This window comes from Bradyrhizobium monzae, assembly GCF_021458635.1.
Classification (GTDB): Bacteria; Pseudomonadota; Alphaproteobacteria; order Rhizobiales; family Xanthobacteraceae; genus Bradyrhizobium.
The window spans coordinates 452,388-509,082 of sequence record NZ_JAIRDQ010000003.1 but is presented as its reverse complement, the minus strand read 5'-3'; the positions used below and the strand labels follow the sequence as shown (position 1 = coordinate 509,082).

Annotated in this window: 54 protein-coding genes and 1 pseudogene (2 of these 55 only partly in view); 31 read left to right on the top strand and 24 right to left on the bottom strand. The window is 64.5% G+C overall.

Annotated features, from left to right (window positions below):
* The 4 genes from K3F49_RS15935 to K3F49_RS15920 form a co-directional block, all read left to right on the top strand.
* Positions 1-210: the 3' portion of a carbohydrate ABC transporter permease gene (locus tag K3F49_RS15935; protein ID WP_234681885.1), read on the top strand. Its footprint begins 693 nt before the window's first position; only the last 210 of its 903 coding nucleotides appear in the window; its start codon lies off the left edge, out of view; the stop codon is at positions 208-210.
* Positions 210-1,016 carry a carbohydrate ABC transporter permease gene (locus K3F49_RS15930; protein ID WP_234681884.1) on the top strand — a complete coding sequence of 269 codons (807 nt, stop codon included), beginning with the start codon at positions 210-212 and terminating at the stop codon, positions 1,014-1,016. Before K3F49_RS15935 ends, K3F49_RS15930 begins: the two co-directional genes overlap by 1 nt.
* Positions 1,017-1,025: 9 nt before the next feature.
* Positions 1,026-1,355, top strand: coding sequence for a DUF2160 domain-containing protein (locus K3F49_RS15925; protein ID WP_234681883.1), 330 nt, complete (start codon positions 1,026-1,028; stop codon positions 1,353-1,355).
* Positions 1,356-1,431: 76 nt separating this feature from the next.
* A complete protein-coding gene (locus K3F49_RS15920) occupies positions 1,432-3,228 on the top strand; it encodes an ABC transporter substrate-binding protein (RefSeq protein WP_234681882.1) in 1,797 nt (598 codons plus the stop codon).
* Between the two features lie 167 nt (positions 3,229-3,395).
* Here K3F49_RS15920 and K3F49_RS15915 read toward each other — a convergent pair whose 3' ends face one another.
* From K3F49_RS15915 to K3F49_RS15895, 5 genes are all read right to left on the bottom strand, one after another.
* Entirely contained in the window at positions 3,396-4,496 is a 1,101-nt protein-coding gene (locus tag K3F49_RS15915) for an alkene reductase (RefSeq protein WP_234681881.1), read from the bottom strand.
* Positions 4,497-4,675: 179 nt separating this feature from the next.
* A complete protein-coding gene (locus K3F49_RS15910; protein WP_234681880.1) occupies positions 4,676-5,179 on the bottom strand; it encodes a DUF1993 domain-containing protein in 504 nt (167 codons plus the stop codon).
* Positions 5,180-5,288: 109 nt separating this feature from the next.
* Complete coding sequence (locus K3F49_RS15905) at positions 5,289-6,590, bottom strand: lytic murein transglycosylase (protein WP_234681879.1); 1,302 nt, start codon at positions 6,588-6,590, stop codon at positions 5,289-5,291.
* 106 nt (positions 6,591-6,696) lie between these two features.
* Positions 6,697-8,634 (bottom strand): glycosyltransferase, encoded by a 1,938-nt coding sequence (locus K3F49_RS15900; protein ID WP_234681998.1) that lies wholly within the window; start codon positions 8,632-8,634, stop codon positions 6,697-6,699.
* The gene (locus K3F49_RS15895) at positions 8,634-9,980 is read right to left on the bottom strand and encodes an HlyD family secretion protein (RefSeq protein WP_234681878.1); all 1,347 of its coding nucleotides are present in this window, start codon (positions 9,978-9,980) and stop codon (positions 8,634-8,636) included. The genes K3F49_RS15900 and K3F49_RS15895 overlap by 1 nt, the downstream gene beginning before the upstream one ends.
* 285 nt (positions 9,981-10,265) lie before the next feature.
* Between K3F49_RS15895 and htpX the strand changes: the two genes are divergently transcribed.
* Positions 10,266-11,222, top strand: coding sequence for a zinc metalloprotease HtpX (htpX, locus tag K3F49_RS15890; RefSeq protein WP_234681877.1), 957 nt, complete (start codon positions 10,266-10,268; stop codon positions 11,220-11,222).
* Between the two features lie 134 nt (positions 11,223-11,356).
* On the top strand, positions 11,357-11,998 hold the full coding sequence (locus K3F49_RS15885) for a tetratricopeptide repeat protein (protein WP_249794805.1): 642 nt from the start codon (positions 11,357-11,359) through the stop codon (positions 11,996-11,998).
* A gap of 6 nt (positions 11,999-12,004) precedes the next feature.
* On the opposite strand, the gene K3F49_RS15880 is transcribed toward K3F49_RS15885, so the two are convergent.
* Both K3F49_RS15880 and K3F49_RS39420 read right to left on the bottom strand, forming a co-directional pair.
* Positions 12,005-12,373, bottom strand: a complete 369-nt coding sequence (locus K3F49_RS15880) for a hypothetical protein (RefSeq protein WP_234681875.1) — start codon at positions 12,371-12,373, stop codon at positions 12,005-12,007.
* Between the two features lie 176 nt (positions 12,374-12,549).
* Positions 12,550-13,362, bottom strand: a pseudogene (locus tag K3F49_RS39420) (hypothetical protein).
* 228 nt (positions 13,363-13,590) lie between these two features.
* Between K3F49_RS39420 and K3F49_RS15865 the strand changes: the two are divergent.
* The gene (locus tag K3F49_RS15865; RefSeq protein WP_148771790.1) at positions 13,591-13,884 is read left to right on the top strand and encodes an antibiotic biosynthesis monooxygenase; all 294 of its coding nucleotides are present in this window, start codon (positions 13,591-13,593) and stop codon (positions 13,882-13,884) included.
* A 111-nt stretch (positions 13,885-13,995) separates the two neighbouring features.
* Here K3F49_RS15865 and K3F49_RS15860 read toward each other — a convergent pair whose 3' ends face one another.
* The gene (locus K3F49_RS15860; RefSeq protein ID WP_234681872.1) at positions 13,996-15,441 is read right to left on the bottom strand and encodes a helix-turn-helix domain-containing protein; all 1,446 of its coding nucleotides are present in this window, start codon (positions 15,439-15,441) and stop codon (positions 13,996-13,998) included.
* 207 nt (positions 15,442-15,648) lie between these two features.
* Between K3F49_RS15860 and K3F49_RS15855 the strand changes: the two genes are divergently transcribed.
* The 3 genes from K3F49_RS15855 to K3F49_RS15845 all read left to right on the top strand — a co-directional run bounded on the left by K3F49_RS15855 (position 15,649) and on the right by K3F49_RS15845 (position 18,267).
* Positions 15,649-17,283 (top strand): isocitrate lyase, encoded by a 1,635-nt coding sequence (locus K3F49_RS15855; protein ID WP_234681871.1) that lies wholly within the window; start codon positions 15,649-15,651, stop codon positions 17,281-17,283.
* Between the two features lie 29 nt (positions 17,284-17,312).
* Complete coding sequence (locus K3F49_RS15850) at positions 17,313-17,522, top strand: DUF4170 domain-containing protein (protein ID WP_094975753.1); 210 nt, start codon at positions 17,313-17,315, stop codon at positions 17,520-17,522.
* A gap of 190 nt (positions 17,523-17,712) precedes the next feature.
* Positions 17,713-18,267: a hypothetical protein gene (locus K3F49_RS15845; RefSeq protein WP_234681870.1), complete on the top strand. Its 555-nt coding sequence runs from the start codon at positions 17,713-17,715 to the stop codon at positions 18,265-18,267.
* Between the two features lie 95 nt (positions 18,268-18,362).
* Here K3F49_RS15845 and K3F49_RS15840 read toward each other — a convergent pair whose 3' ends face one another.
* Positions 18,363-19,259, bottom strand: a complete 897-nt coding sequence (locus K3F49_RS15840) for a metallophosphoesterase family protein (RefSeq protein WP_234681869.1) — start codon at positions 19,257-19,259, stop codon at positions 18,363-18,365.
* 92 nt (positions 19,260-19,351) lie between these two features.
* On the opposite strand from K3F49_RS15840, the gene K3F49_RS15835 reads away from it, so the two are divergent.
* The 10 genes from K3F49_RS15835 (at position 19,352) to K3F49_RS15790 (ending at position 28,416) form a co-directional block, all read left to right on the top strand.
* Positions 19,352-19,843: an NUDIX domain-containing protein gene (locus K3F49_RS15835; protein WP_234681868.1), complete on the top strand. Its 492-nt coding sequence runs from the start codon at positions 19,352-19,354 to the stop codon at positions 19,841-19,843.
* Positions 19,844-19,890: 47 nt separating this feature from the next.
* Positions 19,891-21,042 carry a hypothetical protein gene (locus K3F49_RS15830; RefSeq protein ID WP_234681867.1) on the top strand — a complete coding sequence of 384 codons (1,152 nt, stop codon included), beginning with the start codon at positions 19,891-19,893 and terminating at the stop codon, positions 21,040-21,042.
* Positions 21,039-21,974, top strand: coding sequence for a glycosyltransferase family 2 protein (locus K3F49_RS15825; RefSeq protein WP_234681866.1), 936 nt, complete (start codon positions 21,039-21,041; stop codon positions 21,972-21,974). The genes K3F49_RS15830 and K3F49_RS15825 overlap by 4 nt, the downstream gene beginning before the upstream one ends.
* Before the next feature lie 108 nt (positions 21,975-22,082).
* Positions 22,083-22,598: a GNAT family N-acetyltransferase gene (locus tag K3F49_RS15820; RefSeq protein WP_234681865.1), complete on the top strand. Its 516-nt coding sequence runs from the start codon at positions 22,083-22,085 to the stop codon at positions 22,596-22,598.
* Between the two features lie 26 nt (positions 22,599-22,624).
* Positions 22,625-23,092 carry a hypothetical protein gene (locus tag K3F49_RS15815; protein ID WP_234681864.1) on the top strand — a complete coding sequence of 156 codons (468 nt, stop codon included), beginning with the start codon at positions 22,625-22,627 and terminating at the stop codon, positions 23,090-23,092.
* Between the two features lie 126 nt (positions 23,093-23,218).
* Positions 23,219-23,971, top strand: a complete 753-nt coding sequence (locus K3F49_RS15810; protein WP_234681863.1) for a haloacid dehalogenase type II — start codon at positions 23,219-23,221, stop codon at positions 23,969-23,971.
* An 86-nt stretch (positions 23,972-24,057) separates the two neighbouring features.
* Complete coding sequence (locus K3F49_RS15805; protein ID WP_234681862.1) at positions 24,058-24,828, top strand: IclR family transcriptional regulator; 771 nt, start codon at positions 24,058-24,060, stop codon at positions 24,826-24,828.
* A gap of 240 nt (positions 24,829-25,068) precedes the next feature.
* Complete coding sequence (locus K3F49_RS15800) at positions 25,069-26,388, top strand: MFS transporter (RefSeq protein WP_234681861.1); 1,320 nt, start codon at positions 25,069-25,071, stop codon at positions 26,386-26,388.
* A 10-nt stretch (positions 26,389-26,398) separates the two neighbouring features.
* Positions 26,399-28,009, top strand: a complete 1,611-nt coding sequence (locus tag K3F49_RS15795) for an N-acyl-D-amino-acid deacylase family protein (protein ID WP_234681860.1) — start codon at positions 26,399-26,401, stop codon at positions 28,007-28,009.
* A gap of 23 nt (positions 28,010-28,032) precedes the next feature.
* A complete protein-coding gene (locus K3F49_RS15790; protein ID WP_234681859.1) occupies positions 28,033-28,416 on the top strand; it encodes a RidA family protein in 384 nt (127 codons plus the stop codon).
* Between the two features lie 54 nt (positions 28,417-28,470).
* On the opposite strand, the gene K3F49_RS15785 is transcribed toward K3F49_RS15790, so the two are convergent.
* The 6 genes from K3F49_RS15785 to K3F49_RS15760 all read right to left on the bottom strand — a co-directional run bounded on the left by K3F49_RS15785 (position 28,471) and on the right by K3F49_RS15760 (position 38,422).
* Positions 28,471-30,741 carry a TonB-dependent receptor gene (locus K3F49_RS15785; protein WP_234681858.1) on the bottom strand — a complete coding sequence of 757 codons (2,271 nt, stop codon included), beginning with the start codon at positions 30,739-30,741 and terminating at the stop codon, positions 28,471-28,473.
* A 148-nt stretch (positions 30,742-30,889) separates the two neighbouring features.
* On the bottom strand, positions 30,890-31,288 hold the full coding sequence (locus K3F49_RS15780) for a DUF2946 domain-containing protein (RefSeq protein ID WP_234681857.1): 399 nt from the start codon (positions 31,286-31,288) through the stop codon (positions 30,890-30,892).
* Positions 31,289-31,427: 139 nt separating this feature from the next.
* Positions 31,428-33,491: a hypothetical protein gene (locus K3F49_RS15775; RefSeq protein WP_234681856.1), complete on the bottom strand. Its 2,064-nt coding sequence runs from the start codon at positions 33,489-33,491 to the stop codon at positions 31,428-31,430.
* A 178-nt stretch (positions 33,492-33,669) separates the two neighbouring features.
* Entirely contained in the window at positions 33,670-36,483 is a 2,814-nt protein-coding gene (locus K3F49_RS15770) for a DUF4159 domain-containing protein (RefSeq protein WP_234681855.1), read from the bottom strand.
* Positions 36,480-37,424 (bottom strand): DUF58 domain-containing protein, encoded by a 945-nt coding sequence (locus tag K3F49_RS15765; RefSeq protein WP_234681854.1) that lies wholly within the window; start codon positions 37,422-37,424, stop codon positions 36,480-36,482. Before K3F49_RS15765 ends, K3F49_RS15770 begins: the two co-directional genes overlap by 4 nt.
* Positions 37,424-38,422, bottom strand: coding sequence for an AAA family ATPase (locus K3F49_RS15760; RefSeq protein ID WP_234681853.1), 999 nt, complete (start codon positions 38,420-38,422; stop codon positions 37,424-37,426). Before K3F49_RS15760 ends, K3F49_RS15765 begins: the two co-directional genes overlap by 1 nt.
* A 279-nt stretch (positions 38,423-38,701) precedes the next feature.
* Here K3F49_RS15760 and K3F49_RS15755 point away from each other — a divergent pair, with 279 nt between their 5' ends.
* Genes K3F49_RS15755 through K3F49_RS15735 form a run of 5 tightly spaced genes read left to right on the top strand, consistent with a single transcriptional unit; the run spans position 38,702 to position 42,311 of the window.
* Entirely contained in the window at positions 38,702-39,313 is a 612-nt protein-coding gene (locus K3F49_RS15755) for a DUF1285 domain-containing protein (protein ID WP_234681852.1), read from the top strand.
* A complete protein-coding gene (locus K3F49_RS15750) occupies positions 39,310-40,002 on the top strand; it encodes a CoA pyrophosphatase (protein ID WP_452101103.1) in 693 nt (230 codons plus the stop codon). The genes K3F49_RS15755 and K3F49_RS15750 overlap by 4 nt, the downstream gene beginning before the upstream one ends.
* The gene (locus K3F49_RS15745; protein WP_234681850.1) at positions 39,999-40,262 is read left to right on the top strand and encodes a DUF6111 family protein; all 264 of its coding nucleotides are present in this window, start codon (positions 39,999-40,001) and stop codon (positions 40,260-40,262) included. The genes K3F49_RS15750 and K3F49_RS15745 overlap by 4 nt, the downstream gene beginning before the upstream one ends.
* A 25-nt stretch (positions 40,263-40,287) precedes the next feature.
* Positions 40,288-41,544, top strand: coding sequence for a CCA tRNA nucleotidyltransferase (locus K3F49_RS15740; protein ID WP_234681849.1), 1,257 nt, complete (start codon positions 40,288-40,290; stop codon positions 41,542-41,544).
* Complete coding sequence (locus tag K3F49_RS15735; protein ID WP_234681848.1) at positions 41,541-42,311, top strand: TSUP family transporter; 771 nt, start codon at positions 41,541-41,543, stop codon at positions 42,309-42,311. The genes K3F49_RS15740 and K3F49_RS15735 overlap by 4 nt, the downstream gene beginning before the upstream one ends.
* Positions 42,312-43,022: 711 nt before the next feature.
* Here K3F49_RS15735 and K3F49_RS15730 read toward each other — a convergent pair.
* The gene (locus K3F49_RS15730) at positions 43,023-43,847 is read right to left on the bottom strand and encodes an outer membrane protein (protein ID WP_234681847.1); all 825 of its coding nucleotides are present in this window, start codon (positions 43,845-43,847) and stop codon (positions 43,023-43,025) included.
* 242 nt (positions 43,848-44,089) lie between these two features.
* Between K3F49_RS15730 and K3F49_RS15725 the strand changes: the two genes are divergently transcribed.
* Positions 44,090-44,551, top strand: a complete 462-nt coding sequence (locus tag K3F49_RS15725) for a tetratricopeptide repeat protein (RefSeq protein WP_234681846.1) — start codon at positions 44,090-44,092, stop codon at positions 44,549-44,551.
* 1,014 nt (positions 44,552-45,565) lie between these two features.
* The gene (locus tag K3F49_RS15720) at positions 45,566-46,639 is read left to right on the top strand and encodes a TauD/TfdA family dioxygenase (RefSeq protein WP_234681845.1); all 1,074 of its coding nucleotides are present in this window, start codon (positions 45,566-45,568) and stop codon (positions 46,637-46,639) included.
* A gap of 89 nt (positions 46,640-46,728) precedes the next feature.
* Here K3F49_RS15720 and K3F49_RS15715 read toward each other — a convergent pair whose 3' ends face one another.
* From K3F49_RS15715 to K3F49_RS15680, 8 genes are all read right to left on the bottom strand, one after another.
* Positions 46,729-47,007: a hypothetical protein gene (locus tag K3F49_RS15715; protein ID WP_234681844.1), complete on the bottom strand. Its 279-nt coding sequence runs from the start codon at positions 47,005-47,007 to the stop codon at positions 46,729-46,731.
* A gap of 191 nt (positions 47,008-47,198) precedes the next feature.
* Entirely contained in the window at positions 47,199-47,438 is a 240-nt protein-coding gene (locus K3F49_RS15710; protein ID WP_234681843.1) for a DUF3551 domain-containing protein, read from the bottom strand.
* Between the two features lie 1,079 nt (positions 47,439-48,517).
* On the bottom strand, positions 48,518-48,736 hold the full coding sequence (locus tag K3F49_RS15705) for a YodC family protein (protein ID WP_234681842.1): 219 nt from the start codon (positions 48,734-48,736) through the stop codon (positions 48,518-48,520).
* Positions 48,737-49,049: 313 nt separating this feature from the next.
* Positions 49,050-49,799, bottom strand: coding sequence for an HAD family hydrolase (locus tag K3F49_RS15700; RefSeq protein WP_234681841.1), 750 nt, complete (start codon positions 49,797-49,799; stop codon positions 49,050-49,052).
* A complete protein-coding gene (gene hemF / locus K3F49_RS15695; protein ID WP_234681840.1) occupies positions 49,790-50,677 on the bottom strand; it encodes an oxygen-dependent coproporphyrinogen oxidase in 888 nt (295 codons plus the stop codon). Before hemF ends, K3F49_RS15700 begins: the two co-directional genes overlap by 10 nt.
* 120 nt (positions 50,678-50,797) lie before the next feature.
* The gene (locus tag K3F49_RS15690) at positions 50,798-51,163 is read right to left on the bottom strand and encodes a 6-pyruvoyl trahydropterin synthase family protein (protein ID WP_234681839.1); all 366 of its coding nucleotides are present in this window, start codon (positions 51,161-51,163) and stop codon (positions 50,798-50,800) included.
* 16 nt (positions 51,164-51,179) lie between these two features.
* Positions 51,180-51,812 (bottom strand): 7-carboxy-7-deazaguanine synthase, encoded by a 633-nt coding sequence (queE, locus tag K3F49_RS15685; protein ID WP_234681838.1) that lies wholly within the window; start codon positions 51,810-51,812, stop codon positions 51,180-51,182.
* Positions 51,813-51,830: 18 nt separating this feature from the next.
* Positions 51,831-52,289 carry a tRNA (cytidine(34)-2'-O)-methyltransferase gene (locus K3F49_RS15680; RefSeq protein ID WP_234681837.1) on the bottom strand — a complete coding sequence of 153 codons (459 nt, stop codon included), beginning with the start codon at positions 52,287-52,289 and terminating at the stop codon, positions 51,831-51,833.
* A 279-nt stretch (positions 52,290-52,568) separates the two neighbouring features.
* Here K3F49_RS15680 and petA point away from each other — a divergent pair, with 279 nt between their 5' ends.
* The 4 genes from petA to K3F49_RS15660 form a co-directional block, all read left to right on the top strand.
* The gene (gene petA, locus K3F49_RS15675; protein WP_027529194.1) at positions 52,569-53,099 is read left to right on the top strand and encodes a ubiquinol-cytochrome c reductase iron-sulfur subunit; all 531 of its coding nucleotides are present in this window, start codon (positions 52,569-52,571) and stop codon (positions 53,097-53,099) included.
* A gap of 62 nt (positions 53,100-53,161) precedes the next feature.
* Positions 53,162-55,225 (top strand): cytochrome b/c1, encoded by a 2,064-nt coding sequence (gene fbcH, locus K3F49_RS15670; RefSeq protein WP_234681836.1) that lies wholly within the window; start codon positions 53,162-53,164, stop codon positions 55,223-55,225.
* A gap of 248 nt (positions 55,226-55,473) precedes the next feature.
* Complete coding sequence (locus K3F49_RS15665) at positions 55,474-56,148, top strand: dienelactone hydrolase family protein (protein ID WP_234681835.1); 675 nt, start codon at positions 55,474-55,476, stop codon at positions 56,146-56,148.
* A 230-nt stretch (positions 56,149-56,378) separates the two neighbouring features.
* On the top strand, positions 56,379-56,695 hold the start of the coding sequence (locus tag K3F49_RS15660) for an anthranilate synthase component I (RefSeq protein ID WP_234681834.1). Its footprint extends 1,849 nt past the window's final position; the window shows 317 of its 2,166 coding nt (coding positions 1-317); the start codon lies at positions 56,379-56,381; its stop codon lies beyond the right edge, outside the window.

The following is a 56,695-nucleotide window of genomic DNA, read 5'->3' as shown; positions in this document are numbered from 1 at the left end:
CCCTTCGTCGTCACCGGCGGCGGGCCCGGCAACTCGACCACCTTCGTGTCGATCGAGCTCGTCAAGATCGCGCTCGGCCAGTTCGACCTCGGCAAGGCCGCGGCGCTCTCGCTGGTCTACAATCTGATCATACTGATCGTCTGCTGGATCTTCTACACCGTCATGACCAATGCCGGCAGCGAACGGAAACCCCAGGAAGGAGCCGCGTGATGCACTCGATCCCCGGCCGCCGTTTCATCATGGGGTTGTTCCTGATCTTCCTGCTGTTGCCGATCTACTGGCTCGTCAACATGAGCTTCAAGACCAACGCCGAGATCGTCTCGACGATGACCTTGTGGCCGCATGCGCCGACGCTGCAGCACTACAGGCGCATCTTCACCGACGAGAGCTGGTATTCCGGCTACATCAACTCGCTCGAATACGTCATCCTCAACACCATCATCTCGATCTCGGTGGCGTTGCCCGCGGCCTACGCGTTCTCGCGCTACCGCTTCCTCGGCGACAAGCATCTGTTCTTCTGGTTGCTGTCGAACCGTATGGCGCCGGCGGCGGTCTATGCGCTGCCGTTCTTCAATCTCTATTCGGCGATCGGGCTGTTTGATACCCCTTGGGCCGTTGCGCTCGCGCACTGCATCTTCAACGTGCCCCTGGCGGTGTGGATCCTCGAGGGCTTCGTTTCCGGCGTGCCGCGCGAGATCGACGAGACCGCCTTCCTCGACGGCTATTCCTTTCCGCGCTTCTTCGTCAGAATCCTGGTGCCGCTGATTGCGAGCGGTATCGGCGTCGCCGCCTTCTTCTGCTTCATGTTCTCCTGGGTCGAGCTGCTGCTCGCGCGGACGCTGACCTCGGTGCAGACCAAGCCGATCGCGGCGATCATGACGCGCACCGTGTCGGCGGCCGGTATGGATTGGGGCCTGCTGGCGGCCGCCGGCGTGCTCACCATCATCCCGGGCGCGCTGGTGATCTGGTTTGTCCGCAACTACATCGCGCGCGGTTTCGCGCTCGGCCGGGTCTAGGAGGTTCTCATGGAATCCATTGCATGGATGGCCTGGACGCTGCCGACGGCGATCTTCTTCGCCGCGCTCGCTTGCACGCTTCTCGTGATGACGTGGCTCGCGTCCGTCTATCCCGAGGCCGAGCGCGTCGGCGTGCTCAGTATTCCGACCACGCGCGGCGATCGCCTGTTCATCTCGCTGATTTTGGCGGCCGTCATCCATCTCGCGTGGATCGGCCTGGTCGGCACCGACCCGATCGCCTCGCTGCCGATCGGCGAGGAGGGGATCGAGATTTCGAGCCTCTGGCTCGCAAGTGGAATTTCGCTGGTGACGGCCGTGCTCATTTTTCGCACGGTCTGAAGCTCGCGAAGGGACGGCCAGATCCGGGGGCAACCCGGGCCTGTATAAAAGTTTGTCGCTGCAACGGAGGAACAACATGCGACAGTTTAGGAGAAGGAAAGGTCCATTGACCAAGATTAGCTTTCTGACCGTGTCGAGCGCCGCGGCCATTCTCGCCACCGCGTTCGCTACCTCGGCGCCGGTTCGCGCCGCCGACGATGCCGCCATCCAGAAGTGGATTGCGGAATTCCAGCCTTCGACCATTTCTAAGGACGACCAGAAGAAGGAGCTGGAGTGGTTCGCGAAGGCCGCCGAGCCTTTCAAGGGCATGGAGATCAACGTCGTCTCCGAGACCATCGCGACCCACGAATACGAGTCGCAGACGCTCGCCAAGGCGTTCTCCGAGCTGACCGGCATCAAGCTCAAGCACGACATCATCCAGGAAGGTGACGTCGTCGAAAAGCTTCAGACCCAGATGCAGTCCGGCAAGAACGTCTATGACGGCTGGATCAACGATTCCGACCTGATCGGCACCCACTTCCGCTACGGTCAGACCATCGCGCTGTCCGACTACATGACCGGCGAGGGCAAGGACGTCACCGATCCCATGCTCGACGTCAACGACTTCATCGGCAAGTCGTTCGGCACCGCGCCGGACGGCAAGCTCTATCAGCTGCCCGACCAGCAGTTCGCGAACCTTTATTGGTTCCGCTACGACTGGTTCACCAACCCTGACTACAAGGCCAAGTTCAAGGCCAAGTATGGCTACGATCTCGGCGTGCCCGTGAACTGGTCGGCGTATGAGGACATCGCCGAGTTCTTCACGAACGACATCAAGGAGATCAACGGCGTCAAGGTCTACGGCCATATGGACTATGGCAAGAAGGACCCGTCGCTCGGCTGGCGTTTCACCGACGCCTGGCTCTCGATGGCGGGTAACGGCGACAAGGGCATTCCGAACGGTCTGCCGGTCGACGAGTGGGGCATCCGCATGGAAGGTTGTCGTCCGGTCGGCTCGTCGATCGAGCGCGGCGGCGACACCAACGGTCCGGCTGCCGTCTACTCGATCACCAAGTACCTGGAGTGGATGAAGAAGTACGCTCCGCCGCAGGCACAGGGCATGACGTTCTCCGAGTCGGGTCCGGTCCCGGCACAGGGCAACATCGCCCAGCAGATGTTCTGGTACACCGCCTTCACCGCCGACATGGTGAAGCCGGGCATCGCCGTGATGAACGCGGACGGTACGCCGAAGTGGCGTATGGCTCCGTCGCCGCACGGTTCGTACTGGAAGGAAGGCATGAAGCTCGGCTACCAGGACGCGGGTTCGCTCACGCTTCTGAAGTCGACCCCGGCGGATCGCCGCAAGGCAGCCTGGCTGTATCTCCAGTTCATCGTCTCCAAGACGGTGTCGCTGAAGAAGAGCCATGTCGGTCTCACCTTCATCCGTGAATCCGACATCTGGGACAAGTCGTTCACCGAGCGTGCGCCGAAGCTCGGCGGCCTGATCGAGTTCTACCGCTCGCCCGCGCGCGTGCAGTGGACCCCGACCGGCAACAACGTGCCCGACTATCCGAAGCTCGCGCAGCTCTGGTGGCAGAACATCGGCGATGCGTCGTCCGGTGCGAAGACGCCGCAAGCCGCGATGGATGCTCTTGCCGCTGCGCAAGACTCCGTCATGGAGCGCATCGAGAAGTCGGGCGTGCAGGGCGCCTGCGGTCCGAAGCTGCACAAGAAGGAGTCGGCCGAGTTCTGGTTCGCCAAGGCCCAGAAGGACGGCACCATCGCGCCGCAGCGCAAGCTCGCCAACGAGAAGCCGAAGGGCGAAACGATCGACTACGACACGCTGATCAAGTCGTGGCCGGCCACCCCGCCCAAGCGCGCCTCGCTGCAGTAAGCGACGTCACAAAACGACGAAAGGCCGGGAGCAATCCCGGCCTTTTTGTTTTTGAGGCGTTCGACGCGATTTCTCCACATCCTCAAGCAATCCAGAGTCGATCCGCGGAGGCAGTCTGGATTGCTTCGTCGCTTCGCTCCTCGCAATGACGGAGGACGGAGCGGAATTTACTCCGCCGGCTCGGCCGCCAGCGTCGGGTAATCCGTGTAGCCCTTGGCACCGCCGCCGTAGAACGTGTTCTTGTCCCAATCGTTCAGAGCCGCGCCCGTCTTCAGCCGCTCGACCAGGTCGGGGTTGGAGATGAACGGCTTGCCGAAGGCAATCAAATCGGCAGCGTTCGCGTCCAGCACCTTGGTCGCGAGATCGAAATCGTAGCCGTTGTTGGCGATGTAGGCGCCCGAGAAGCGCTTGCGCAGCGATGCGTAGTCGAACGGCGCGATGTCGCGCGGCCCGCCGGTCGCGCCCTCGATGACGTGGATGTAGACGAGCTTCAGCGCGTTCAGCCCATCGACGATGTGATCGAACAGCGGCTGGGGATTGGAGTCCGAGATGTCATTCGCGGGCGTCACCGGCGAGATGCGGATGCCGGTGCGCTCGGCGCCGGCTTCGGCAACGACGGCCTTGGAGACTTCCAGCATCAGCCTGGCGCGGTTCTCGATGGAGCCGCCATAGGCGTCGGTACGCTTGTTGGTGCCGTCCCTGGCGAACTGGTCGAGCAGGTAGCCGTTGGCGCCGTGGATCTCGACGCCGTCGAAGCCGGCCTCCAGCGCGTTCTTCGTGGCGCGCTTGAAGTCGTCGATGATGCCTGGAATTTCGGAGAGTTCGAGCGCGCGCGGCTCGGAGACGTCGGCGAAGGTGCCGTTGACGAAAGTCTTGCCCTTGGCACGGATCGCGCTCGGTGCCACCGGGGCTGCGCCGCCCGCCTGGAGGTCGACATGCGAGATACGGCCGACATGCCAGAGCTGGATGAAGATCTTGCCGCCACGCTCATGCACCTTGTCGTTGATCTTGCGCCAGGCGGCGACCTGGTCCTTCGAATAGATGCCGGGCGTGTCCTGATAGCCCTGGCCCTGCTGCGAGACCTGGCTCGCTTCGGTGATCAGCAGGCCCGCGGAGGCGCGCTGGCCATAATAGTCGGCGGCGAGCGGAGAGGGGACGAAGGTGCCGGGCGCCGCGCGGTTGCGCGTCAACGGCGCCATCACGAGGCGGTTCGCCAGCGTGATCGGGCCGAGCTTATAAGTCTCAAGCAATTTGGTCAGACGGCTCATTGGGGGGCTTCCAGTAGTTAAGAGGTCTGGAACACTTGTGCATTGCGACAATCAGCGCAAGGGATGAGCCATACGGAAAGTGCAGGCGAGCTGCGCGGCAGGCCCCGCGCAGCACAAATCATGCGCAATTTCGGCCACGGCAGCGGATTTACGCTCTCGCAGCCGCGCGATATCGCGAATTAGTTCGCGCCGAGGAAATCGCGCTTGCCGATCTCTACGCCGTTGTGGCGCATGATGCCGTGAGCAGTCGTGGCGTGGAAATAGAAGTTCGGTAGCGAGACTCCGCTGAAGAATTGCTGGCCCTTGAGCGTCATGGTGCGGTCCGGGCCTGCCGGGAAGGTCACATCCTTGGTGTCGGCGCCTTCGAACTGCTCCGGCTTGTATGATTTCACGTAGTCGATCGTCTTGGCGAGCCGCTGCTTCAGCTCCTCAAAGGTCTTTTCCGTGTCGGGCATCGAAGGCACCTCGCTATGGGTCAGCCTGGCGCAGCCCTTGGCGGCGAAGTCGCTGGCGAGCTGGATCTGCTTCGACAGCGGCAGCATGTCCGGGAAGAGGCGCGAGCCGAGCAGGACGCTCGGGTCGATCTTTTTGGCCGCACAATGCGCCTCGGCCTTGGTGAGCAGGCCGGTCAGGCTGTTCAGCATTTGCAGATAGGCGGGGACGACGGCGTCGTGGAAGGACATGTGATGCTCGCTTCAATGGTGGGAGATCTCAGGAGAAAACCTGAGCCACTCACATGGGAGCGTCATGGAATAATACAATCGCCGAAACGGCTTGTGCGGTGCGAAAATTCTACCGCACCGTCGCTTGGGGCTGTGCCTGTGCCGTGCTGCCGCGCATGCGCGCGAGCAGCTCCGCGGTCGGCCAGGAATCGGCAGGCAGGCCGTATTTGATCTGCATCGCCTTCACGGCGGCGCGGCTCTGCTGGCCCAGCACGCCGTCGACCTTGCCGACATTGAAGCCGGCCTGGACCAGCAATTGCTGCAATTGCTTGAGCTCGTTGAACGGCAGTTGCGCGACCTGTCCGGCCGGCCTACGCATTGGCGCTGCGCCCGCAATGCGTGAGGCGAGATAGCCCGCCGTGGTCGAATAGATCAGCGAGTTATTCCATTCGGTATAGGCCGCGAAATTCGCATAGGCCATGAAGGCAGGACCGTTGCGTCCCATCGGCAGCAGCACCGACGCGGCGAGATTATCGTTCGGCAGCGGCCGGCCGTCGGGGTAGGTAACGCCGAACTGCGCCCATTTCGAACGCGGCAGCTGCACGCTGAGGTCGGTCTGATCCCATGGCAGGTTTTGCGGCACCTTGATCTCTTCCAGCCAAGGTTCGCCGCGCCGCCACTTCAAGCCGTTGGCGATATAGTTCGCGGTCGAACCGATCACGTCGTCCTCGCTGCGCAGGAGGTCGCGCCGGCCGTCGCCGTCATAGTCGACGGCGTAGTTGACGTAGTGCACGGGCAGAAACTGTGTCTGCCCGAGCTCGCCGGCCCAGGAGCCGATCATTTCGTCGGGTGTGAGATCGCCGCGGTCGATGATCTTCAGCGCGGCGATGGTCTCGTTCACGAACATTTCCGAACGGCGGCAGTCATAGGCCAGCGACACCAGCGATTTCAGCGTCGGCAGATTGCCCATGTTGACGCCGAAGTCGCTCTCCAGGCCCCAGAACGCGGCAATCACCGCCGGCGGCACGCCATATTCCTTCTCGGCCCGCGCGAACGCCGCCGCGTGTTGCTTGATGTGCTGCTGGCCGTTCTGCATGCGATAGGGCGCGGCCATCCGGCCGGCAAATTCGGTGAAGAGCTGGCCAAACACGCGCTGACCGCGGTCGCGATTGACGATGCCTTGGTCGTAGACGAGGTAGGGCGCAGCCTCCGATATCGTTCGCTGCGACACGCCGGCCGCAACCGCCTGCTGTTTCACGTCGGCGAGGAAGCGGTCGAAGCTCTGCCCATTGTGGCACGACGCCGCGCGCGGTGAGGGAGCGGTGGCCTTGGGGGCCGTAGCCTTGGGCACGGGCGCTTGGAACTGGGCGGAGGCGGTGGCAGTGCAGGCGAGGAGCGCGACGGCCGAGATCAGAAATCGGGTCTGGACCATAGGGGTTCCGACGGGGGGAGAGGCGGGCGTGGATTCGATCCAATTCTAGGCGAAGTGACGGCCTCGGGCCATCCTTTCTATGCCATGCCGGCGCGCTGAATGCGAGCTAGCCAAACAGTCGCGCCAGCAGCGCTTTCCCGACCGGCAGAGCCCTGACACCCCGATAGGCGCGCACATATTCACCGGCATAGAACGCCCTGATGGCATGCACGCGCGTGTCCATACCTTCCTCGAAGCGTACCGCGAATCCATCCGCCGTCCGTCGCACCACGATCGCGGCGATCGATCGGCCGTAGATGCCGCATTCGATCGGGCTGCCGGGGAGCGGTGGATCGGGATCGATCAGCCGCGCGCCGGTGATGGAGAGGTCGGCAAGCCGTGCCAGATGCGACTTGCCGTTCTGGCGCAGCAGGATGGCTTCGTTGCGATCGAAGCGCTCTGCCTTGCGCTTGCGCGGCTGCTCGATGCAGACGAAGCAGACCACGGTGAGGATGAATGCGTTGTAGAGGCTCCAGGCCAGAGCCAGTCCGCCATAGGCGATGTTCTCGCCGCGCAGATGCAGGATGAAGGCATAGGCGATGGCCGCGAGCGTGATCGCAAGCGCACTACCATAGAGGCGCAGCAGCGGCCATTCGACAAATCGCCTGTCGCGGTCGCCGCCTTTCGCCGTGACCTTGAATTTATGCCCCTTCGGCTTCAGCAGTCCGGCTGCCACGGCCTTGAGTACGGCGGGCGCGGCGATCAGTTGCGAGACATCCGTCATCATCGCGAGCGAGCGGCCGCGCGACAGCCAGGCCATGGTGAGACCGTGCCAGACATAGAACGGCAGGAAGAAGCGCAACAGCTCGGTGAGATCCGCCTGCACCGCCTTGATGCCGAACAGCAGGAACAGCCAGGGCACCGCGAGACCCGCGACTTTCGATGTGTAGACCGCGAACCAGCTCATGAAGGCGTCGACCAGCGAGAGCCGATCGATGAAGGAGAGATTTGACGTTTGCGAGAACGGCCCGCTGCGGCCGCGGATGATCTGCATGAAGCCGAGGCACCAGCGAGCGCGCTGGGTGATGTATTCCTTCAGCCCTTCCGGTGCGAGCCCGATCGTCAATCGCTCATTGAGATAGATTGTGGTGAGCCCGAATTCCTTCAGGCGCAGCGTGACGAGATAGTCCTCCGTCACCGAGTCGGTAGGAAAGCCGCCAATCTGCACCAGTCCGGCGTAGCGAATGAGAGACGAGGTGCCGCAACAGAAGGCGACGCCCCAGGCGTCCTTTGCCGGCATCAGGATATCGAAGAAGAATCGCTGCTCGTCGGGCCAGACGTCGGTCGCAGCGAGATTGGTCTGGATCGGATCGGGATTGATGAAGTGCTGCGGCGTCTGCACCACGCCGACCGACGGATTGTCCATCAGCGAGATGGTGCGCGTGAGGAAGTCGGGCCGCGGCACAAAATCGGCGTCGAGGATGGCGACGAAGTGCGGCCGTTCCGGCAGCGCACCGACATGCCGGAGGGCATGGTTGATGTTGCCGGCCTTGGCGTGGTGGTTGTCGGGTCGCGTGAGATAGTGGCAGTTGAGCTCTCCCGAAAGGCGCCGCAGCCACGGCCGTCGGCCGTCGTCCAGCACCCAGACGCGGTAGTTGCCGTATTCCATGCCGGTCGCGCCGATGATGGTGCGCTCGAGGATAGACCGCTCTTCGTTGTAGGTGCAGATGAAGACGTCGATCAACGGCGCACGGGGATCGGTGGCGCGGCCGTCGCTCCTCGCCGTCTTGGTGCGGTCGATCGTCCGGCTCAGGAACAGCAGCGACAGGGCGACCGCGACCAGCGAGGCCGCTTCCAGTAGCATGAAGGGATAGCCAATCACGGCATCCGCAGTCAGATGGGGCGGCGGCAGCGTCGACGTGACACGCCAATGGAGATAGCGGAGCAAGAGGATCAGCGACACGATTGCGAGGAACGAGCGCGCTTTCGTGCTGTCGAGCCTGAGCAGCGGCACGATCGCCATGAAGGCGCCGAGCGCAAGCAGACCGGGCGTCAATGCCAGCATCACGAGGCGCTCTCGTGCCTGGCGAACACGACACGGCCGGTGCGCCCCACGGTGCAGGCCTGCGATGCGGAGTCGCGAGGCGCCACGGTCACGCGATAAGGCTCCTTGCTCAGCGCATCCGGATTGATGGCAAGATTTGCGGGCGCGCCGGCCGCCCCAGTCAGATTGACCACTGTGCCCGAGATCGGCGCGCCGTCATCGTTCGGCTCGAAGGTGGCGCGGTCACCGAGCTGCAGGCGGTTGTAGACGCTCTCGGTGACATTGGCGGTGATCACCGCGCCGCTGCAATCGAGCACCTTGAGCAGCGGCTGCCCGGCCTGCACGTCCTCGCCGGGTGATGTCATCATTTCCCAGACGCGGCCTGCGACGGGCGTCGTGATGTTGGCCTCGGAGAGATCGGCAAAGCGGACTTCCTCGACGATGATCTCGTTGGCGAGCCAGGCAATCTCGGTGTCGGTGCGTGCAAGATCGGCCTCGAGGTCGCCGGCACGCTGGCGCATCTCCTCCTCGCGCTGCACCGAGCTTGGCCGATCGTTATAGCTGTCGCCGAGGAACGAGCCGTTCTGGGCCGCGGCGAGCTCGACCTTGGCTGCATCCAGCCGCTTGCGCGCCCCGAGCTCGGTCTGCTGTGACACCGAGAGCTCGCGCGTCAGCCGCGCCAGCTCCACGGTCGAGACGTTGCCGGATTTCGCCAGCGACGTCGCACGTTCGACCGCGGCGTTGGCTTCGTCCCGCCGCGCCGCCGCCGCCTCGATCGAGGTCTGGATCTCCGCGATGCGGGCTTCGAGCTGGAGCACGCGCCCGTCGCGGAATTGCGAGGCCTGTCGCGCCAGATCTTTTTGTGCTGATTGGGCCGCGGCCAGCTTGGCGGCAAGGCTCGGCCGTTCGTTCTCCAGGCGCGATTTCTGCCGGCGGAGATCGTCGAGCCGGGTGCGATCGCTGCGCGAGTTCACGACGCGCAGGACCACGGTTCCGGCATCCAGCTTGGTCTGGTCGGTCACGCGTTGGACGGCGGCCACGCGGCCACCGATCGGCGTGCGCAGCGTGACGAGGCGGGAATTCAGCACGGCCTCGACGCTCGAATTTTCCCAGATCACGCGCAGCGGCAGCCAGCCGAACACGGCGATGATGGCAAGCCCGATGGCGATCTTGGCGCCGCGCCGCAGACGCGGCCAACGGCGTGGTGGCTCCTGCGACGTTTGCGCATCGGGCGCATGGCCGGGCTCATCATTGGCGAACAGCTGCTCGTGCAGCCCGTCCTGCAAGCCTTTCGCGTCAGACTTGGCGTCTTGAGGCGAGGGAACGGATCCGGGTTCGACGGAAGCGGCGCGCGAGCGGTCTGCCATGACGGTCACCTTGCGGACGGAAGGCCAATGGAACCGGTCAATGCGCAAGGGCCGCGCAGCGTGCCCGGTTACTGTGGATTAAGCCCAAGCTGCGCTTTCCAGGTTGCTAAGTGTCCGCGCGCGTTTTTGCGCAAATCTCGGTCAAGCTTTAGCGATGGACGAAAGGCTGGCGGGTGGCCGACTTATCTGCGGCCCGGCGACGCACGAGCCTTGCAGCGGCTCGCGGCGTTCATACGTCGAGGACGCCGGCCAAAGGCTCGCCCATGGCCGGCTTTGGAGACGGCCATGAACTATCTGCGTACCGCAATGCTTCTCGCAGGCCTCACCGCCCTGTTCATGGGCGTGGGCTACCTGATCGGCGGCGCCACCGGCGCCATGATCGCGCTCGTGATTGCTGCGGCGACCAATCTCTTCGCCTACTGGAACTCTGACCGCGCGGTGCTGTCGATGTACGGCGCCCATGAGGTCGACCGTCAAAGCGCGCCGGAGCTGGTCGGCCTCGTCGCCGAGCTTGCGGGCCGCGCCGGCCTGCCGATGCCGCGCGTGTTCGTGATGGACGAGCAGCAGCCCAACGCGTTCGCGACAGGCCGCAATCCCGAGAACGCCGCCGTCGCCGTCACTGTCGGCCTGATGAACCAGCTCAGCCGTGAGGAGCTCGCCGGCGTGATCGCGCATGAGCTTGCACATATCAGGAATCACGACACGCTGCTGATGACCATCACCGCGACCATCGCCGGTGCGATCTCTATGCTGGCGCAGTTCGGCATGTTCTTCGGCGGCAACCGCGACAACAACGGCCCCGGCATCGTCGGCTCGATCCTGATGATGATCCTGGCACCGCTGGCTGCGATGCTGGTGCAGATGGCGATCAGCCGCACCCGCGAATATGCCGCCGACAATCTCGGCGCGCGCATCGCGGGCCAGCCGATGTGGTTGGCATCGGCGCTGGTGAAGATCGAGAGCGCGGCGCATCAGGTGCCGAACTATGATGCCGAGCGAAATCCCGCGACCGCGCACATGTTCATCATCAACCCGCTGTCGGGCCATGGCGTCGACAGTCTCTTCGCCACCCATCCCTCGACGCAGAACCGCATCGCGGCGCTCCAGCAACTCGCGGCCGAGCTCGGCACGCAAGCCGCGCCGTCGGTCGGCGCCAACGAGAACTATCCGCCGCAGGGCCCGTGGGGCCGCTCGTCGTCGCGCGGTCCGTCAAATGGGCCTTCTCGTGGTCCTTGGGGCTGATACGGAACCAGCCGGATTTTGCCTGGCTTAGTGACCTGGCGCACACAGGACCGGTCCGGCCGGTGTTAATACCTCGTCGAGAGTGTTCCTTCGAAAGGGGATGCGTGGCCGGCCCGTCGCCGGTCGCCGTCGAGATGACCAGAGTTGCCGTGTCATTGTTGATCGTCCTGGGCGTGGCCATTGGCCTGTCCACGCATACGGTCGTGAATTGTGGGGATGAGGACGAGCCCGACATCTGCTCGGCCGTGATCGGCTTCTCGCCGTTTCGCGGCTCCCTGATCGCCTTCGCCTATGAGGGGCGCGGACGCATCGCGCTGCGCCACGGCGACAACGGCCGGGCGATCGCCGATTTCAACGAGGCCATCCACCTTAATCCCAACCGCGCCTCGCTCTATCGCGACCGCGCGCAGGCGTACCGTCAGAACGGTGAGCTGAGCCTTGCGATTGCCGATTTTGACGAAGCGATCGCGCTCGATCCCAAGCCCGCGCTGCCCTATCACGAGCGCGGCCTCGCGCTCGCCGCCATGGGCGATCTCGACCGCGCGATTTTGAGCTACAGCACGGCCGTGCGCCTCGACCCGACGGACGCGCGGGCCCGCCTCGACCGCGGCCTCGCATTCCTCGCCCGCGGCCAGGCCGACGATGCCCGTGCAGATTTCGAAGCTGCCGTTGTGCTGCCGCCGGGCAAGGACGCCCGCATACGCGATGCCGCGCGCGCAAAGCTCGCCGAAGTTGCACACGGCGAGCCGACCCAGGTCTCCACACCGCGGCGATGAGAGGGACTACTTCGCTTTCTTGGCTTTGGCCTTCTTCGCCTTCGCGGCCTTCTTCGCCGGCTTGTCCTTCACCGGCTTTTCCTTGGCCGGCTTCTCCGCCTTCGCCTCGACAGGCGTGCTGGCGGCGAGCCGCATGGCGCGGGCGTAGCTGTCGGCGACGTTGTCGGCGGACATCTGGAGGCGCTTTGCGGCGGCGGTGGCTTGCTCCATGGTGGCCTTGGCCATCATCTTGAAGCGGGCGCCGGTCTCCTTGCCCTTGGCCTTGGCCGCAAGGCCGCTGAAGCGATCCCGCCGCTCCTTGGCGCGGGTCATCAGGCCCGTCTGCAGCTGTCTGGCCAGTTGCCGGATCACGACATCCAGGTCGGCGTCCGCCATGTCTTCTATCCTCTTCGAAACAGTCCCAATCGATGCGGCGGGACTATGCAGATCGGGCCCCGCCTTGGCAATTCCCGCCCGGGCGTCATCCGCAGCTTCCGGCACCCAAAGCAGAAAAGCCGCGCATGTCGCGCGGCTTTTGGCATTGGCTGGGCGCGAGGTGCGCCGTGTCGGTCTTATTTCAGCGAGGCGACCGGTCCGCTCGAGCTTGCTGCCGGATCGGGGTCGAAGCCGAACACGCCGACCAGATATTTGTAATAGTCCGGCATTTTCTCCTTGAGCGCTTCGCGGGTCTTGGGATCGTGGAATTCGCTCTTGCCGGCCAGGAAGATGCTGGCGGTCACCGCAAAGAACTCCATGTGGTTCTTCAGCGCATAGGCTTCCTTGGGCAGGAAATCCTTGGATTTGGCATAGGCGTAATAGCTGATCACGCCCTTGTTGGCGTAGCCGTCCGGCAGCAGCCGCGCGTGATAGGCGTGCAGCATCTCGTGGAGCAGCACGGCCTCTTTCTCGTAACGCATCATGTCGGGCCGGACCATGATCACGCCGAGCCCGGAATCGACGGCGAGGTCGACGGCGTTCGGGTTGGTCCAGCGCTGCTTGTCGTGGTCCCACACCGTTAGCGTCCGCGGGGTGGTGCGCTGGATGTCCGGCGTGACCCGGCCTTAGCAGGCGGTCGCGGCGCCTTCGTCGAGGCAGGCCAGCTCGCTCGCGATGATCGGGACGGTCCGGAAGAAGCGAAGCACGCGTGGGGAGAACCCGGCGCCCTCGACGACGTCGATCTGCTGCTTCAGGTTCTCGGTGAGCTTGTCGACGTCCTTGCGATCGGAATTCTCCGACACGTCGAACATGTAGCCGCGATAGCTCTGGAAGCCGGGCGGCAGCGCCTTCGCGTCATCGGCGGACGCGACGTCGAGCGCGCCGGCGTTGGACGGATTGGCGAAGAGCGCGCCGACAATGGTCGCGGTCAGCAGCAACGCAATGCGCATGATGAACCCCCTGATGTCACTTCACGCGGCAGGATAGGCTGCCGTTGTTTGCGAAAAGTGAGTGGGGCGAGACTAAGGCCGCGATGTTGAGGCGTGCTTAATCGTTGGTTGCAGATCGCGAAGGCGGATTAGGGCAGGGTTAACCAAGCAGGGTATCCCCGATCCGCGCTTCGGCGTAGGATCGAACCCGGGCACCATGCCCCACATCGATAGCCGGAGGAGGATGCCATGTATGCCGCCATCCGTCAGGCCAAGGCGAAGAGCGGAAGCGCCGAAGAGCTGGCGCGCCGCATCAAGGACGGCGCCGTTCCGATCATCAGCGACGTCGACGGCTTCCGGGCCTATTACGTGGTCTATGCCGGCGACGACACGGTGACCGCGATCTCCATCTTCGACAAGTTCGAGCAGGCCGAGGAAGCGAACAAGCGCGCCATCGCCTGGATCGAAAAGAACCTGGGGTCATTGCTGGCGGGGCATGCGAGTGCCGCGGCGGGACCGGTAATCGTGCATACGCTGGCGTGAGCCTCTCGTCATTGCGAGGAGCGAAAGCGACGAAGCAATCCAGGCTGTTGCTGCGGAAACAGTCTGGATTGCTTCGCTTCGCTCGCAATGACGAGACTGCGGCAAATGCCCTCACAGCTCCCTTGCATTCGAGAACGCGAAGCTCGACACCCGCCTCGTCGTCTCGTCCAAGATCAGCGTGCGCGTGATCGGCGGCTCGGCGCGCTGGGCGCAGTTTTCGCGCTCGCAGAGCCGGCAATTGACGCCGATCGGCGTGCCTTCCGTCTTCTCCAGATCCATACCGGCGGCGTAGGTCAGGCGCGCGGCGTGGCGGATCTCGCAACCGAGGCCGATGGCGAAGCGCGGCTGCGGCAGCGGGTGCGGCGCGACGGGCCGGCGTACCATCTGCGCGATCGAGAAATAGCGCGTGCCGTCGGACAGCTCGATCACCTGCTTCAGCAGGCGATCAGGCGTGTCGAAGGTCGAGTGCACGTTCCACAGCGGACAGGTGCCGCCGAATTTCGAGAACGGGAAGGTGCCGGAGGAAAAGCGCTTCGATACGTTACCGGCATTGTCGACGCGCAGCAGGAAGAACGGAATGCCGCGCGCGTTCGGCCGTTGCAGCGTGGTGAGGCGATGGCAGACCTGCTCGAAGCCGGAATTGAAGCGCTGCGCCAGCACGTGGATATCGTAGTTGAGCGCTTCGGCCGCCGCGAGGAAGGTCGGGTAGGGCATCATCACGGCCGCCGCGAAGTAATTGCCGAGCGTGATGCGAAACAGCCGGCGCGGCGCGTCGTCGAGCGGGCCGGCGCGGCCGATGATGGTCTCCAGGGCTTGGGCGCATTCGCCCAAGCCGAGCTGGAAGGCAAGCTGGAACGCGCGGCCGGGCGGGTCGACCAGTTCCGAGATCAGGAGCTGGCGGCGATGGCGGTCGAAACGGCGGAGCGTCTCGCGCATCACATCGACCGGCATGATCCGGGTCTGGATCGAATGCCTTTCGCGCAGGCGCGCGGCGAGTGCGGCATAGAGCCCTTCGGCCGGCACGTTCAACTCGTCGCGAAGAGTCTCCGCGGCCTGCTCGAGCTCCGGGAAATAATTGCGGTTGGCCTCGATCAGCTCGCGCACGCGCTCGACCGGATTGGCCTCGTAGCGCGTGCCGACGTCGCGGTCGGCCATTTGGGCTGCCGCCAGCGTCTCGCCCTGGCGCGCCTCGGTATAGGCCGCATAGAGCCGTTGCAGCGCATGGGTGACGCCGGGACAGAGTTCGGCCAGGTCGCGCAGCTCCTGCTTGGGAACATCGATCTGGCGGAACAGCGGATCGGAGAAGATCTCGTTGAGCTCGGCGAAGAAGCGGTCCTCGTCGGCGGTGGCGAGATCGCGCAGATCGAGGTCGTAGGTTTCGGCGAGCCGCAGCAGGATCTGCGCGGTCACCGGGCGCTGGTTCCGCTCGATCAGATTGACATAGCTCGGCGAGATCCCGAGCCCCTCGGCGATCTGGGTCTGGGACAGCCCCAATTGCTGCCGGATCCGCCGGAAGCGCGGGCCGACGAACAGCTTTTTCCCGGACTCGGCGGGCATCTTCACATCTCCACAGCCTCTAAGGGCAGTCTTTCTGACCTATATTTTTACAAAATTTACAAAATAACATCTATTACATGTCTCGATGTTACATCACATCACCATTCAAATACAAGGCCTCTATACGAGCTTCTCTTTCTCGCGTTTAGCTCATGTCACGCATTTCGCAATGCACTGTCATGAATGTCGAGAAGAGAGAGCAAGAACATGAACTACCAGCCCCGTGGCATCAGCTCCTTTCAGGGCCCGGCCTCGTATCAGAACGAGGTTGAGGCGGCCCAGGCGCTCCTCAAGAATCAGCCGACCTGGAACGGGGTGTCGGCCGAAGCGGTCGCGCGCATGCGCCTGCAGAACCGCTTCAAGACTGGCCTCGACGTCGCCCGCTACACCGCGGCGCTGATGCGGGCCGACATGGCGGCCTATGACAACGATCCGACCAAGTACACCCAGTCGCTGGGCTGCTGGCACGGCTTCATCGCCCAGCAGAAGCTGATCTCGGTCAAGAAGCACTTCGGCGGCAAGACCGATCGCACTTATCTCTACCTGTCCGGCTGGATGATCGCGGCGCTGCGTTCCGAGTTCGGTCCGCTGCCCGACCAGTCGATGCACGAGAAGACCTCGGTGCCGGCGCTGATCGAGGAGCTCTACACCTTCCTCCGTCAGGCGGATTCCCGCGAGCTCAACGACATCTTCCGCAGCCTCGACAAGGCGCGCAAGGAAGGCGACAAGACTCGCGAGAAGGAGCTGATCGCCAAGATCGACAACTTCCAGACCCACGTCGTGCCCGTCATCGCCGACATCGACGCCGGCTTCGGCAATGCCGAGGCGACCTATCTGCTCGCCAAGAAGATGATCGAGGCGGGCGCCTGCGCGCTGCAGATCGAGAACCAGGTCTCCGACGAGAAGCAGTGCGGTCACCAGGACGGCAAGGTCACCGTGCCGCACGAGGTGTTCATCGCGAAGATCCGCGCCTGCCGCCACGCCTTCCTCGAGCTCGGCGTCGAAGACGGCGTCATCGTCACCCGTACCGACTCGCTCGGCGCTGGTCTGACGCAGCAGATCGCCGTCAGCCACAAGCCGGGCGACATCGGCGATCAGTACAACAGCTTCCTCGATTGCGAGGAAATCACTGCCGAGAACGCCCGCAATGGCGACGTCATCATCAACCGCAACGGCCAGATGATGCGTCCGAAGCGGCTGCCCTCGAATCTCTACCAGTTCCGCCCCGGCACGGGCGAAGACCGCTGCGTGCTCGACAGCATCACCTCGCTGCAGAACGGTGCGGACCTGCTCTGGATCGAGACCGAGAAGCCGCATATCGAGCAGATCGCCAAGATGGTCGACCGCATCCGCGAGGTCGTCCCGAACGCGAAGCTCGCCTACAACAACTCGCCCTCGTTCAACTGGACGCTCAACTTCCGTTGGCAGGTCTACGACGCGATGAAGGAAGCCGGCAAGGATGTCTCGAAGTACAATCGTGCCGAGCTGATGAAGCCGGAATACGATGAGACGCCGCTGGCCCTCGAAGCCGACGAGCGCATCCGCACCTTCCAGGCAGATTCGGCCAAACGTGCCGGCATCTTCCACCACCTGATCACGTTGCCGACTTATCACACGGCAGCGCTCTCGACCGACAACCTCGCACGCGAGTATTTCGGCGAGCAGGGCATGCTGGGCTACGTGAAGAACGTCCAGCGGCAGGAGATCCGTCAGGGCATCGCCTGCGCCAAGCATCAGAACATGGCGGGCTCCGATATCGGCGACGACCACAAGGAATACTTCGCCGGCGAAGCGGCCCTGAAGGCGGGCGGCGCGCACAACACCATGAACCAGTTCGGCTAACGCAACACGCTATCGACAGGAGACTGACAATGACCAAAGGCAGCAATTTCTGGGTGATCGGCGGCGAGTTCGGCTCGATGAACTTCCACAAGCTCGTGGAAGGCTCGGCCCAGGTGCAGGGTCCGTTCAAGACCCGTACGGAAGCCGAAGACGCCTGGCGGACGGTTTCGGAAGAGAACCGCCACAAGGCCGGCGTCCGTTTCTCGATCGTGGAAGAGCCGTCGCGGGTCTCGGCCTGACGGCTGCCTGACAAATCCAAGAAGACGTCCAAGGACGGAGGGTCCCATCCGGCGCAAGCCGGGTGGGATCGTCTGTTTTTGGCACACATCAACGGCCTGTGGGCGCCGTAAGTATCTGGAATGATGGGCCCTTTGCGGGCGCTGTGGTTGCTGATAGGTTAATGGCGGAAAGTCGAGGACGAGGCCGACAATGTCAGAGCCCGAGACCAGCGGTATCAATCCCAGCCAGCCGCGCCCGGTGCGGCTGCGCGATGCGCTGCTGCGCGCGCGGATCGAGGCCGCCGACCGGACCGGCGTCGTCGTCGATCTCAGGGACGCCGAGGTGGCGCGGCTCGAGATCCTCAACGACGCGCTCGACCCGCTGTTCGCCCAGGTGCCGGAGCAGATCGATTTGTTCGACCGCGGCATCAGCCAGGGCGATACGCCCAGGCTCTGGATCGACGTCGTCGCCCACATCATGATGGGGCGCGACAAGCGGATGTACCGCTTCGTCCAGGACACCCGCTTCGGCCGCATCGTGCTCGCCGAATCGCACGACACCGCGGTGATCGTCGAAGCCGTGACCGACTACGTCGCTCGCCGCATGATCGAGCGCGAGCATGCGATGGCGGTGCTGCCCGAGCCGAAGCCGGAGGTCGCGGAGCCACCCCGCCGTTCGCGCGTCTGGCCGTTCGTGTTCGGCTTCATATTCGGTGCTGCCGCGCTGTTCGGCATCGCCGTGCTCGCGGCGTTGCGGAGCTGGTGAGGCTGTTTCCGTCATTGCGAGCAAAGCGAAGCAATCCAGAAATGTCTCCGGGGAGGGACTCTGGATTGCTTCGCTTCGCTCGCAATGACGACGAACTACATCAGCCGCGTGCGCTTGATCTCTCGCATCTGCATGCCATGATCGAGGCTCCGCACGATCTGCTCGCAGCGCCAGCCGGCATTGTCCTTGTCGATCGCGAACAGATTGTAGGCCGCCGCCGGATAGCGCCCGTGCGCGAGCGCCGAGGCCGACGGCACGCCGATCGCGGGAATGTTGCCGTTGGGGCCGTCGAACCACATCGTCGAATGGATGTGGTCGTGCCCGTGCAGGACCAGCTCGACACCGTGCCGCTTGAGCAGCGCCAGCAGGCCTGCGGAATCCGTCAGCCGTTTCTGGCGTGCATCGGACTTCAGCGGATGATGCACCAGCAGCACGCGGAAGACGTCCTCGGCCGCGAGCTTATCGAGCATCTGCTCGAGCGCGTCGAGCTGATCGCGCCCCAGCGTGCCCGTCGCCATCAAGGGCGGTGTCGGCACGGCGCTGGAGAGGCTGATCAGCGCGGCCGGTCCGCGCCGGCGCACGCCGGGAAAGCCGACGCTGCCGTCGTCGCTTGCAAGATAGGGTGCGAAGGTCTCGCCGAAGCGATGGCGCGTGGCGCGGACATAGGCGTCGTGATTGCCGGGAATCGTGGTGACGCGGCCAGGCGAGCCGACCCCGTCGAGCCACGCGCGCGCCGGGGCGAACTCGGCCTCCATCGCCAGATTGACGAGATCGCCTGTGACCGCGATGTGGTCGGGCGCTTGCGCCTGCATGTCGGCGACCAGCGCGTCGAGCACCTCGCGGCGCTGGTACTTGTGGCGGTTGCGCGTCCAGTTGACGTAGCCGAGCGCGCGCTTGCCGGCGAGCTCGATCAGCCGCGGTTTCGGCAGCGGCGGCAGATGCGGGTCGGACAGATGGGCGAGCGTGAAAGGTGCCGACGTCTGGTAAGTCATGGCGCGCGCGTGCCTCGCTATTCGCTTGCTGTAATGGCAAGGTCGCCGGCATCGCGCAAGGGACGCTTGAAAGGGCGCTTCAAGAGAGCCTGATGGGGGAACGCCTGGACAAGATCCGACGGAAATTCGAGCCGCTGCTGCGGCGAGTCTTCCATGCCTATTTCCTGCTGGTCCGCGGCATGACGCTCGGCGTCCGCGCCGTGGTGCTCGATGCCGACAACAAGGTGTTTCTGGTCAAGCACAGCTACGTCTCGGGCTGGTACCTGCCAGGCGGCGGCGTCGACCATGGCGAGACCATGGAACAGGCGATGCGTCGCGAGCTCAAGGAGGAGGGCGATATCGACCTCACCGGAGAGGCCGTACTGCACGGCATCTTCCTCAACAGCCACATTTCCCGCCGCGACCATGTCGCGGTCTATGTGGTCAGGCATTTCCGGCAGGACCGGCTGCCGGCGCCCAACCACGAGATCATCGCATGCGGCTTCTTCGACACCGCCGCGCTGCCTGAGGAGGCGACCGCCGGCACGCGGCTGCGGATCGCGGAAGTGCTTCACGGCAAGCCCCTGATTGCGACGTGGCGCTGAGGGCGGGCTATGCTAGTACCAGTCCGAATGGGCGCCACGGAAACCTGATGAAAGCTGCAAAACTCGCCTTCGGCCTGATCTGCCTTGCGATCCTCGCTAGCAACATCGCGACAATGTCGCGCTGGAGCGAGGCGCGCGGGGTCTATGACGACATCTGCTATCTCCGGCAGGCACATCTGTTCCAGCGCTTCGGCGCCGGCGGGCTCGACACCAACGCGGTCAGGGACGACGACCGTTATTTCGAAGGCAAGTTAAAGGAAATCGCCTTCGCCGATTGGAAGGATCCGATCCGCTGGCCCTGCCACAATCCAATGCCGGGCGGCAAGGTCGTGTTGCAATACCCACCGGGCACCGGCTTTCTGCTGGCGCTGTTTCCGCAAGGCCATCAGGTCGTGCCGCTCTACATTGCCGCGAGCCTGATCGTGTGCGGCCTCGCGCTCACAGGCATTGCGATGGCACGGACACTGCCGTCGATCCTGGGCGCCGGCGTGTTCGGCGCGCTTGCGGTCTATCTCATGATCAATCCGGCGAAGGCGAGCTATTCGGTTGCGCCGACCATGGCGCTGTGCGCGGGCGCGGGCTTCCTGACGGCGCTGTGGCTGGTCAGGGAGAAGCGCAGCGTCCTGCTGATCGCGCTGATCGGTCTGCTGCTCGGCGCATCCGTCAATTTCAGACTTCCGAATGCCTTGCTCGCGGCCGGCTATTTCCTGTTCCTCGGCATTCCCTTTCTGTGGACGCGCTCGCTTGCGACATTCGTGCAGGGCCTCGCCCTCGGTGCCGGCGTGTTCGTCGGCATGGCGCCGACGCTGGCCGCCCAGGCCATCAACGCCGGCAGCGCGCTGGCGACGACCTATGGCAGCGCCGATCTGGTCGCGCCGGCGTTCGATCTCGCTGTGTTCGGTCAGTATCTACGCGACATGCAGATCGTGCTGATCGTGCTCGCGATCGGCGCGACGCTCTCGCTGTTGTGGTCGCGCGAGCACCACGTGCGGCAGGCTGCCTTCGTCGTTGCCGGCAACCTCGTCGTCAATCTCGGCTTCTTCCTGAGCCATCCGATCTTCACGCCGTATTACGTCGTGCCGATCGCGATGCTGTCGCTGTGGACGCTGTCGTTTGCGCGGTTGCTTCAGCGGGCCGAGGTGCGTCAGGTTGCATCGATCCGGCGCGAGCCGGCCAGTCTGGGAGCACTGCCGCGATGACATCCGCTCAACCCCGCATCGCCGTGCTGGTGCCCTGCTACAATGAAGAGGCGGCGGTCGCGGCCGTCGTTGCCGACTTCCGCAAGGCGCTGCCTGCGGCGGAGATCTATGTCTACGACAATAATTCGCGCGATAGCACCGCTGCCGTCGCGCGCGAGGCCGGCGCGATCGTGCGCAGCGAGCGGCGGCAGGGCAAGGGCCATGTCGTGCGTCGCATGTTCGCCGATGTCGAGGCCGACATCTACGTGCTGGTCGACGGCGATGCCACCTACGATGCGCCGAGTGCGCCGCGCATGATCGACAAGCTAGTCGACGAACATCTCGACATGGTGGTCGGGCTCCGCATCGACCAGTCGGAGGCCGCCTACCGTCTCGGCCATCGCACTGGCAACCGCATGCTGACCGGCTTCCTGTCCTCGACCTTCGGACAGGAGTTCAAGGACATCCTGTCCGGGTACCGCGTGTTCTCGCGGCGCTTCGTCAAATCGTTCCCCGTGCTGTCCGATGGCTTCGAGATCGAGACCGAGCTCGCGGTCTACGCGCTGGAATTGTCGCTGCCGGTCGCCGAGGTCGAGACGCCCTATTACGCGCGGCCGGAAGGCTCGTTCTCGAAGCTCAACACCTGGCGCGACGGCTTTCGCATTCTCGGTACCATGCTCAAGCTGTACCGCTCGGAGCGGCCGCTGCGCTTCTTCACCGTGATCGGAATCCTGCTGGCGCTGGCCGCGGTCACCCTTGCAATCCCGATCGTCGTCACATTCATCGAAACCGGCCTCGTGCCGCGCCTGCCGACCGCCGTGCTGTCGATGGGATTGACGATCGTGGCGATACTGTCGGTCTCGTCGGGCCTCGTGCTCGATACCGTGACGCGGGGGCGGCGGGAGATGAAGATGCTGGCCTATCTGTCCCAGCCGGCGCCGAAAAGGGCCTGACGTCACGCGCTCCCATGGACGGCCGGACATCCAGATGCTACTCCGCTTGCTGTATTGACGCGTTTTTCAACGCGAACCGGAATCCACTTCGCTCGAAAACGCTATGGCATGAACGATCTCTCAATCACCATTAGTCCCGAAGCTCCCGGCGACGCCCAGGCGATCGAGCGGCTGCACGAGCGCACCTTCGGCCCCGGCCGCTTCGTGCTCAGCGCCTACCGCATCCGCGAGCATGTCGACCATCTGCTCGACGTTTCTTTCACCGCCCGCATCGGCACGCTGCTGGTCGGCTCCGTCAGGCAATTGCCGGTCATGATCGGTGAGACGCCGGCGCTGCTGCTCGGGCCGCTCACTGTCGAGCCACCGTTCCGCAGCCGCGGCATCGGGCGCTTGCTGATGGAGCGGGCGTTGAAGGACGCCGGGGACAAGGGCCACGCCATCGTGCTGCTGGTCGGCGACGAGCCCTATTACAGCCGCGTCGGTTTCAAGCTCGTCCCCAAGGGACGCGTGACCATGCCGGGCCCGGTCGATGCCGCCCGCCTCCTGGTGTTCGAGCTCGTCGACGGCGCGTTTGAGGGGGTCTCAGGCGCAGTTGCTCCGGACTGGAGCAAGGCGCGGGGATAGCGCACCAACGACCGGTGGAGCCTCACATGTTCCGCGTGACAGCCGACACATTGCAGGCCTATCTCGATTTCGATCCGGCGCGAAAGCGCGATCTGATCGCGTCGCACAAGCTGGTCGTCTCGGCCGCGCCAGCCCTCAAGCGCCATTTCCATCAGGGAACGCCCGCGGGAGAGGCGGGAATGCGCATGAAGATGATCGGCTATGGAAAGTTTCGCTACGCCATCAAGTCGGGAAAAAGCGCGGAGTGGCCGGTGATCGGTGTTGCGCTCCAGAAAAACTACATCAGCGTGTACGTGACGGTGACCAGGCAAGGCGCGCCCGTCGTATCCCGTTATGCCGGAAAACTTGGCGAACTTCGGATGGGAGGCAACAACTTCAGTTTCGGTCGGTTCGACGACCTCAAACAAGATGCGGTATCGACCCTGTTCGCCGAAGCTGCCGGCATCTTCAAAGCGGATCCTGAGAATCCCGTCCGATACATGCAGGGGTCCTGATCTGTCGATTCCGACGCAGTCGGGAATATTCCAGGTGGCTGGACGATCATGGTCGCCGCGACGTGTTCGGCCGGCGCCGGACAAGTCGCAGCCGAGCCAAATCGTCCACCGCATGAGACCGCCCAGATGGCCCTTAGTCGCCGCCGACTTCTCGCGATCGCGTCGTTGACGGTCGCGTCCTCAGTAGCAAACGATTCCCGTGGAGCAGGCGCGCCGATCAAGGCGATCGCGTTCGACGGCTTTCCGATCTTCGATCCGCGTCCCATCTTCGCTCTTGCCGAGAACCTGTTTCCCGGACGCGGCGCCGAGCTGTCAAAGGTCTGGCGAACCAAGCTGTTCGAGTACACATGGCTCCGCACCATGAGCGGACATTATCGCGACTTTCTGGGCGTCATCGATGACGCCCTGGTGTTCGCCTGCAGGTCGCTCGATATTGAACTGACCGGCGTCAAGCGAAGTGCGTTGGTCGAGGGTTATCTCGGAATGACGATCTGGCCCGACGCCTTGCCCGCCTTGTCCATGCTGAAGGACAACGGCTTGCGACTCGCCTTCCTGAGCAATTTCTCGCCCGCGATGCTCGACGCCAATATTCGCGCGGCAGGGCTCGAAGGCATCTTCGAATTTCAGCTGAGCACGGATGCGGTTCGGGCCTACAAGCCTGACCCCCGCGCCTATCAGATGGGCGTCGATGCTTTCGGGTTGAAGCGCGAAGAGGTCCTCTTTGCCGCTTTCGCCGGCTGGGACGCCTCCGGCGCGAAGCTGTTCGGCTATCCCACCTTTTGGGTCAATCGGCAGAAGCAACCGCGCGAACAGCTGGACGCCGTTCCGGACGGCGAGGGGCTCGGCATGGCTGACCTGGTGCACTTTCTGTCGAGCTAGCGCCAGCGACCAGCTGCACACTGTACCGTCGGCGCGGATTATGCCAAAAACCGCAGGCAACGCAGCTGACGAAGGACATGTGAAGTTTGGCCGCATCCAAAAAGGGCACCTCGCCCGCGGAACGCCAGAACGGGATTGATCGGACCATCGATCTCCTGGAAGCGCTGCTGCATCTGCGCGAGCCCTCCAAGCTCAGCGACCTCGCGAAGCAAATGGGCGCGCCGCGATCGACCGTCTATGCCATCGCCAACCGCCTGATCGAGGCGGACCTGCTGGAGAGCGTGGGCGAGGGCGGTCAGGTCTATTTCGGCAAGGCGGTGCATCTCTACGGGCGGGCCTACGCGGAGGCAAATCCCCTGCATCGCCGATGCCGCGAGGCGCTCGACCGGCTGGCGACCCAGCATAGCGCCACCGCGCAACTCTGCGCGTTGCGTGGCCGCAAATATGTGGTGGTCGACACGCGGGACGGGTCGGGCCTGTTCCGGATCACGACGGATGTCGGCATCGAGGTGCCGCTGCCGTGGACGGCATCCGGCCGGTTACTGCTGGATCACATGAGCCCGGCAGACATTCGCGCGTTCGTTCCGAAAGAGGATTTTCGCCTGCCGGACGGCCGCGTCCTCGATATCGACGATTTCGTCAAGGACGTTGCACGCGCTAGGCGTGACGGCAAATGCGTGACGACGGCGCTGTCCGATCGGTTTACGTCGTGTCTTGCCGCCCCCATCCGCGACAAGAAGGGTGTCGCGGTCGCGACGCTGTGCTTCGTCGTTCCTGCGGACTCGGTGAAGGAGCGCAGGACCGCGCTGCTCGACGACCTCGTCGCCACCGCAACCGAACTCTCCGATCGCCACTGAACTCAGTCGACCGGCAACGCCACGGCCGATGCACTCGCGTCGGGCCGCGCGTCCGAGCTCGCGTGCGGGGGCGGACTCGCATGTCCACTCTTGACATCACGCCGCCGTAATATCTAACGTGACGCTATAAGAAAATGCTGTCCATTATAAGAGACAATCATTAATGCGGCGATGGTCTGCCCGTTCCGCCGTTTGGCGGCACGAGAGACCTGATCCCGCGTTATCGAGAGAGGATTCGAAATGGCGAATGCAGGCCAACAGGTACCCGGGCGACGCTGGCTGATCGGTTGCCTCCTCGGCGTCGGAATTCTCATCAACTACATCGATCGTGTCGGGCTCTCCGCCGCGACGCCCGAGCTCACGAAGGAGCTCGGGCTCACCGCCACCGACATCGGGCTTCTCGGCAGCGCGTTCTTCTGGACCTATTCGCTGCTGCAAGTCCCCGGCGGCATGGTGCTCGATCGCTTCGGCGTCACCATGGTCGGCCGCGCCTCCAGCTTCCTCTGGGCGGTCGCCGCCACCATCACCGCGCTCGCCAGCGGACTGTGGGGCATCGCCGGCGCGCGCCTGTTGCTCGGCGTCGCGGAAGCACCGGCCTTTCCGGCAAGTCAGAAGGCGACCGGCCACTGGTTTCCGCTCGACGAACGCGCGCGCTCGACTGCGATCTTCGATTCTGCCGCCAAATTCTCCAACGTGATCGGCGTGCCGCTGGTCGCCTACGTGATCTTTCTCTACGGCTGGCGCTGGGGTTTTGGCGTCACCGCGCTGCTGAGCTTCCTGTATTTCGTCGCCTATTACGTCATCTATCGAAATCCGAGCGAGGATCCGAAGCTCTCCAAGGCGGAGCACGACTACATCGTCGCCGGCGGCGGCACGCCCGAAGGCCCGGCCACAGCGGGGCAGAGCCGCATGCTCGGCTACCTCTTGCGCAACCGCAAGGTCTGGGGACTGACCATCGGGTTCTCCGCGTACGGCTACACGTTCTATCTCTTCCTCACCTGGTTGCCGGGCTATCTCGCTCAGACCATGCATATGAATCTGATGTCGGCTGCAGGCTATTCGACGATTCCCTGGATCTTTGCGACGCTGTCCGACCTCCTGATCGGCGGGTTCCTGGTGGATCATCTGATCAAGCGCGGCTACGACAGCACGCGGGTGCGCCAGTCCGTGATCATCGTCGGCATGCTGATGGGGCTTGCCGTGGTCGGTGCCGCCTTCACCGTGAAGCCGGGCTGGGCGTTGCTGTGGTTGTCGATCGCGATCTCGGGATTGTCCGCCGCGGCGCCGGTGGGGTCCTCGATCGTGTCGCTGATCGCGCCGAAGGGCGGGGCGGGAACGGTCGGCGGCATTCTGAATTTCACCAACAACATGATGGGCGTGCTGGCACCGATCGTGACCGGGGTCGTGGTCGACTGGACTCAATCCTTTGCCGGTGCCTTCATGATCGCCGGAATCGTGCTGCTGATCGGCATCTTCTTCTATGTCGTGGTGCTTGGCCGGATCGAATCGATTCCGGATTTCGAAGAAGCGTCGCCACCAAACGCCGTGCCTGTTCACTGAGGAGAGGGGCATGCCCCAGAATTCCAACGGCAAGGACACACTCATCCGCAACGCCCGGCTGATCGACGGCACCGGCGCGCCGTGGTTCGAAGCGGACTTGCGCATCAGCGACGGCCGTATCGCGGCGATCGGGGCCTCGCTGCCGGCGGAGGAGGCCGACATCATCGATGCGCGCGGATGCTATCTCGCGCCGGGCTTCATCGACGCGCATTGCCATGACGACCTGATCTGCCTGCGCGAGCCTGACAGGCCCGAAAAAGCGCTGCAGGGCGTGACCACGCTCGTGGTCGGCAATTGCTGCTTCTCGCTCTATCCGGCGACCGCGGGCTCCGCCGAGATGCTGCGCCTGCACTTCTCGGGTCTCGCCGGCGAAACCCGAACCGATGAAGTCTTCGACAGTTTCGACGGTTATCGGCTGGCCCTGGAGGGGCCGGGCGTGGCGCTCAACCTCGTTTCGCTGGTCGGACATGCCGCGATCCGGCTCGCCGTGCTCGGTTACGACCGTCGCGCGGCGAGTAGCGAAGAGATCGCGGCGATGCAGGCGTTGCTCGCGCGGCAATTTGAGCAGGGCGCTGCCGGCCTGTCACTCGGCCTCGTCTATCCGCCAAGCGCCTATGCCGACAGCAATGAACTGTGTGCGCTGGCGACGACGGTGCGGGCTCACGGCAAGCTGCTCACCGCGCATATCCGCAGCTATGAAGCGGGCCTCCTCAATTCCATCGACGAGTTCATCGCGATCCTGCGCGCCTCCGGCGCGGCCGGGCTGCTGTCGCACCTGCAATCGGCGGGAAAGCCGAACTGGGGCGCGATCCCCAAGGCGCTCGACCGGCTCGAGGCTGCGCGCGCGGAGGGGATCGATATCTCCTTCGACATGTATCCGTATCCCGCCGGCAGCTCCTACATGCTGCAATTGCTGCCGCCGGCGGCGCTCGAAGGCGGCATCGACGCGCTGCGCGAACGGCTGCGCGATTCCGCGAAGCGCGAGGCGCTGCGCGTGCTGGTGGAGGAGGGCGATCCCGATCCGCATGCCGCGCAGTCCAAGATCGTGCTGATCGGCTGGCACAATGTGCGCATCTCCGGCACCGGCAATCCGGCGCTGAAGCCGCTCGAGGGCAAGTCGATGGTCGATGCCGCGCGCGAGCTCGGCATCTCGCCGTTCGATCTCATGGTTCGGTGCATCGAGGAGGATCAGGGCCAGACCGGCATCATCATGTTCCAGCTCGATGAGGCCGATTTGCGCGCGGCCTTCACCCATCGCCTGCACATGGTCGGCTCCGATGGCATTCCGCGCCCGGGCACCAAGCCGCATCCGCGCGCCTATGGCAGTTTCCCGCGCGTCGCCGGCCGGCTGACGCACGAGCAGGGCTGGCTGACGCTGGAAGATGCCGTGCGGCGCATGACGGCGATGCCCGCCCAGCGCTTCGGCCTGTCCGACCGCGGCATCCTGCGGCCGGGCATGGTCGCGGATCTCACGCTGTTCGACGAGACCATCATGGACAAGGCGACGTTCGAGACGCCGACGGAAATGCCCGCAGGCATCCGTTCGGTCTTCGTCGCAGGCGAGGCCGTGGTCACGGACGGACGCTGCACCTTCGCGCGGCCGGGCCGGGCCCTGACATAATCACACCACACAGGACGAGACCCATGACCCTGAAACGATATGGTGCGGCCGGCGGCACCGGCACCGGCGGCCAACACCTCCCTTTTGCCCGCGCGGTCGAGGCCGATGGCTGGCTCTACGTCTCGGGGCAGACGCCGATGGAGAACGGCGAGGTGATCGAGGGCGGCATCATCCCGCAATCGCACAAGGCGATCCGCAACCTGCTCGCCATCCTGACTGAAGCCGGCTTCGAGCCCAAGGATGTCGTGCGTTGCGGCGTCTGGCTCGACGATCCCCGAGACTTTCAAAGCTTCAACAAGGTCTTCGCCGAATATTTCGGCGCCAATCCTCCGGCGCGGGCCTGCGTGGTGTCGAGCATGGTGGTGGATTGCAAGGTGGAAATCGACTGCGTCGCCTATCGCAGGTGAGCCGCCTGCTGCTGCGCCGGGGCCCGCAGGCCCCGACGCACGCAAGCCCCGCGGTTAGAACCGCTGCGACATGCCGACATAGAAGCCGCGCCGCGGCCCGTATTGCGGGGCGAACACGCCGATGCCGGAGCCGTCGCGGATCTGGTAGATCGTGTCGAACGCATTGACCACGTCGAAGCGCACCGTCGTCGGCTTGTTCGGCGCGATGATGTTGAAGTCGTGCGACAGGCCGAAATTGACCTGCGTGTAGCCCGGCAGGTGATCGGTGTTGGCAAAGCCCGAGCGCAGGCCGCTGCCGTAGATCATCGACACGCTGAAACGCGTGCCCTCCCAGAGATAGGAGGCGCCGGCCGATCCCGACAGCATCTGGGCGTGGTCGGTGTAGATGTAATGGCCCGAGATGTAGGCGAGTTCGTCCGCGCCGAACAGATACTGGTTCGAGACGACGTTGGTCGCGATCTGCTTGGCCCAGGCGAGGTTGGCGTAGGCGCTGAAATTGCCGTTGCGGTAGGTCGACTTCAGCTCGACGCCGACGTTCTCGCCGCGATCGTAGTTGAAGCCGCTCAGCACATAGGCCGCGCCGAACTGGCCGTCGTCGAGCAGGTCGCGCGCCTTCTTGTAGTAGGCGTCGGCGCCGACCTCGAGGCCGGGGATCGGATAGATCTTCTGGGTCACGCCGACGTCGAACACGTGCGACCGCTCCGGCAGCACCGGGCTGTTCTGCCCAACCTCCGGCGTTTGCGTGTTGGCCGGCGCGCCGGGCGGGGTGACCAGCGCAAGATTGACCGGGGCCGCGATCACCTGTGAGGGCGGGGTGAAGTTGCGTGCATAGCCGGCGTGGAACGTGGTGCCCTCGAACGGCTTCCAGGTCAGGCTGACGCGCGGGCTGAGCTGGTTCGCATCCACATACTGGTACATCTGGTCGAAGCGCAGGCCGGCGTTCAGGGTCAGATTGTTGGTGATCTTCCATTCGTCCTGGACGTAGGTCCCGATCAGCCAGCCGGTCTTGGCGCTGGAATCGAACACCGAGAACGGGGCGTCGATCGTTCCCGCGCTCGGGTCGGTGGGATCGGCCAGCGGCAGCACGGTGGTCCCGCTGTTGACCAGCGACCGCTCCGCGCTGACCGAGAGGCCGAAGCGCAGCGTGTGCGCATAGCCGATGCGCCAGGCGGTATCCTGCTGGAGGCCGTTGACCACGCTCTGGCGATAGACGTCCGAGGACACGCCGTTGAAGACGAGATCGCCGATCGGGTCGGGATAGAAGTGCAGCAGGCTGGTGCGATTGAAATACGAGGTCTGCGTGTCGAACTCGCCGTTCGAGGTCTGGTAGGAGACGACGTTGAACTGGTTGAACTCGTTCTGGTGCTCGTTGAGCCGGGATGAGTCGAAGTTCGAGACGCCGAACGCGGTGTTAGCAGGCGTCTGGCCGGGATTGTTCGGGATCTGGAACGTCGCATTCGACACGCCGCTCATGAAGGTGAGACGGCTATTCGGATCGATCATCGTCGAGAGATAGAGAAATCCCTTCTCCTGGTTGGTGCGATCATGGATCGCGTTGACCGACGGGGTCGGATTCTCGATGCCGAGATTGTTCTGGAGAAAGCGACCCGACAGGAAATACTGGGTTTGCCCGGCGGTCCCGCCATATTCCAAATTGGTCGAGATGGTGCCGTTGCTGCCGCCATAGACGCCGACGACGCCGGAATTGTTGAAGGCGTCGGCCTTGGTCTGGATGTCCAGCACGCCGGCGGTGCGCTGGCCGTATTGCGCCGGCAGCGCGCCGGTGAGCAGGCTCAGGCTGCCGACGATGCCGGTGTCGAGGATCTGCCCGAACGCGCCGACGCCGTCGGGAAGCATCACGCCGTTGATGCGGTATTGCAGATTGGCGTGCTCGTTGCGGACATGCAGGTCGCCGCTCGCGGCCGAATCCTGGGTGACGCCGGGAAATTGCAGCAGCACCTTGTCCAGTGAGGCGTTGGTGCCCTGCGGCAGCGCCTCGATGGCCTGATGATTGAGCGTATGGGCTGTGGCGCCGCCGGGCGGAAGCACGCTTTGACGCGCGGCGTCGAGCCGGTCGCTCTGGCCTTCGACGGCGGCCGGCGCCTCGGTCTGCGGCCGCGCCTGCGTTGCTGTCGCACGTCGCTTGGCGACGGCGACGCGAACCTTGGGGCGGCGCGGCGCCTGGGTCTGCTTGGGCGCATCGACTTCGACGCTCGGCAGCGTCGTGACGGGAGCGGTCGTCTGCGCCATGGCGCCGCCGCCGGGATGAAACAGCGTGAGTGCGGCGAGGCTCGAGCCCGCCAATATTGCTTTTGAAGACACCATTGTCCTGATTTCCGATCACGCACCGCCGCGCCCATTCGGAGCACTTGCAGGCGGTACGCGCCGTCGACACGCGACGGATCAATTTCGGTAGCCTGGCGGGATCGGCGCGACGCGCGATCGATTCCGTTGGCAGCTCAATCGATGGGGATCAGGAGGCGGGAGGGGCGCGCGGCTGGAACGCGGTACGGGCCGATTCCAGATGGATGAATTCGGCATCGGTGGTGCGGTAGAGCAGCTCGACGGCCTGCGGCAGCAACAGCAGCGGCGGCGTCGCGAACGTGACCGTGCCGGCCATCGCGACCAATGCGCAGATCGCGCAATTGTCGTCACCGGGTTGTTCGCGATCCGGGTTTGTCGGGGACCGTTTTTGGATCGCTGCGCGGTCGCTCGACGCGATAGTCTTGGCGCCGTCAGTCAGCTGGGACTGAGTGAGGGGCGCGGCCTGCGCGAACCAGTGACTATGGCCGAAGGTCAGCGCGAACTGCACCAGCATCGCGAACAACGCGAGCCGGGCGCCGTGCCTGACATTCGACCGGAACCACTTCATCTCAAGACGCCACCCCGCATCGCGAGGCGCCGACCAGGCGCTGCGATGTTATATTGTAACATCGCAGGAACGTTGAACGGATGTCAACCGCCGCAGCGACGGCCCAGGCGGACCGTTGCTGAATGTGTCGTTCGGGCAACTACCGCCCCTCACGCACCCAGGTCGCGGCGAAGGCACCGAGCAGCAAGAGCAGCCCGATCAGGCCGGCGAAGATCGGGAGCACGCCGACGCCCTTGACGACGCTGGCGTCGCGCATCCGCACGCCCATCCAGCCGTCGCCGGCAAACACGCTGGTCGAGCGCACCGGGACGATGCGCGGCAGCTCGACGCTCCCGCCATCCGCGATCCGCACGGCGCTGCCGCCGGTTGCTTGCGTCAGCGGCTTCAATGTCTCGGTGGTGGAGGTGACTTCCGAAAATTCCTTCGGATTGGTCGGGCCGACATTGATCAGCGCCTTCAGCGTGCCGTCGGTGGCAGCCCACAAGCCGAGCTCGTTCGCGGGAAGGCTGGCTCGCCATTCACCGGGGTCGCCTTGGCTGAGCGTCAGATCGCGCGAGACCCCGGAAGGCGAGGTGACGCTCACAGGCTGGACGCTGTCCGCCATGGTCTGGCGCACCACGACGAGATCCTTGCCCTGCACCTGGAGGCGCAGCGCTTCCTCGTCGAGGTCCGGCTGCTTCATCAGCCAGTGCGACATCCGCCTGAGCAGGTCGAGATGCGGACCGCCGCCTTCATAGCCGCGCGCCCACAGCCAGATGTGGTCGGACAGCAGCAGCGCGACACGGCCCTCGCCGAAGCGCGAGAGAAACAGCAGCGGCTTGCCGTCCGCGCCCGTCATCACTGGCGGGTTGACCGAATTGCGGGTCTCGACGGTGCGGAAGAAACGGCTCCAGTGCGGCGGATCGTAGGCCGAGCCCTCCAGGCCACGCGTCACAGGATGGCGTTTGCCGATGTCGGAGAGATGCGCATAGAACGGCTTCTCGGTGACGCCGACCGGCTCGGCCGGCAGCACCGTGTCGAGCGGCGTGCGCCAGATGCTCGTCGTCGAGGCATAATCGGGTCCGGCCGACACCAGCACGGCGCCGCCCGCGCGCACATAGCGCGCGATGTTGTCGAAATAGGCGATCGGCAGCACGCCCTGGCGGGCGTAGCGATCGAAGATGATCAGCTGGAATTCGTTGATGTGCTGCTGGAACAGCTCGCGGGTCGGAAACGCGATCAGCGACAATTCGTTGATCGGCGTGCCGTCCTGCTTCTCCGGCGGACGCAGAATGGTGAAATGCACGAGGTCGACGCTGGCGTCGGACTTCAGCAGGTTGCGCCAGGTGCGCTCGCCCGAATGCGGCTCGCCGGACACCAAAAGCACGCGCAGCTTGTCGCGCACGCCGTCGATGGCGACCACGGCGCGGTTGTTCACGGGTGTCAGCTCGCGCTCGAGCGGCGAGGCCTCGATCTCAACGATGTTCGGACCGGCATGCTTGATCTCGACGTCGACGCTGGCGCTCTGGCCGCTCGCGAGCGTGCGCTCGTTGATGACCTCGCCGTCGCGCCGGATCGTGACCTTGGCGCGCTCGCCGGTGACGCCCTGGTCGTCGAGCTTGTAGGTGATGGTCTGGTTCTGGCCGACGATGCCGAAGCGCGGCGCCGCCGTGATCGCGATGCGGCGATCGCGCTCGTCCTTCTGTCCGGTGACCAGGGCCTGCACCGGCGCCTGGAAGCCGAACGCGGCAGCGTTGGCCGGGATGTCGTGAACGCGGCCGTCGGTGATCAGGAACGCGCCGGCGACGCGGTCGACCGGCACGTCCGACAGCACGGAGGCCAGCGCGCCGAACAGTTTTGTGCCGTCGGTCTCGCCGTCGGCCTGACCGGCCTCGACGACGCGCACTTCAAGTCCCTTGATCTTCTTCAGGCTGTCGACCAGCGCCTCCTGCGCCTTCGCGGCTTCCTGGTTGCGCTTGCCGAAATTCTGGCTCGGGCTCTTGTCGACGACGACGGCGGCGACGGAGGTGAGGGGATCGCGGTCCTCGCGCGTGAAGGAGGGATTGGCCAGCGCCAGCAAAAACAGCGCCAGCGCCGCCACGCGCACGGCCGCGCCGCGGGCGCGCGCCAGCAACAGCACGATCGCGATGACCACGATGGCCGCGAGCGCGATCCACAGGACGATCGCGGGGACCAGCGGCGTAAAAGCGATGCCGTAGTTCATATCGTCACTCTCTCGGCATCGTCATGCCCGGGCTTGTCCCGGGCATCCACGTTCTTCGTGCCGCGTGGCAAGGCGTGGATGGCCGGGCATAGGCGAGCGGAAGCGACGCCGTCCTTCAGACGGCTAAGCCCGGCCATGACGGCTTCATTTGGGCGGGTACTCGGATTCGAAACCCGCATCATTGCCCCAGCCGTTCGATCAGGGCGGGTGCGTGCACCTGGTCGGCCTTGTAGTTGCCGGTCAGCGTGTACATCACGATGTTGACGCCGGCGCGGTAGGCGAATTCACGCTGGCGCGGTTCGCCCGGGGTCAACGGCAGCATCGGCTGGCCGTCGGGACGGAGCGCCCAGGCGCCGGCGAGGTCGTTGGAGGTGATGATGATCGGCGAGACGCCGTCGCCGCCGCGCGCGGGCCGCTGCGCGCTCTCGTCATCGTCCTCGCGCGGCAGCGCCTCGACCCAGGTCTGGCCCGAGTTGAAGCGGCCGGGGAAGTCGCGCAAGAGATAGAAGGTTTTGGTCAGCACGTGCTCGCGCGGCACCGGCTCGAGCTCGGGTACGTCGAGCGACGACAGGATCTCGCGCAGGGCCTGCATGCCCGGCGTTTGCGAGGCGCCATTCTCGCCGGGCGGTGCTTCGACCGCGTCGCGGGTGTCGAAGATCACGGTGCCGCCCTGCTTCATATAGGCGTCGATCTTGTTGATGGCGTCCTGCGGCGGTTTTGGCGCGCCCGGCACGATCGGCCAGTAGATCAGCGGGAAGAAGGCGAGCTCGTCGCGCGCGGGATCGACGCCGACGGGGTCGCCGGCTTCGAGCGCGGTGCGCTGCGCCAGGAACAGCGTCAGGCCGGACAGGCCGGCCTTGACGATGGAATCCACGTCGGCATTGCCGGTGACGACATAGGCGAGGCGGGTCTGCGAGGTCGACTTCATCGCGAACTCGTCCGATGCGCTGTCGGCGCGCGACGGCGTCGGCGAGAGCACCGCGATGCCTGCGAGCATGAAGCCGAGCAGGATGATGGCGGGCGCGGCGCGACGACGCAGCAGCGCAGCGAGGCCGCCGCCGAGCAGCGCCACGATGATCGCGTCCACCAGGAACAGCGCCAGCGAGGTCGACAGCAGCCAGCCGCGCAGATCGCGCGGCTCGGCGTTGGTGTAGGTGGCGTGCCGGGCGCGGAGGCCTGCGGTGTTGAGGGCTGCGATGCGGTCGGCGTTAGCGAGCGTGTTCACGGCGAGCGGTCCTTCTGCTGGACCGTAGAAGCCGGGCGGATGATCCGGCGTGGCGCGGTCGCGATAATCAGCCGTCAGCGGCTTGGCGGTGGACGGCGGCGGCCCAAAGGCGCCGAAGCCGTCGAGCATGCGCAGCGGTGCCAGCGTCTCGGCGGTCGCTTCAGCGGCAACGCCGGCGCCGGGCTTGGCGGTGTAGCCGGACATGTCGACGACGCGCCGGAGCATTTCGACGAAGGTGCCCGACATCGGCAGATCCGACCAGCGCATGTCGGCGCTGACGTGGAACAGGCTGACGATGCCCTTGCCGCGATGCTCGCCGGTCACGAGCGGCGTGCCGTCTTCGAGCGAGGCCCAGCTCTTGGTGGCGAGCACCGCATCGGGCTCGGCCAGCACCTGCCGGCTCACGGTGACGTCCTTGGGCACGACGACGCCGGCAAACGGACCGTCAGCCGCGAAGGCGGCGAGATGCTGCGGCTTCTCCCAGGTCAGGCTGCCGCCGAGCGTGCGGCCGCCCTTGCGCAGCTTGACCGGGACCAGATCGTCTTCGGCCTGCGCCAGCCGGGGGCCGGCGAAGCGCACCAGCACGCCGCCCTGGTCGATCCAGGCGTTGAGCCGTTCGCGCAATTCTGGCGCGACGGTGCCGACGTCCGCGAGGATGATCATCGGCAGTTTTTGATCCAAAAATTGCGTGATGCCCTGCTGCGGCGAGCCCTTGTCGGCGAGCCGCACGTCGGCGAACGGCGCCAGTGCGCGCGTGAGGTAGAAGGTCGGCGCCAGCAGCGGCTGCGCGGTCTCGCTGCTTGCGCCCGAGACGATGCCGATGGCGCGCCGCCGCCAGCGCTTGTCGAGCAGCTGCACCGCGCCGGCCGAACGTTCGCCGGAGATCTCGAGCCGCGAGATGTCGTTGCGCAGCTCGACGGGCAGGTCGAACGCGGCCTCGGTCTCCTTGTCCTGCGGCCCGAACGTAAAGCGCGCCTCGCCGATCGGCGAGGCCTTCTGGTCCAGCGCCCGCACGGTGCCGGCGGCAATACCGCTGTCGGTGCGCAGCACCTTCACCGTCATCTTCGCCGCCGCGTTCTCCGCCGCGACCAGCGCCAGCGGCGAGGAGGTGCCGCCTTCGAACACCGTCAAGCTGCGATCCCCCAAGGTCTTGCCGAGTCCAGCTACGAACTCTTCGCCGCGACCTGTGTCGACGCCGTCGGACAGCCAGGCGATCTCGCAGTCGCCGGTGGCTTTCAGGAACCGATCGACCGCGGTGAGGGTTTCGACGCGCTCGATCGAATAGGGCTTTGGCACGATCTGTCGCAGCGCAACGCGCGCTGCGCCCGCCGGCATCAGCGTGATGTCGCGGTTCGGCTCGGACAGCGGCACCAGCGCGATCGCGCGGCGGTCGTTGTCGGCATTGGCGATCAGCTCGTCGGCGGCCCTGATCCTGACGTCCCAGTTCGATGCGGCGCTCCAGCCGTCGTCGAGCATGATCATCAGCGGCGCCTTGCTTGCAGCAAGGCCGGTCTGCGGATTCCAGATCGGGCCGGCGGCGGCGAAAATGACGAGAGCCGCAGCCAGGAGCCGCAGCGCGGTCAGCCACCACGGCGTCCGCGAGGGCGTTTCTTCCCGCGGCGCGATGTCGAACAGCAGGCGTGTCGGCGGAAATTCGATGCGGCGCGGCCGCGGCGGCATCACGCGCAACAGCCACCACAGCACCGGCAGGCTGACGAGGCCGATCAGGAGCAGCGGTTCGGTGAAGGCGAGCGGCAATCCCATCATGCGGCCGGCCCCGCCTTGATCGCAGTGGTACGGGCGCCCGACTTGCTCACCTGCATGCCGGCATGGAGGAACAGCAGGAGCTCGGCGGCCGAGCGGTCGGTCGCATGCGTCGTGAACAGCCAGTCGAGCTTGTTGGTCTCGGCGCGGATCTGGTCGCGGTGCAGCGCCAGCCGCGCGGTGTAATCCTCCGCCCAGCTTTCAGCGCGGCCGGCGGTGATCACGCCAAAGCCTTCCGGCTCGACGAACTCGACGCGGCCCGAATAGGGAAACGATTCCTCGGCGGGATCGACGATCTGCACCAGCGTGCCATGCGCGCCGGAGCCGGAGAGCCCTGCGAGCGTGGTCCTGATCTCCGCGATCGGTGACCAGAAATCCGACAGCACGATCGTCTCGGCGAGGGCGGCGGGGACGAAGGATGGCGGCAGGCTCAGCCGGTCGGCATCGTCATGCAGCATCGCCTGTGCCATCTTGTCGATGACGCTGCGGCTTGCGGTCGGTGCCATCAATCCTGGAATGCCGACCCGTTCGCCGCCCGCGACCAGCAGCTCGGCCAGCGCAAAGGCGACGATCAGCGTGCGTTCCAATTTGGATTCACGCGCGGTCTTCGAGGCGAACGCCATCGACGGCGAACGGTCGGGCCAGATCCACACCGTGTGCGAGGCTTCCCATTCGAGCTCGCGAACATAGAGATGGTCGTCGCGCGCCGAGCGGCGCCAGTCGACATTCTGCGATGGCTCGCCCGACACGAAGCGACGGTATTGCCAGAAATTCTCGCCCGAGCCGGCGCGGCGCCTTCCATGCAAACCGTGGATGACGTTGGCGGCGATGCGGCGGGCCTCGAGCACCAGGCGTGGCAGCGAAGCGGCGAGCGTACGGCTTTCGCCATCGGCACGTCGGATCGCGATGATCTCCTTTGCTGTGTGCCCGGTCTCTGCGGCCATCAACCGATCCGTGCCTTCAATTGCCGGATCACGTCCGGAATCGTGCGTCCCTCCGCGCGCGCCTGGAACGTCAGCGCCATGCGGTGCTTCAGAATCGGTTCGGCGAGGTCGAGCACGTCGTCGACCGAGGGTGCGAGACGTCCGTCGATCAGCGCGCGGGCGCGCACGGCCAGCATGAGGGATTGGCTGGCGCGCGGGCCGGGGCCCCAGGCGATGAACTTGCCGGCCTCGCCGCTGTCCGGGCCCGGACGGGCCGAACGCACCAGCGAGAGGATAGCTTCAACCACGGAATCGCCGACCGGCAGGCGGCGCACCAGCCGCTGCGCCGTGATCAGCGCATCCGCCGTCAACGATGCCTTTGCCAGCGTTTCCTCGGCGCCGGTGGTCTCGAACAGGATGCGGCGTTCGGCGTCGCGATCGGGATAATCGACGTCGATCTCCATCAGGAAGCGGTCGAGCTGCGCTTCGGGCAGCGGATAGGTGCCTTCCTGCTCCAGCGGGTTTTGCGTCGCGAGCACGTGGAACGGTTTCGGCAAATCGTGGCGCGCGCCGGCGACGGTGATGTGCTGCTCCTGCATCGCCTGCAGCAGCGCCGATTGCGTGCGCGGGCTGGCGCGGTTGATCTCGTCGGCCATCAACAGCTGCGCGAACACGGGACCGGAGATGAAGCGGAAGGAGCGTTTTCCCGCGGTGCTCTCGTCGAGCACTTCGGCGCCGAGAATGTCCGACGGCATCAAATCGGGCGTGAACTGGATGCGCTTGGCATCGAGGCCGAGCGTGACGCCGAGCGTCTCGACCAGCTTGGTCTTGGCAAGTCCGGGCACACCGATCAACAGCGCGTGTCCGCCGGAGAGGATCGTGACCAGCGTGTTCTCGATCACGCGATCCTGGCCGAAGATCACCGATGCGATCGCGTCCTTCGCCGCGCGCACCTGGCTCGACACCTGCTCGGCCGAACGGACGATGCCGTCTTCGAGCTTCTCGACACTTTCCGCCATCCGTTAGCTCCTTAAGCCTGCCACGCGGCAATCTTGCGTCGTCATTTCACGTCGACATTCACGTCGTCTTGGGCCCCATGCTAGACTTGCAGGAAGGCCATGTATTCGTTGAATTAACCTATCCCCACCTTATCGGCTTAGGGTTATGTAGGGCATCACGAAGTGGCGACCTCCACACCGGACTAGTCCGGGGATGGAACCGCGCACCGATTGACAACGTAGACCTGCACCAAACGTGCCAAACGACATCCGTGCGAAATGACAAAGTCAGGGCAAACCATGGCGAACCAAGGGCAGAGCGCCGATCGCGGTCTTGAGGGGCTGACTGCCGCCGCCAAAAGTGCTGCCGGTGCCGAAGGCGCCAAAAAGGGCCTGCCTCCGGTGCATCTGTGGAATCCGCCGCTTTGCGGCGATCTCGACATCCGAATCGCGTCCGATGGTACTTGGTTCTACATGGGCACGCCAATCGGGCGTCACGCGCTGGTCCGCCTGTTCTCGACGATTCTGAAGCGCGAGGGCGACAAGCATTTCCTCGTCACGCCCGTGGAGAAAGTCGGCATCCGTGTCGACGACGCACCCTTCATGGCGGTGGAGATGCTGAAGAGCGACGAGGACGACCATCGCGTGCTGAGCTTCCGCACCAATGTCGACGACTGGGTCACCTGCGATGCCGCGCACCGGCTGCGCTTCGAGCAGGCCCGGGACGGCGGGTTGACGCCATACCTGCATGTCCGTGCCGACCTCTGGGCCAAGGTCACCCGCGCGCTCTATTACGATCTTGTTGACATGGGTGAGGAGCGGATGGTCGATGGCCAGCCGATGTTCGGCGTCGAGTCGGCCGGCGAGTTCTTCGCCATGGCCGACGCGGAGCAGGTGAGGGCCGCGCTTTGAACAAGCCTATCTCCAGGAGTGAGTCCGAGAGCGAGATGAGCGAGCCTGTCGCTTTCCGCGCGGCGGATTTCTTTGCGCGCTCCAGGGCGAAGCTCGGCTTCGACGTGCCGCCCGGGCTGTTTGATCCGAATATCGTCCCCGCCTCCGGCGATCCCGGCACCGACAAGATGCTCGAGATCGTCGCGCGCGAGCAGCCGGTGCGCCCCGCCGCCGTGCTGATTGCGGTGGTCGATCGTCCCGAGCCGACCATCCTGCTGACGCAGCGTTCGGCGAACCTCAACGATCACGCCGGCCAGATCGCCTTTCCCGGTGGCAAGATCGACGCGACCGATTCCTCGCCGCTCGATGCTGCGCTGCGCGAAGCGGAGGAAGAGGTCGGGCTGTCCAGAGATTTCGTCGAGCCGATCGGCTATCTCGATCTCTATGGCACGGCGTTCGGCTTCCGCATCCTGCCGACAGTGGCCCGGGTGCGGCCGGGCTTTCAGCTCACGATCAACCATTCCGAGGTTGATGACGCATTCGAAGTGCCGTTATCCTTCCTGATGAATCCGTCGAACCATCAGGTGCACAGCAAGGAATTCCGCGGCATGGAGCGATTTTACTATGCGATGCCGTTTGCGGAGCGCTACATCTGGGGTGCGACGGCCGGAATGCTGCGCGTGCTGTATGAGCGGATCTATTCGTCATGACCCGGGCGGTCCTGACCGAGATCGGAATCTTCCTCATCCCTTTTGCCGTCTATGCGCTGTTCCTCGCCGCCACGCGGTCCGGCCTGTTCGTACAATCGTCCTGGCCGGTCACCATCGTCGCGCGCCTGGTGCTGGTGGCACTCGTGCTCGTGATCGCCGGGCTGGTTGGACTTGCGCATTTCTCCGGCGCTGCGCCGAACTCGACCTACGTTCCCGCCCATATCGAGAATGGCAAGCTCGTGCCGGGCAGGGACAGTTGAATGGAAAAAAGATAAGGGCCGGACGATGAGCGCGGAGCCAATCCTTGCTGGTGCGCCCTGGCTGACCTCGGGCGGGACGGCGCGCGTCCTGCAACTGCTCAACGTCAATGGCGAGGAGGCGCGCGTGGTCGGCGGCACCGTCCGCAACGCGCTGCTCGGCCTGCCGCCGGGCGACACGGATATCGCGACCACGGCGCGCCCCGACGAGGTGGTCCGGCGCGCGAAGGCTGCGGGCATCAAGAGCGTGCCGACCGGCATCGACCACGGCACCGTCACGCTGGTCGTCGACGGCACGCCTTACGAAGTCACGACGCTGCGCGAGGATACCGAAACCTTCGGCCGCAAGGCCAAGGTCGCCTTCGGCCGCGACTGGGTGAAGGACGCCGAGCGGCGCGACTTCACCATGAACGGCCTGTCGGTCGATGCGAACGGCGTCGTCTACGACTATGTCGGCGGCATCGCGGACGCCAAGGCGCGGCGCGTGCGCTTTATCGGCGATCCCGACCAGCGCATCGCCGAAGACTATTTGCGCATCCTGCGCTTCTTCCGCATCCATGCCGCCTTCGGCGCCGGCGAGCCCGACCGCGACGGCTATCTCGCCTGCATCCGCGGCCGCGCGGGCCTTGCCGCGCTCTCGGCCGAACGCGTGCGCATCGAGATGCTGAAATTGCTGGTGGCGGGCGGCGCGTCCGCGGCCGCGCTCGCGATGGCCGATGCCGGCTTGCTGCAGGCGCTGATCGGCGGCGTTGTCTATACCGGGCCGCTGACGGCGATGATCGCGATCGAGCGCGAGCTGGGATTGCCGGCAAGCAGCACCCGCCGCCTCGCCACGCTGACGGTCGCCGTCACCGAAGACGCCAAGCGCGTCGCGGCCCGCCTGAGGCTGTCCAATGCCGAAGCCAAGGCGCTCGATTCGATGGGCCATCGCTGGTGGCGCTTCGCCACCAAGGACGAAGCCAATGCGCGGCGGCTGGTGTATCGGCTGGGGCCCGAGCGCTATCACGATCGTGTGTTGCTGGCCTGGGCACGCAACGGCGGCGACGTGATGTCGTCGCGCTGGCGCGAGCTCGCTGAGTTGCCGCAACGCTGGACCGCGCCGAAATTCCCGCTGAAAGCCGCCGACTTCATCGCGCGCGGCGTGGCGGAAGGGCCTGCGCTCGGACATGTGTTGACACTCGCCGAGGACGCTTGGCTGGCGGCGGATTTTCCACTAGAGGAAGCGGCACTCGCTGCCATCGCCGATCAAGCTGCGGCACGCATCAGCCGCGATGAGAGAACGTGACCATCGTCTCAGGCTTCGCCGACATCTCGATTTCCGGGCTTTTTCTGGTCGCGTTGATGGCGTTGTTTGCTTCGATCATCGGTGGTCTCGCCGGTTACGGCACCGGCGCCTTGATGCCGCTGGTGCTGGTGCCTCTGGTCGGGGCCGAGCCGGTGGTGCCGATCATCGCGATCTCCGCGCTCTTCACCAATTCCAGCCGTGCGGTTGCCTATCTCCGCTATGCCGACCGCCGCCGCGCAGCTATCGTGCTGGTCTGCGCGGCGCTGACCACCGCGCTCGGCGCCTATGGCTACACGCGCCTCACCAATGCCGGAGCTGCGCTCGTGATCGGCACCATGCTGATCCTCAGCGTGCCGCTGCGCCGCGTGCTGCGGAGCCGCGAGGTCAGGATCGGCGACACCGGCCTTGCGGCCGGATCGGTCGGCTATGGCGTCCTGGTCGGCGGCACCTCGGGCTCCGGCGTGATCCTGCTCTCGCTGCTGATGGCCGCGGGTCTCGAAGGCGCCGCGGTCATCGCGACCGATGCGATGATCTCGCTCGGCACCGGCCTCATCAAGATTTCGGTGTTCGGCCTCGCCGGCGCCGTCACCGCGCAGGTGCTCGCCTTCGCGCTGCTGATCGGCGGCATCGCCATCCCAGGCGCGTTCCTCGCCAAAGCCTTCGTCGAGCGGATGCCGGTGCATATTCACACGGCGATCCTCGACGTCGCTGTGATCACCGGCGGGCTGATGATGATCTCGGCGGCGGCGAGGCAGCTGATCGGGTAGATGGCCCCTGGCGTCAGGCGGGGTTGGGGCACCGATGGTCAACGACACCGCGCAAGCAAAAGCCAGCGCGCGATTCGGAACTTTCGGAAAATTTCGAGGTAGACCGGATGGCCAATGGTGTGGAGTGCCGCCTGTAGCGCATTCTGACGTGCCTGGTCTGGTAAAAGCCCGTCAGCCCAGCAAATTGGCCTCAGCTCAGCCAGCCTCGAGTTGGGGCCAATTTTTGCTGGCAATTGGCCGTGGGAAGGGGCCACCGCTTATGGCGTCAGGAAGGATCTGCCCGAACGAGATTCCAGCGCGAGGCCTGGGAGGACAATCAATGTTCTGGGTATTTTGGGACACGATGCTCAAGCGCGTCCGTATCCACCACCCGGAATGCGCGGCGTGCCGAAATGGCCAGGGAATGCAGCAGGGAAGTATCCGCGTTGGCCGCGGCAGCACTTATTTCTGGGAGGAGTTTCCGAGCTATCCGGACGCCCTCCGGAAAACAGAGCAGCTACGCCGGGCGGGCATGATGGCTCAAGGCTCTCGCGTCAATTGCTGCCTTTGCCATCCAGAACGTCCAAGCAAGGATTCGGCCTAGCTGCATCAAGGCCACCTGTCAGACGCCGGCATCCCGCCTGCAAACGGACAAGAGAAAAAATTCTCCTCCCCCGGCGATGCTGGCAATTGGCCTTCGGCGCGAAGCAGCGGCGGACGCCCCGCTCCTCTCTAGAAATTGTAGTTCAGGCCGACGCGCACCAGATTGCCGTTGTTGTGAAATCTGTACGTGATCGTGTTGTTCGCGTCGCCCGGAAGCGGGGCGTAATCCAGGGTGAGGTTTTGTGTGCCAAGATCGTAGTAGAGGTATTCGAACTTGGCCCTCCAGTTGCTGGAAAATGCGTATTCCAGGCCGCCGCCCGCTGTCCATCCGACGCGAACCGCCGCCGAGCTTGCGCTGATCAGAAATGGGCCCGCGCCGTTTGGCACGCCAATGGTGTAGATGCTGTCGTCGACCTTTCCATAGGCCAGGCCAGCGGTCGCAAACGCAAATAACCGGTTGCTCAAGGTCGTAAACCCAAGGCGACCGCGCACCGTGCCAAGCCAGCCGAGCTTTTGTGTCGCGGATTCGGTATTGGCGTCGATGATGCCGCCGCCGATGAAAGGGGTCGCCGGGAATACGCGCGTGTCGGTCTTGTTCAGGCCGCTGTAGTTGATGTCGGCTTCAATACCTGCGACCCAATTTGACCCGAATTGGAAATTGTATCCGACCTGACCCCCGCCGGTGAAAGCGGTATCGCCGACGTCGAACCTCGGAAATTGGCCAACGGCCTGGCGCCCGGAAAAGTCGACGCCGGTGGTCGTAAATGACACGGGGTCCGCCCGTGTGTCGTTCCACATGACGCCCAAATTGCCGCCAAGGTAGAACCCTGACCAGCTGTAGGCGACCGGTGCCGCTCCCGCAGGCGCCGCCTTGTACACCGGCGCGAGATCAGCCGCGTTGACCGATCCAGTGATCGCAATCGTGGCGATGGCAGCAAGAAGCCACTTACGCACAAACCATCTCCCGTTGGCCCGCGAGCTTAGCTAACCACAAGTACGAGACGATACCTGTGCGCTTCAGGCAACACCCTGTGAAATACCGATGGATTGAGCTGCGAAATTGAAGTTCCATTCTCGTCTGGTTAACGAACCATTCGCGCTGCGCCGCCGACCAAGGAGGCGGGATCAGCGCCCAGGGGAACAGCAAACGGTTATCCCGGCTCCTCCCGTCGATTGCGGAGACCTCATCGGACGACGTGGACGCCTGCGCCAGGCAATCCGGCGACGCTGCCATCGCGGCATGCTCCCGCGCCATTGCGTCGGGCGAGTTCAGGGGCGAGGAGCTTGCGCAAATCTACCTGAACCGCGGCGTTGAACATAAGAACAAGGGCGACCTCAGTCGCGCCATCGGCGACTACGATTCTGCGCTTCGCCTCGATCCGAAATATGTCGAGGCCTACGACAACCGCGGCGACGCTTTCCTCGCCAAGGGCGATCTCGACAGTGCGATCGCGGACTACGACGAAGCGATCCGGCTCAATCCGAAGTTTGCCAAATCCTATTACAACCGTGGCGTGGCGCGGGAGAAGAAGCGCAGTCTGCCGGAAGCCTTGTCCGATTTCGAAGCGTACGCGCAACTCGTTCCGTCCGACCCGGATGGCCCGAAGTCCATGGCGCGGGTCAAGACGGAATTGAGCGCGATGACGGGCCGGCGCTGACGGGTTGGCCGAACCGCACGCTGTCGGCACTCTGTCCGACGTGTGCTCATCACCCCGAAGCGGACATTCAGCATGGCTCGAAGGTTTCGAGCCATGCTGTCAGCGTCCTTCATGCAGTGGGTGGGCGGCGTGGACTAGCGGCGGCTTTCGGCGACTCGCTTTTCGCCGGGCAAGTTGCCCCCGGCTTGCAGGCTGCTGCAAATCCACCGAGACTCTTTCGGTGTCGCGCCGAGCAAAGTCTTGGTTTCTATGCACTGTGCGTAGGTGTTGTAGCTGAGCGTGTCCCGGCACGTCGACGAGAAGTTTCCAATATAAATTTCCGTACTATGACTGCAGCCAACCCAGGGAGCGTTGCCGACAGCGTAACTTGTTTCGCAGCCACCGTTACAGCTGCTGGCAGATCGCTCCAGCTTGGCCAGCTTCCCCAAGACTGTATTCGGCCCGAATACCGGCCCTTGAGCGGTCGATGAGCCGGTTGCCCGGTGGTGGTAGGAAGTCACGGTCGTTGGCCCCTGCCTCGGCACAACAGTCGGCCTTGCCTTTGGGGCTTCAACCGAGACGGCGGGAAGCGAGGAGTTTGGAGTGGGTTGTGACATTGCCGTGCTGCTGCACAGCAAGACCATTGACAAGGTAACGACGACTGACGGCACGGCGAAGCCTAATGACGATCGCATAACGTACCTCCCAAATGCGGGACGGAACAGCCGTCCCGACAGCCACTGGTTGTATCATAACATTCGGATACCGGCAATTTGCAGGGCGCAGGACCATCTGCGCCATCGACATGGGCCGACAGAACGCCGCTCGCTCGCGCCGTTGCGATGTCGGCGTCTGGGGCCCTTCTGTGACATCCAGCGATGTGCGTTCCGCCGCAGATCTGATCTCAACGTTATGTGCCACGATTGCCCGGGCGCCCATGCAGTGGACCCGCCAAGTTGCACACACGCGGTCTGCACAATATCGTCGATGGTCCGACGCTCTCACCGACGACCCATCTTGTCAGGAGCCAACACTATGAACGTGGCCTCGGCCCCCGGCGCGATCAATCGCCCTCCGGGGAAGATCGACATTCCATCGGCCTGGCTAGGCGCTGAGATGAAGGCCAACCCTGATCGCTGGCTGATATCGCTTGCGGCCAGCGAGATCGCGGAGCTCGAGCACGCGGCTGAATCCTATCTCGGTCGAAGCAGGAAGATCGCCGGCATCACCAGGGAAAGCTTTCCGCTTCCTCGCCTCGGCGCGCATCTGGAAGAGCTCAAGACAACGCTGCTTTCCGGTCTGGGCTTCGAAGTTATTCGCGGCCTCCCGGTGGCAAATTACAGCCAGGAGTTTGCCGCTACGATCTTTTGCGGGGTGGGCGCGCATCTCGGATCGGCGCGGTCGCAAAATGCGGCCGGGCATATTCTCGGTCATGTCCGTGACGTCGGCGCCGACGCCAAAGATCCGAACACCCGGATTTATCAGACGTCGGAACGGCAGACCTTCCACACGGATTCGTCCGACGTGGTTGGACTGTTATGCATTCGCGAGGCGATGGAAGGAGGGGATTCTCTCCTGGTCAGCACGACGTCGATCTACAACGAGATGTTCGACAGGCGTCCCGACCTTGCCGCTCTCCTGTTTGATCCCATTGCGACAGACCGGCGCGGCGAGGTGCCGGAGAAAGAGAAGCCGTATCTCGAAATCCCCGTGCTGAATTGGCATGCGGGATTCCTGACCGGGTTCTATCAGCGCCAGTATATCGACAGTGCGCAGCGCTTTCCCGATGCGCCGAGACTGACGTCGGCTCACGTCGAGGCGCTCGATCTCTTCGACGCGCTCGCAAATGACCCCAGCTTGCATTTTGGCATGCGGCTCGAGCCGGGTGACATGCAGTTCGTGTACAATCATGCTCTCCTGCATGACCGGACCGGATTCCGCGATTGGCCCGATGCAAGCCAAAAGCGTCATTTGCTGCGCCTTTGGCTCAGCATGGCAGGTGACCGGCCGCTGCCCGATTGCTTCAGGCAGCGCTATGGCTCGATCGAGATCGGCAACCGTGGCGGCATTATCACCAAAGGGACCAGTCTGAACGTTCCGCTGGATTGATGGTCCAGGTCGGACGACGGCGCGCGATCGCGTTCGTCCCGATGGTTCGCAGGCGAGATGAGCTGACCCAAGCACGTGGGCTCTATCGTCTATGGACCGTGCAAGCTGTTCAGAAACTGCTCCTTCTCGCCCGGCGCGTAACCCTGACAAGCGCCGAAATACGCTTCTGGCTGGTCACAGGAGGAGGTGGACCGGGATTCGGTCGCCGGCCGAGGCGGCGCATAGGCAAAGCTCGAAGTCGCGCCTGGCGCGAATGTGCCCTGATGGGAGCGAACCACGGTGTGCCGGTGGGTGTGGTGCGCCGGCGCCGCGTTCGCAATGCCGCCCAGGGCGATCATCAAAAGGCTCAGAGCCAAAATAGAACGCATCGCTTTTTCTCCAGCTGCCCTCAGGCTCCCTAGTTAAGCCTCGGCTGCAGAGCCCCAACGGGTGTGGGTTTCACGACTGGTCACATCCCCGGCATCAGGGACCCGCATGGGGCGAGCGATCGTGCGATTTGGCAAATGTCGCTTGTCGACATCGCGGGCTGGTTGTCCGGGTGCAGGAGCCGCCAGCGTGATCAGCGCGTCCGGGGCGGCGGAGGCGGCAGCTGCTGTTTGAATCTCACGCGCGGGTTCACATCGCAATAGGTGTTCCACCGCCCAGATGACGAGGCCAGGCACTGTTCTCGCGTCGAATACATGCACTCGCCGGGGAAGCCGAGATCTCCGCCAAAGACGCACCAGGGATAGTCACGCTCAGCGTGCGCTGCGGAGGAGAGCCCCGCCACCATGAAGACAACCAGCGCGACGATCCGCATGAGATCCTCCAACATGTCAGCAGAACGGCGAGTGCCGGCCGCCGAATATCGCTAACGAATTGTTGCCTCAACGGCAAGCATCAACCCGGCGTTACACGACATCGTTCCTGAGGAGTTGCGAAAGCTTGTCATCCGCTCATGGCAATATCCGCGTGCAAGCGTCTCTTGACCAGCACAACGTCAAACGAAGTTGAACATGCGGAAAACAACTTTCTCCCCCGCGCGCAACTGCTGTCGCTGCAATCGCGCCTATCAACCTTGCTGACAAGAGCCCCAGCCTCTTTCGGCGTCCCCCAGAACACGAACGAATATGGTGTAGTCCTGGTTCGGCTGCCAGCCGTGTCGGGCTTGCTCGCGGCTTGCCACTGGACACGCGGCGTTCCGTCGGGTGCGGTGGCGATCCGGCCGTCTACCTCATCATGAGGGGGATTCAAATTCTGCCGACATCGACCACCGTGTTGACCAACGAGCCGGATCAGCTTGTCTCCGCGCTGATCGACACCGATATCGGCACCATGTCCTGGGACGTCAACTTTGACGTCACCTTTCCTCCGCCCCCGTACAACACCCAACCGCTCCCACGCGCTGCATATGGGAATCATCAATAGCGGGGACGGTACGGAGAAACGGAGCCGTTGGATGACGCAGCAAGATAGAGGTCGGCGTGTTGACCCCGTCGCCCCAGCGCTCGCTCCAGAGCGCATATTTGCTGGGATGCCACTCCGTTGAATCGCGCGGTCCGCGCGCAACTTCATCTGCCATCTGCCACCCCTCCTGCTTGAGGCGTCCGCCACCCTGTGACGGAGCTCAATAGTGTACGGAACGTGTGCCTGGCGTCGTTGTCGATGAATTCTACTCCATGCCGGCATCTCGCGATAGCCGTTCCAGCTGGTATGGCCTGATCATGGAGCGTGTTTCCAACACTGGCCGGCGCCAGTGGCAATCGTCGTATGGTCTGCGCTATCCAGCGATGTCCGCTCCTGCGCCGTTGTTGGCGGAGGAGCGGACATCAGATGTGCCGGAGCTGAGCGCGCCGGTCTGACCAGGATACGAACTCCAGGATACGATCTTGGGCGCGCCTACTCGTCGTCCTCGTCGTCTTCTTCCTCGTCTTCGTCGTCCTCATCGTGGTCTTCGATTTCCAGGCGCTCGAGCGTCGCGAGCGGCAGCGTCTCGCGGAACAGATCGCCCTCCGAGCCCATCCAGAGGCAGACGATGTCGTCGCCTTTGACCTCTGCGACGGTCAACGGCTGGCCGCCGGATTTCAGCATCACGACGTCGCCGGTTTTCAGTTCCATGGATGGTCCTTTCGGGTTGATCGAAGAGAGCGAAGGCTAGCAAGCCGTCATGACACGCCGATCACGGGCTGCGAGACCCGTGAATTGCGCCGGCTTGCGTGGACTGCGCGAAACGTCGATGGCAGAGGTTCGAGTGGGAGATCGCTCGATGGTCGCTTCAGGAGTATTCCGTCCCAGGCGCGGCGATGGTGGCATCATGCGCCTGTTTTGCCCGACGCGTCAAATGATTTCGTAAAATCAGCAGCCACGTTACGCTTGGCGGCAAGCTGTTGATTTTGCAGCAGCCTACTGTGCATGGGGTTGTTTTCGGAATTTAGCCCGGCATGAGCTCGGTCAGCGAGCTGATGATGCGATCCGGCTTGACGGTCGAGCCTTCGGGCAGGCCATCGCCATGCACGTCGATCCAGATCGAATGGATGCCGAGACGCTGCGGCGCCACGACCTCCCATTCCAGATTGTCGCCGATCATCCAGGTGTCCTCGACGGTGACGCCGAGCGCCTCCATCGCGTGCAGATAGGCGCGCTCCTCCGGCTTGCCGAAGCCGTGCTCGCCCTCGATCTGGATGTGATCGAAGCGATGGGTCAGCTCGAAGCGCTCGATCTTGGCGCGCTGCATGTCGGCGGCGCCGTTGGTGACCAGCGCGAGCTTGACGCCATGCGCCTTGAATGCGTCGATCGCATCATGTGCGCCGGGGAAAACGAAGATCGCCTCCTCGCGATAGGTGGTGAAGCGATCGGCGAGGCGCGCGGCGAGATCGTCGGAGAGGGCGCGGTGGCCGCGGGCTTCGAGCGCGGCGAAGCCACCGCGCACCGTGAGTCGTCGCGCCTCGCCGAGCTTCATCCGCCACGCGGCTTCCGCGGTCGACCAGAACTGTTGCGCATAGGCCAGCACGGCGGTGGCGACCTCTCGCGGCGGCAGCGGTGCGAGCTCCTCGGCGAATTCTTCCGCGATCGTGTTCCAGGCGATCTCGGGCCGGCCATAGGCCGACAGGATGGTGTCGTCCATGTCGATCAGCATGGCGCGCGGCAGCGGCTTGATTGCAGGCTTCGTCGTCATGGCCATTTCACCTCCGGCGGCAGCGACGACAGGATCGAATCCACATTGCCGCCGGTCTTGAGACCGAAGATGGTGCCGCGGTCGTAGAGCAGGTTGAACTCGACATAGCGGCCGCGGCGGATCAGCTGCTCCTCGCGATCCTCTCGGGTCCAGGCGCTCGCGAAATTGCGCCTGACGATTTCAGGGTAGATCTTCAGGAACGCGCGACCGACATCCTGCGTGAAGGCGAGGTCGGCGTCCCAGTCGCCGCTGTCATGCCAGTCGTAGAAGATGCCGCCGATGCCGCGCGCCTCTTTCCGGTGCGGCAGATAAAAATACTCGTCGCACCACTTCCTGTACTTGTCGTAATCGGCAACGCCGTTCGGTCCTGTGCAGGCTTCCTTCATCGCGGCGTGGAAGGCGAGGGTGTCCGAATCCTCCTGCGTGCGCCGGCGGTCGAGCACCGGCGTGAGATCGGCGCCGCCGCCAAACCACGCCTTGGTGGTGACGACGAAGCGCGTGTTCATGTGCACGGCCGGTACGTGTGGATTGCGCATGTGGGCGATCAGCGAGATCCCGGAGGCCCAGAAGCGAGGGTCTTCAGCCGCGCCCGGAATCTGCGCGCGAAACTCGGGCGCGAACTCGCCGTGCACGGTCGAGCAATGCACGCCGACCTTCTCGAACAGGCGTCCGTGCATGATCGACATCACGCCGCCACCGCCGGCAGCGCCAGAGTGATCGGTGCGCTGCCATGGCGTCCGCGCAAAGCGGCCGGCCTCGCCGGGATAGAGGCCTTGCGGCGCCTCATCCTCAAGCCGTTCGAAGCTCGCGCAGATGTCGTCGCGCAGATGCTCGAACCAGCCGCGGGCGCGGGCCTTGCGGTCTTCGATTGTCGAAACGTCCATGGTCTAACCCCGGCGCACCGGCCCTGTAGGGTGGGCAAAGGCGCGGTCGCGCCGTGCCCACCATCTATCACCGTTGTCTTGAATGGTGGGCACGCTACGCTTTGCCCACCCTACGAAATCTCACGCTTGCGGACCGTAATAGGTGCAGCTCTCGTTGCAACTGTCGCGGTGGATGCTGACGCGGGTCAGCTTGCCGATATGCGCGAGCCGCTCCCAGACGAAGCGCGACAGGTTCTCCAGCGTCGGTGCGCCCAGCGCCTCGATCTTGTTGAGGAACTTGTGGTCGAGCGTCACGCGCACGTCCTCTATGGCGCGCTGGAGCAGGCCGAGATCGACCACCATGCCGGTCGCAGGGTCGGGGATGCCGCGCACCGTCACCTCGGCGCGGAAGGAGTGGCCGTGGATCTCTTCGCTATCAGCGCCAAAGGTCGTTCCCGACAGCGAATGCGCCGCCTCGAAGCGGAACGATTTCGTCAATTCCCACATCTGTCGTCAACCCGTCCTATCTGATGCCGAGCGATTTATGCGTCTGCACGCTCAGCCGCCATTGCGGATGGCGCAGGCAGTAGTCGATCGCGCGCGCGGTGTTATCTGCGACCTCGGGCCCGTCCATCGGTTGCAGCGAGAAGCGCTCGAAGGCGAGGCCCTCGAAAGTCTCGGGTGCAGCGAGAGCCTGCGGATAGACCAGCTTCAGTTCGTGGCCACGCTTCAGCACGAGCTCGCTGCCGCCCTTGGGACTGACGCAGATCCAGTCGAGGCCGTCCGGCGGAGCAACCGTGCCGTTGGTCTCGACGCCGATCTCGAAGCCGCGAGCATGGAGCGCCTCGACCAGGGCGTCATCGACCTGCAGCAGCGGCTCGCCGCCGGTCAGCACCACGTAGCGGTTGTCGGCGGAAGCCGTCCATTGCGCGGCGATGGTGTCGGCGAGTTCCACGGCCGAGGCGTAACGGCCGCCGAGCGTGCCGTCCGTGCCGACGAAATCCGTGTCGCAGAACTGGCATGTCGCATGGCCGCGGTCCGCCTCGCGGCCACTCCAGAGGTTGCAGCCGGCAAAACGGCAGAACACGGATGCGCGCCCGGCATGGGCGCCTTCGCCTTGCAGGGTCAGGAAGATTTCCTTGACCGCGTAACTCACTGCTCTCTCCTCAAACTATCAATCGTGCGGGGTCCGGACCTGCCGGAGCGCTTCGCCTGCGGCCATCGCCGCGGTCATGGCGACATTGAGCGACCGCAGCCCCGGGCTGATCGGGATTACCAGCCGCGCATCCGCGGCCTCGACCACCGCGTCGGTGACACCGGCGCTCTCGCGCCCGAATAGCAGGATGTCCGACGTCTGGTAATGAAAATCGCGGTAATCAGTGGCGGCCTTGGTGGTGAACAGCAGCAGCCGGTAACTGTGTGCCGCCCGCCACTCCTCGAATTTCGACCAGGAATCGTGCCGGGCGATGCTGACGTGGTCGAGGTAGTCCATTCCCGCCCGACGGAAATGCCGGTCGGAGACCGGGAAGCCGGCCGGTTCGATGATGTGGGCGGCGATGCCAAGACAAGCGCACAGGCGGAGAATCGTGCCGGTGTTCTGGGGGATGTCGGGTTGGAAAAGTGCGATCTGCATGGGCGATGGTCGGTCGGTTGTGGGCCGGAAATGTCTCAATAAAACATCGCTGGCCGCGGAATTCGTGCATTGCACGCTCCCGCGCCGTTAGCGGGCTTGCGCTCGTCCTGCAAGGGTGCCAATAGAACGATTCTGGACTGCTGTTTTTCGCCTTGTTTTGGTGGAGACACGCCAAGTTCTGCCGCCGCGGGGGGCCGCGGGCGCCGGCAGACTGTTCCGGGGACCTTGGGGGCTCCTGGAGCGGTTCCGTCGGCAGCACAAGAAGAAAGGGTTGGAATCGTGACGACAGCGTCTTCGGCGGACCATCCGACACGCCGTGATTTCTTATTCGTTGCAACGGGGGCAGCTGCAGCAGTAGGGGGCGCAGCTGCGCTCTGGCCCTTTATCTCCCAAATGAATCCGGACGCCTCGACCATCGCCGCCGGTGCGCCGATCGAGGTCGATCTGAGCCCGGTCGCCGAGGGGCAGGACATCAAGGTGTTCTGGCGTGGCAAGCCGATCTACATCAGTCACCGCACCAAGAAGCAGATCGACGAGGCGCGCGCCGTTCCCGTGGCGAGCCTGCCCGATCCGCAGTCCGACGAGGCCCGGGTCAAAGCCGGCCATGACCAGTGGCTGGTCGTGATCGGCATCTGCACCCACCTCGGCTGCATCCCGATCGCTCATGAAGGCAATTACGACGGGTTCTTCTGCCCCTGCCATGGTTCGCAGTACGATTCGTCCGGCCGCATCCGCCAGGGGCCCGCGCCCGCGAACCTGCCGGTGCCGCCGTACCAGTTCGTTTCCGACACCAAAATCCAGATCGGCTGAGCTTCGGACCCGCGTCCGAAGCCTCGAACCGTCTCGTCGTTTTATTTCCTCAGGATCGCATCATGAGCGGACCATCCGACTACCAGCCGAGCAATCCGGCCCTGCAATGGATCGAGCGGCGTCTGCCGATCATGGGTCTCGTGCACTCTTCCTTCGTCGTCTATCCCACCCCGCGTAACCTGAACTACTGGTGGACGTTCGGCGCCATCCTCTCCTTCATGCTCGGGATGCAGATCCTGACCGGCGTGATCCTGGCGATGCACTACGCGCCGCATGCCGATCTCGCCTTCAAGTCGGTCGAGCTCTTGGTCCGTGACGTCAATTACGGCTGGCTGCTGCGCAACATGCACGCCTGCGGCGCGTCGATGTTCTTCTTCGCGGTCTACGTCCACATGCTGCGCGGCCTCTATTACGGCTCCTACAAGGAACCGCGCGAGGTGCTCTGGATCCTCGGCGTCATCATCTACCTCCTGATGATGGCGACGGGCTTCATGGGCTATGTGCTGCCGTGGGGCCAGATGAGCTTCTGGGGCGCCACTGTCATCACCAATTTGTTCTCGGCCATTCCCTATGTCGGCGAGAGCATCGTCACACTGCTGTGGGGCGGCTATTCGGTCGGCAACCCGACGCTGAACCGCTTCTTCTCGCTGCACTATTTGCTGCCGTTCCTGATCGCGGGTGTCGTCGTGCTCCACGTCTGGGCGCTGCACGTGGCCGGCCAGAACAATCCTGACGGCGTCGAGCCGAAGACGGAAAAGGACACGGTGCCGTTCACGCCGCATGCGACCATCAAGGACGGCTTCGGCGTCGCCTGCTTCCTGCTGCTCTATGCCTGGTTCATCTTCTACATGCCGAACTATCTCGGCGACGCCGACAACTACATTCCGGCGAACCCGGGCGTGACGCCGCCGCACATCGTGCCGGAATGGTATTACCTGCCGTTCTACGCGATCCTGCGCTCGATCCCGAACAAGCTCGCGGGCGTGATCGGGATGTTCTCGGCGATCATCATCCTGTGCTTCCTGCCCTGGCTCGATGCCGCCAAGACCAGGTCGTCGAAGTACCGTCCGCTGGCCAAGCAGTTCTTCTGGATCTTCGTCGCGGTCTGCATCCTGCTCGGCTATCTCGGCGCGCAGCCGCCGGAAGGCATCTACGTGATTGCCGGCCGGGTCCTGACGGTCTGCTACTTCGCCTACTTCCTGATCGTGCTGCCGCTGCTCGCGCGCATCGAGACGCCGCGGCCGGTGCCGAACTCGATCTCGGAGGCGATCCTCGCCAAGAGCGGCAAGGCCGTAGCCTCGATCGCGGTTGCGCTCGTCGCCGCCGGCGCGCTCTTCGTCGGCACCTTGGGGGATGTCCGCGCCGAGGAAGGCGGCCCCAAGCCACCGGGCAACAAATGGTCGTTCGCGGGCCCTTTCGGCACGTATGACCGCGGTGCGCTCCAGCGCGGTCTGAAGGTCTACAAGGAGGTCTGTGCCAACTGCCACGGCCTGTCCTTCATTGCCTTCCGCAATCTCGGCGATCCCGGCGGCCCCGGCTATTCGGTGGCGCAGGTCGCAGCGTTTGCCTCCGATTACAAGATCAAGGACGGCCCGAACGATGCGGGCGACATGTTCGAGCGCCCCGGCCGGGCGGCGGACTACTTCCCCTCGCCGTTCCCGAACGAGCAGGCAGCGCGCGCGGCGAACGGTGGCGCAGCGCCGCCCGATTTGTCGCTGATCACCAAGGCGCGGTCCTACGGCCGCGGCTTCCCGATGTTCCTGGTCGACTTCTTCAGCCAGTACCAGGAGCAGGGCCCGGACTATGTCGCGGCGGTGCTCCAGGGCTTTGAGGACAAGGCGCCGGAAGGCGTGACCATCCCGGAAGGCTCGTACTACAACAAGTACTTCCCGGGCCACGCCATCAAGATGCCGAAGCCGCTCAGCGACGGCCAGGTGACCTTTGACGACGGCTCGCCGGCGACGGTTGCGCAGTACGCCAAGGATGTTACCACGTTCCTGATGTGGACCGCCGAACCGCACATGGAAGCGCGCAAGCGCATCGGCCTCCAGGTCTTCGTGTTCCTGATCATCTTCGCGTTGCTGATGTACTTCACCAAGAAGAAGGTCTGGGCCGACTCGCACTAAGCGGCCAATGCGAAACGAGAATGAAGAAGCCTCCGCAAGGGGGCTTTTTTATTGCTCAGTTCTCCGTCATTCCGGGGCGATGCGTCAGCATCGAGCCCGGAATCCATTCATCCATCAACTCCGCTGCGAAATGGATTCCGGGCTCGCGCAATGCGCGCCCCGGAATGACGAGAGTGTGGATTGCGCCGCGCGTTCCCTCCGGTCAAAATACCTCCAACCGCCCTACAACTTCGTCGGAGGACACCACCATGGGAACCGTCGTCACCTTCAAGCGTCCGGACGGCAAGGACGCCTCGGGCTATCTTGCGAACGCCGCACGCGGCAACGCGCCGGGCGTGGTCGTGATCCAGGAGTGGTGGGGCCTGTCGGACCAGATCAAGGGCCTGTGCGACCGCTTTGCGCTCGCCGGCTTCGATGCGCTGGCGCCCGATCTCTACAACGGCAAGGTGGTGCCGTATCACGACACGGATGCGGCCGGCAAAGAGATGAACTCGCTCGATTTCATGGATGCCACCACGCAGACCGTGCGCGGCGCCACGCAATATCTGTCGCGCAACGGCGCCAAGGTTGGCCTGACCGGCTTCTGCCTCGGCGGTGCCGTCACCATCATCGGCTCGGTGCATGTGCCGGAGCTCGCCGCGGGCGTCGTGTTCTACGGCATCCCGCCGGAGCAGGCGGCCAAGCCCGCCGACGTCAAGATCCCGCTGCAGGCCCACTTCGCCAACAAGGACGACTGGTGCACGCCGGAGCTGGTCAACGGCTTCGAGAAGGCGATGAAGGCCGCCGGCAAGTCGCTCGAGCTGTTCCGCTATGACGCCGAACACGCCTTCGTCAACGAGCAGCGCCAGGCCGTGCACGACCGCGAAGCCGCCGAGCTCGCCTGGGGCAGGGCCACGGAATTTTTCAGGAAGCATCTGGGGTAGCCTCCGTAGCCCGTAGTGCGGGGTGGCGCCCTTGACGCCGTCCCCGCGCCATGGTGAGTATCCGCCCATGAGCACCGCAGCCTGCCCATCCCGTCTTTGGTGGCGCACCTCCTAAGAGGTGGCCGGTGCGATTTCTTTTCCCAAAATCGTCGAAGGTCGCCCACGCAGTGCGGCGGCCTGATCGTTTGTCCTGTGTGGCGTTCCCTCGGCAAGTTTCGTAAGAGGACCACATGAACAGGACAGTCTTTGCCCTTCCGGCCAGAAGCGACTACGTGACCCGCGGCGGTCTCGCGATCACGCGCGTGGCCGAACAGTTCACCGGCGGCGCCAACCGGCTCGACGATCTCGTCAGCCTGCTCGACCGCCGCCGCGGCGTGGTGCTGTCCTCGGGCACGACCGTGCCGGGCCGCTACGAGAGCTTTGACCTGGGCTTCTCCGATCCGCCGCTCAAGCTCGAAACCACTGGCGTCAATTTCAAGCTCGAAGCGCTCAACGCGCGTGGCGAGGTGCTGATCGCCTTCCTCGCCGACGTCCTGCGCGAGCCCTG

Coding starts and splice junctions, on each gene's coding strand:
- K3F49_RS15795 (WP_234681860.1), top strand. CDS start 26,399: ATGCCCCAGAATTCCAACGGCAAGGACACACTCATCCGCAACGCCCGG.
- K3F49_RS15755 (WP_234681852.1), top strand. CDS start 38,702: ATGGCGAACCAAGGGCAGAGCGCCGATCGCGGTCTTGAGGGGCTGACT.
- K3F49_RS15925 (WP_234681883.1), top strand. CDS start 1,026: ATGGAATCCATTGCATGGATGGCCTGGACGCTGCCGACGGCGATCTTC.
- K3F49_RS15775 (WP_234681856.1), bottom strand. CDS start 33,491: ATGAACTACGGCATCGCTTTTACGCCGCTGGTCCCCGCGATCGTCCTG.
- K3F49_RS15820 (WP_234681865.1), top strand. CDS start 22,083: ATGAACGATCTCTCAATCACCATTAGTCCCGAAGCTCCCGGCGACGCC.
- K3F49_RS15780 (WP_234681857.1), bottom strand. CDS start 31,288: ATGAAGTGGTTCCGGTCGAATGTCAGGCACGGCGCCCGGCTCGCGTTG.
- K3F49_RS15800 (WP_234681861.1), top strand. CDS start 25,069: ATGGCGAATGCAGGCCAACAGGTACCCGGGCGACGCTGGCTGATCGGT.
- K3F49_RS15680 (WP_234681837.1), bottom strand. CDS start 52,289: ATGCAGATCGCACTTTTCCAACCCGACATCCCCCAGAACACCGGCACG.
- K3F49_RS15885 (WP_249794805.1), top strand. CDS start 11,357: ATGACCAGAGTTGCCGTGTCATTGTTGATCGTCCTGGGCGTGGCCATT.
- K3F49_RS15770 (WP_234681855.1), bottom strand. CDS start 36,483: ATGATGGGATTGCCGCTCGCCTTCACCGAACCGCTGCTCCTGATCGGC.
- K3F49_RS15745 (WP_234681850.1), top strand. CDS start 39,999: ATGACCCGGGCGGTCCTGACCGAGATCGGAATCTTCCTCATCCCTTTT.
- K3F49_RS15920 (WP_234681882.1), top strand. CDS start 1,432: ATGCGACAGTTTAGGAGAAGGAAAGGTCCATTGACCAAGATTAGCTTT.
- K3F49_RS15840 (WP_234681869.1), bottom strand. CDS start 19,259: ATGACTTACCAGACGTCGGCACCTTTCACGCTCGCCCATCTGTCCGAC.
- K3F49_RS15705 (WP_234681842.1), bottom strand. CDS start 48,736: ATGGAACTGAAAACCGGCGACGTCGTGATGCTGAAATCCGGCGGCCAG.
- K3F49_RS15895 (WP_234681878.1), bottom strand. CDS start 9,980: ATGGCAGACCGCTCGCGCGCCGCTTCCGTCGAACCCGGATCCGTTCCC.
- K3F49_RS15810 (WP_234681863.1), top strand. CDS start 23,219: ATGGCCCTTAGTCGCCGCCGACTTCTCGCGATCGCGTCGTTGACGGTC.
- K3F49_RS15760 (WP_234681853.1), bottom strand. CDS start 38,422: ATGGCGGAAAGTGTCGAGAAGCTCGAAGACGGCATCGTCCGTTCGGCC.
- K3F49_RS15865 (WP_148771790.1), top strand. CDS start 13,591: ATGTATGCCGCCATCCGTCAGGCCAAGGCGAAGAGCGGAAGCGCCGAA.
- K3F49_RS15900 (WP_234681998.1), bottom strand. CDS start 8,634: ATGCTGGCATTGACGCCCGGTCTGCTTGCGCTCGGCGCCTTCATGGCG.
- K3F49_RS15720 (WP_234681845.1), top strand. CDS start 45,566: ATGAACGTGGCCTCGGCCCCCGGCGCGATCAATCGCCCTCCGGGGAAG.
- K3F49_RS15845 (WP_234681870.1), top strand. CDS start 17,713: ATGTCAGAGCCCGAGACCAGCGGTATCAATCCCAGCCAGCCGCGCCCG.
- K3F49_RS15710 (WP_234681843.1), bottom strand. CDS start 47,438: ATGCGGATCGTCGCGCTGGTTGTCTTCATGGTGGCGGGGCTCTCCTCC.
- K3F49_RS15825 (WP_234681866.1), top strand. CDS start 21,039: ATGACATCCGCTCAACCCCGCATCGCCGTGCTGGTGCCCTGCTACAAT.
- K3F49_RS15905 (WP_234681879.1), bottom strand. CDS start 6,590: ATGGTCCAGACCCGATTTCTGATCTCGGCCGTCGCGCTCCTCGCCTGC.
- K3F49_RS15855 (WP_234681871.1), top strand. CDS start 15,649: ATGAACTACCAGCCCCGTGGCATCAGCTCCTTTCAGGGCCCGGCCTCG.
- K3F49_RS15715 (WP_234681844.1), bottom strand. CDS start 47,007: ATGCGTTCTATTTTGGCTCTGAGCCTTTTGATGATCGCCCTGGGCGGC.
- K3F49_RS15930 (WP_234681884.1), top strand. CDS start 210: ATGCACTCGATCCCCGGCCGCCGTTTCATCATGGGGTTGTTCCTGATC.
- K3F49_RS15700 (WP_234681841.1), bottom strand. CDS start 49,799: ATGGCCATGACGACGAAGCCTGCAATCAAGCCGCTGCCGCGCGCCATG.
- K3F49_RS15665 (WP_234681835.1), top strand. CDS start 55,474: ATGGGAACCGTCGTCACCTTCAAGCGTCCGGACGGCAAGGACGCCTCG.
- htpX (WP_234681877.1), top strand. CDS start 10,266: ATGAACTATCTGCGTACCGCAATGCTTCTCGCAGGCCTCACCGCCCTG.
- K3F49_RS15910 (WP_234681880.1), bottom strand. CDS start 5,179: ATGTCCTTCCACGACGCCGTCGTCCCCGCCTATCTGCAAATGCTGAAC.
- K3F49_RS15690 (WP_234681839.1), bottom strand. CDS start 51,163: ATGTGGGAATTGACGAAATCGTTCCGCTTCGAGGCGGCGCATTCGCTG.
- K3F49_RS15785 (WP_234681858.1), bottom strand. CDS start 30,741: ATGGTGTCTTCAAAAGCAATATTGGCGGGCTCGAGCCTCGCCGCACTC.
- K3F49_RS15830 (WP_234681867.1), top strand. CDS start 19,891: ATGAAAGCTGCAAAACTCGCCTTCGGCCTGATCTGCCTTGCGATCCTC.
- K3F49_RS15765 (WP_234681854.1), bottom strand. CDS start 37,424: ATGGCCGCAGAGACCGGGCACACAGCAAAGGAGATCATCGCGATCCGA.
- K3F49_RS15880 (WP_234681875.1), bottom strand. CDS start 12,373: ATGGCGGACGCCGACCTGGATGTCGTGATCCGGCAACTGGCCAGACAG.
- K3F49_RS15740 (WP_234681849.1), top strand. CDS start 40,288: ATGAGCGCGGAGCCAATCCTTGCTGGTGCGCCCTGGCTGACCTCGGGC.
- K3F49_RS15860 (WP_234681872.1), bottom strand. CDS start 15,441: ATGCCCGCCGAGTCCGGGAAAAAGCTGTTCGTCGGCCCGCGCTTCCGG.
- fbcH (WP_234681836.1), top strand. CDS start 53,162: ATGAGCGGACCATCCGACTACCAGCCGAGCAATCCGGCCCTGCAATGG.
- K3F49_RS15915 (WP_234681881.1), bottom strand. CDS start 4,496: ATGAGCCGTCTGACCAAATTGCTTGAGACTTATAAGCTCGGCCCGATC.
- K3F49_RS15850 (WP_094975753.1), top strand. CDS start 17,313: ATGACCAAAGGCAGCAATTTCTGGGTGATCGGCGGCGAGTTCGGCTCG.
- K3F49_RS15790 (WP_234681859.1), top strand. CDS start 28,033: ATGACCCTGAAACGATATGGTGCGGCCGGCGGCACCGGCACCGGCGGC.
- hemF (WP_234681840.1), bottom strand. CDS start 50,677: ATGGACGTTTCGACAATCGAAGACCGCAAGGCCCGCGCCCGCGGCTGG.
- K3F49_RS15815 (WP_234681864.1), top strand. CDS start 22,625: ATGTTCCGCGTGACAGCCGACACATTGCAGGCCTATCTCGATTTCGAT.
- K3F49_RS15835 (WP_234681868.1), top strand. CDS start 19,352: ATGGGGGAACGCCTGGACAAGATCCGACGGAAATTCGAGCCGCTGCTG.